The 57,017-nt window shown below is 58.6% G+C and carries 54 protein-coding genes (1 of these 54 only partly in view); 31 read left to right on the top strand and 23 right to left on the bottom strand.

Annotated features, from left to right (window positions below; translation table 11 throughout):
* The first annotated feature begins 1,269 nt into the window (after positions 1-1,269).
* The 4 genes from accB to O2597_RS17570 are packed head-to-tail and all read left to right on the top strand — an operon-like array spanning position 1,270 to position 4,101.
* Positions 1,270-1,695 (top strand): acetyl-CoA carboxylase biotin carboxyl carrier protein, encoded by a 426-nt coding sequence (gene accB, locus O2597_RS17585; RefSeq protein ID WP_425603764.1) that lies wholly within the window; start codon positions 1,270-1,272, stop codon positions 1,693-1,695.
* An 8-nt stretch (positions 1,696-1,703) separates the two neighbouring features.
* The gene (accC, locus tag O2597_RS17580; RefSeq protein WP_269526934.1) at positions 1,704-3,068 is read left to right on the top strand and encodes an acetyl-CoA carboxylase biotin carboxylase subunit; all 1,365 of its coding nucleotides are present in this window, start codon (positions 1,704-1,706) and stop codon (positions 3,066-3,068) included.
* A gap of 27 nt (positions 3,069-3,095) precedes the next feature.
* Positions 3,096-3,536 carry an Asp23/Gls24 family envelope stress response protein gene (locus O2597_RS17575; RefSeq protein WP_269526932.1) on the top strand — a complete coding sequence of 147 codons (441 nt, stop codon included), beginning with the start codon at positions 3,096-3,098 and terminating at the stop codon, positions 3,534-3,536.
* Positions 3,537-3,579: 43 nt separating this feature from the next.
* Positions 3,580-4,101: an Asp23/Gls24 family envelope stress response protein gene (locus O2597_RS17570; RefSeq protein WP_269526931.1), complete on the top strand. Its 522-nt coding sequence runs from the start codon at positions 3,580-3,582 to the stop codon at positions 4,099-4,101.
* Between the two features lie 1,528 nt (positions 4,102-5,629).
* Here O2597_RS17570 and O2597_RS17565 read toward each other — a convergent pair.
* The 3 genes from O2597_RS17565 to O2597_RS17555 are packed head-to-tail and all read right to left on the bottom strand — an operon-like array spanning position 5,630 to position 8,009.
* Positions 5,630-7,003: an AMP-binding protein gene (locus tag O2597_RS17565; protein ID WP_269526929.1), complete on the bottom strand. Its 1,374-nt coding sequence runs from the start codon at positions 7,001-7,003 to the stop codon at positions 5,630-5,632.
* A gap of 17 nt (positions 7,004-7,020) precedes the next feature.
* Positions 7,021-7,716: an SDR family NAD(P)-dependent oxidoreductase gene (locus tag O2597_RS17560; RefSeq protein WP_269526927.1), complete on the bottom strand. Its 696-nt coding sequence runs from the start codon at positions 7,714-7,716 to the stop codon at positions 7,021-7,023.
* Positions 7,713-8,009, bottom strand: a complete 297-nt coding sequence (locus O2597_RS17555; RefSeq protein WP_269526925.1) for a hypothetical protein — start codon at positions 8,007-8,009, stop codon at positions 7,713-7,715. Before O2597_RS17555 ends, O2597_RS17560 begins: the two co-directional genes overlap by 4 nt.
* Before the next feature lie 241 nt (positions 8,010-8,250).
* Between O2597_RS17555 and O2597_RS17550 the strand changes: the two genes are divergently transcribed.
* From O2597_RS17550 to O2597_RS17535, 4 genes are read left to right on the top strand one after another with little or no spacing between them, the layout of a single operon-like run.
* Positions 8,251-9,321 (top strand): 3-oxoacyl-[acyl-carrier-protein] synthase III C-terminal domain-containing protein, encoded by a 1,071-nt coding sequence (locus O2597_RS17550; RefSeq protein WP_269526923.1) that lies wholly within the window; start codon positions 8,251-8,253, stop codon positions 9,319-9,321.
* Between the two features lie 28 nt (positions 9,322-9,349).
* Positions 9,350-9,583, top strand: a complete 234-nt coding sequence (locus O2597_RS17545; RefSeq protein ID WP_269526921.1) for an acyl carrier protein — start codon at positions 9,350-9,352, stop codon at positions 9,581-9,583.
* Entirely contained in the window at positions 9,583-10,335 is a 753-nt protein-coding gene (locus tag O2597_RS17540) for an SDR family NAD(P)-dependent oxidoreductase (protein ID WP_269526919.1), read from the top strand. The genes O2597_RS17545 and O2597_RS17540 overlap by 1 nt, the downstream gene beginning before the upstream one ends.
* A 2-nt stretch (positions 10,336-10,337) precedes the next feature.
* The gene (locus O2597_RS17535; protein WP_269526917.1) at positions 10,338-10,970 is read left to right on the top strand and encodes an acetyltransferase; all 633 of its coding nucleotides are present in this window, start codon (positions 10,338-10,340) and stop codon (positions 10,968-10,970) included.
* Positions 10,971-11,713: 743 nt separating this feature from the next.
* On the opposite strand, the gene O2597_RS17530 is transcribed toward O2597_RS17535, so the two are convergent.
* Positions 11,714-12,415: an exosortase-associated EpsI family protein gene (locus O2597_RS17530; protein ID WP_269526916.1), complete on the bottom strand. Its 702-nt coding sequence runs from the start codon at positions 12,413-12,415 to the stop codon at positions 11,714-11,716.
* A gap of 685 nt (positions 12,416-13,100) precedes the next feature.
* On the opposite strand from O2597_RS17530, the gene O2597_RS17525 reads away from it, so the two are divergent.
* Complete coding sequence (locus O2597_RS17525) at positions 13,101-15,056, top strand: O-antigen ligase family protein (RefSeq protein ID WP_269526914.1); 1,956 nt, start codon at positions 13,101-13,103, stop codon at positions 15,054-15,056.
* Positions 15,053-15,955, top strand: a complete 903-nt coding sequence (locus O2597_RS17520) for a hypothetical protein (RefSeq protein WP_269526912.1) — start codon at positions 15,053-15,055, stop codon at positions 15,953-15,955. The genes O2597_RS17525 and O2597_RS17520 overlap by 4 nt, the downstream gene beginning before the upstream one ends.
* Positions 15,956-16,375: 420 nt before the next feature.
* Here the strand turns inward: O2597_RS17520 and O2597_RS17515 are convergent, their stop codons facing one another.
* Positions 16,376-17,377, bottom strand: coding sequence for a hydroxyacid dehydrogenase (locus O2597_RS17515; RefSeq protein ID WP_269526910.1), 1,002 nt, complete (start codon positions 17,375-17,377; stop codon positions 16,376-16,378).
* 891 nt (positions 17,378-18,268) lie between these two features.
* Here O2597_RS17515 and O2597_RS17510 point away from each other — a divergent pair.
* Positions 18,269-18,703 (top strand): hypothetical protein, encoded by a 435-nt coding sequence (locus O2597_RS17510; RefSeq protein WP_269526908.1) that lies wholly within the window; start codon positions 18,269-18,271, stop codon positions 18,701-18,703.
* Positions 18,704-18,756: 53 nt separating this feature from the next.
* Complete coding sequence (gene beeR, locus O2597_RS17505) at positions 18,757-19,896, top strand: BeeR family actin-like protein (protein WP_269526906.1); 1,140 nt, start codon at positions 18,757-18,759, stop codon at positions 19,894-19,896.
* A 420-nt stretch (positions 19,897-20,316) separates the two neighbouring features.
* Here beeR and O2597_RS17500 read toward each other — a convergent pair whose 3' ends face one another.
* Positions 20,317-21,873, bottom strand: a complete 1,557-nt coding sequence (locus tag O2597_RS17500; protein ID WP_269526904.1) for an SLC13 family permease — start codon at positions 21,871-21,873, stop codon at positions 20,317-20,319.
* Between the two features lie 502 nt (positions 21,874-22,375).
* Positions 22,376-23,161, bottom strand: coding sequence for a helix-turn-helix transcriptional regulator (locus tag O2597_RS17495; protein ID WP_269526902.1), 786 nt, complete (start codon positions 23,159-23,161; stop codon positions 22,376-22,378).
* Between the two features lie 76 nt (positions 23,162-23,237).
* Here O2597_RS17495 and O2597_RS17490 point away from each other — a divergent pair, with 76 nt between their 5' ends.
* The 3 genes from O2597_RS17490 (at position 23,238) to O2597_RS17480 (ending at position 26,369) form a co-directional block, all read left to right on the top strand.
* Positions 23,238-24,401, top strand: coding sequence for a Gfo/Idh/MocA family protein (locus O2597_RS17490; RefSeq protein ID WP_269526900.1), 1,164 nt, complete (start codon positions 23,238-23,240; stop codon positions 24,399-24,401).
* Between the two features lie 30 nt (positions 24,402-24,431).
* Positions 24,432-25,511 (top strand): Gfo/Idh/MocA family protein, encoded by a 1,080-nt coding sequence (locus tag O2597_RS17485; RefSeq protein ID WP_269526898.1) that lies wholly within the window; start codon positions 24,432-24,434, stop codon positions 25,509-25,511.
* An 81-nt stretch (positions 25,512-25,592) separates the two neighbouring features.
* Positions 25,593-26,369, top strand: a complete 777-nt coding sequence (locus tag O2597_RS17480) for a sugar phosphate isomerase/epimerase family protein (protein ID WP_269526896.1) — start codon at positions 25,593-25,595, stop codon at positions 26,367-26,369.
* A 490-nt stretch (positions 26,370-26,859) separates the two neighbouring features.
* On the opposite strand, the gene O2597_RS17475 is transcribed toward O2597_RS17480, so the two are convergent.
* The 5 genes from O2597_RS17475 to O2597_RS17455 are packed head-to-tail and all read right to left on the bottom strand — an operon-like array spanning position 26,860 to position 30,520.
* Entirely contained in the window at positions 26,860-27,708 is an 849-nt protein-coding gene (locus tag O2597_RS17475) for an inositol monophosphatase family protein (RefSeq protein ID WP_269526894.1), read from the bottom strand.
* Positions 27,705-28,106 (bottom strand): hypothetical protein, encoded by a 402-nt coding sequence (locus O2597_RS17470; RefSeq protein WP_269526892.1) that lies wholly within the window; start codon positions 28,104-28,106, stop codon positions 27,705-27,707. Before O2597_RS17470 ends, O2597_RS17475 begins: the two co-directional genes overlap by 4 nt.
* Positions 28,103-29,758 carry an ABC1 kinase family protein gene (locus O2597_RS17465; protein ID WP_269526890.1) on the bottom strand — a complete coding sequence of 552 codons (1,656 nt, stop codon included), beginning with the start codon at positions 29,756-29,758 and terminating at the stop codon, positions 28,103-28,105. Before O2597_RS17465 ends, O2597_RS17470 begins: the two co-directional genes overlap by 4 nt.
* Before the next feature lie 45 nt (positions 29,759-29,803).
* Positions 29,804-30,181 (bottom strand): four helix bundle protein, encoded by a 378-nt coding sequence (locus O2597_RS17460; RefSeq protein ID WP_269526888.1) that lies wholly within the window; start codon positions 30,179-30,181, stop codon positions 29,804-29,806.
* A gap of 36 nt (positions 30,182-30,217) precedes the next feature.
* Entirely contained in the window at positions 30,218-30,520 is a 303-nt protein-coding gene (locus O2597_RS17455) for a phasin family protein (protein WP_269526887.1), read from the bottom strand.
* A 156-nt stretch (positions 30,521-30,676) separates the two neighbouring features.
* Here O2597_RS17455 and O2597_RS17450 point away from each other — a divergent pair, with 156 nt between their 5' ends.
* Positions 30,677-31,642 carry a transposase gene (locus O2597_RS17450; protein ID WP_269526885.1) on the top strand — a complete coding sequence of 322 codons (966 nt, stop codon included), beginning with the start codon at positions 30,677-30,679 and terminating at the stop codon, positions 31,640-31,642.
* Between the two features lie 7 nt (positions 31,643-31,649).
* Here the strand turns inward: O2597_RS17450 and arsB are convergent, their stop codons facing one another.
* The 5 genes from arsB to O2597_RS17425 form a co-directional block, all read right to left on the bottom strand.
* Positions 31,650-32,747 carry an ACR3 family arsenite efflux transporter gene (gene arsB, locus O2597_RS17445; RefSeq protein WP_269526883.1) on the bottom strand — a complete coding sequence of 366 codons (1,098 nt, stop codon included), beginning with the start codon at positions 32,745-32,747 and terminating at the stop codon, positions 31,650-31,652.
* A gap of 116 nt (positions 32,748-32,863) precedes the next feature.
* Positions 32,864-33,298 (bottom strand): arsenate reductase ArsC, encoded by a 435-nt coding sequence (locus tag O2597_RS17440; RefSeq protein WP_269526881.1) that lies wholly within the window; start codon positions 33,296-33,298, stop codon positions 32,864-32,866.
* An 87-nt stretch (positions 33,299-33,385) separates the two neighbouring features.
* Entirely contained in the window at positions 33,386-34,339 is a 954-nt protein-coding gene (locus tag O2597_RS17435; RefSeq protein ID WP_269526879.1) for a permease, read from the bottom strand.
* 228 nt (positions 34,340-34,567) lie between these two features.
* Complete coding sequence (locus O2597_RS17430) at positions 34,568-34,738, bottom strand: hypothetical protein (protein ID WP_269526877.1); 171 nt, start codon at positions 34,736-34,738, stop codon at positions 34,568-34,570.
* 26 nt (positions 34,739-34,764) lie between these two features.
* On the bottom strand, positions 34,765-35,151 hold the full coding sequence (locus O2597_RS17425; protein WP_269526875.1) for an ArsR/SmtB family transcription factor: 387 nt from the start codon (positions 35,149-35,151) through the stop codon (positions 34,765-34,767).
* Between the two features lie 189 nt (positions 35,152-35,340).
* Between O2597_RS17425 and O2597_RS17420 the strand changes: the two genes are divergently transcribed.
* The 5 genes from O2597_RS17420 to modC are packed head-to-tail and all read left to right on the top strand — an operon-like array spanning position 35,341 to position 40,104.
* Positions 35,341-36,402, top strand: coding sequence for a substrate-binding domain-containing protein (locus O2597_RS17420; protein ID WP_269526873.1), 1,062 nt, complete (start codon positions 35,341-35,343; stop codon positions 36,400-36,402).
* A gap of 19 nt (positions 36,403-36,421) precedes the next feature.
* The gene (locus tag O2597_RS17415; RefSeq protein ID WP_269526871.1) at positions 36,422-37,846 is read left to right on the top strand and encodes an alginate export family protein; all 1,425 of its coding nucleotides are present in this window, start codon (positions 36,422-36,424) and stop codon (positions 37,844-37,846) included.
* A 20-nt stretch (positions 37,847-37,866) separates the two neighbouring features.
* A complete protein-coding gene (modA, locus tag O2597_RS17410; RefSeq protein ID WP_269526870.1) occupies positions 37,867-38,682 on the top strand; it encodes a molybdate ABC transporter substrate-binding protein in 816 nt (271 codons plus the stop codon).
* 46 nt (positions 38,683-38,728) lie between these two features.
* On the top strand, positions 38,729-39,439 hold the full coding sequence (gene modB / locus O2597_RS17405) for a molybdate ABC transporter permease subunit (RefSeq protein ID WP_269526868.1): 711 nt from the start codon (positions 38,729-38,731) through the stop codon (positions 39,437-39,439).
* Positions 39,436-40,104 carry a molybdenum ABC transporter ATP-binding protein gene (gene modC, locus O2597_RS17400; protein WP_269526866.1) on the top strand — a complete coding sequence of 223 codons (669 nt, stop codon included), beginning with the start codon at positions 39,436-39,438 and terminating at the stop codon, positions 40,102-40,104. Before modB ends, modC begins: the two co-directional genes overlap by 4 nt.
* Position 40,105: 1 nt before the next feature.
* Here modC and O2597_RS17395 read toward each other — a convergent pair whose 3' ends face one another.
* Positions 40,106-41,365 (bottom strand): Nramp family divalent metal transporter, encoded by a 1,260-nt coding sequence (locus tag O2597_RS17395; protein ID WP_269526864.1) that lies wholly within the window; start codon positions 41,363-41,365, stop codon positions 40,106-40,108.
* A gap of 149 nt (positions 41,366-41,514) precedes the next feature.
* Entirely contained in the window at positions 41,515-42,801 is a 1,287-nt protein-coding gene (dgt, locus tag O2597_RS17390) for a dGTP triphosphohydrolase (RefSeq protein WP_269526862.1), read from the bottom strand.
* A 53-nt stretch (positions 42,802-42,854) separates the two neighbouring features.
* Here dgt and O2597_RS17385 point away from each other — a divergent pair, with 53 nt between their 5' ends.
* Both O2597_RS17385 and O2597_RS17380 read left to right on the top strand, forming a co-directional pair.
* Positions 42,855-43,493, top strand: coding sequence for a hypothetical protein (locus tag O2597_RS17385; RefSeq protein ID WP_269526861.1), 639 nt, complete (start codon positions 42,855-42,857; stop codon positions 43,491-43,493).
* 98 nt (positions 43,494-43,591) lie between these two features.
* Entirely contained in the window at positions 43,592-45,052 is a 1,461-nt protein-coding gene (locus tag O2597_RS17380; RefSeq protein ID WP_269526860.1) for a phytoene desaturase family protein, read from the top strand.
* Positions 45,053-45,196: 144 nt separating this feature from the next.
* On the opposite strand, the gene O2597_RS17375 is transcribed toward O2597_RS17380, so the two are convergent.
* Both O2597_RS17375 and O2597_RS17370 read right to left on the bottom strand, forming a co-directional pair.
* Positions 45,197-46,480 (bottom strand): helicase associated domain-containing protein, encoded by a 1,284-nt coding sequence (locus O2597_RS17375; RefSeq protein WP_269526859.1) that lies wholly within the window; start codon positions 46,478-46,480, stop codon positions 45,197-45,199.
* Between the two features lie 100 nt (positions 46,481-46,580).
* On the bottom strand, positions 46,581-46,925 hold the full coding sequence (locus O2597_RS17370) for a hypothetical protein (protein ID WP_269526858.1): 345 nt from the start codon (positions 46,923-46,925) through the stop codon (positions 46,581-46,583).
* A 299-nt stretch (positions 46,926-47,224) separates the two neighbouring features.
* On the opposite strand from O2597_RS17370, the gene O2597_RS17365 reads away from it, so the two are divergent.
* The 4 genes from O2597_RS17365 to O2597_RS17350 all read left to right on the top strand — a co-directional run bounded on the left by O2597_RS17365 (position 47,225) and on the right by O2597_RS17350 (position 50,764).
* Positions 47,225-48,502, top strand: a complete 1,278-nt coding sequence (locus tag O2597_RS17365; RefSeq protein WP_269526857.1) for a C39 family peptidase — start codon at positions 47,225-47,227, stop codon at positions 48,500-48,502.
* Positions 48,503-48,540: 38 nt separating this feature from the next.
* Positions 48,541-49,272 carry a hypothetical protein gene (locus O2597_RS17360; RefSeq protein ID WP_269526855.1) on the top strand — a complete coding sequence of 244 codons (732 nt, stop codon included), beginning with the start codon at positions 48,541-48,543 and terminating at the stop codon, positions 49,270-49,272.
* A 72-nt stretch (positions 49,273-49,344) separates the two neighbouring features.
* Positions 49,345-49,779 carry a 3-hydroxyacyl-ACP dehydratase FabZ family protein gene (locus O2597_RS17355; RefSeq protein ID WP_269526854.1) on the top strand — a complete coding sequence of 145 codons (435 nt, stop codon included), beginning with the start codon at positions 49,345-49,347 and terminating at the stop codon, positions 49,777-49,779.
* A 181-nt stretch (positions 49,780-49,960) separates the two neighbouring features.
* The gene (locus O2597_RS17350) at positions 49,961-50,764 is read left to right on the top strand and encodes an enoyl-ACP reductase FabI (protein ID WP_269526853.1); all 804 of its coding nucleotides are present in this window, start codon (positions 49,961-49,963) and stop codon (positions 50,762-50,764) included.
* A gap of 9 nt (positions 50,765-50,773) precedes the next feature.
* Here the strand turns inward: O2597_RS17350 and O2597_RS17345 are convergent, their stop codons facing one another.
* Together O2597_RS17345 and O2597_RS17340 are read right to left on the bottom strand one after the other, a co-directional pair.
* Positions 50,774-51,295, bottom strand: a complete 522-nt coding sequence (locus O2597_RS17345) for a YegJ family protein (protein WP_269526852.1) — start codon at positions 51,293-51,295, stop codon at positions 50,774-50,776.
* Between the two features lie 124 nt (positions 51,296-51,419).
* Positions 51,420-51,704: a hypothetical protein gene (locus O2597_RS17340; RefSeq protein WP_269526850.1), complete on the bottom strand. Its 285-nt coding sequence runs from the start codon at positions 51,702-51,704 to the stop codon at positions 51,420-51,422.
* A gap of 221 nt (positions 51,705-51,925) precedes the next feature.
* On the opposite strand from O2597_RS17340, the gene O2597_RS17335 reads away from it, so the two are divergent.
* The 4 genes from O2597_RS17335 to O2597_RS17320 all read left to right on the top strand — a co-directional run.
* Entirely contained in the window at positions 51,926-52,966 is a 1,041-nt protein-coding gene (locus O2597_RS17335; protein WP_269526848.1) for a 3-oxoacyl-ACP synthase III, read from the top strand.
* Positions 52,963-53,856, top strand: coding sequence for an alpha/beta fold hydrolase (locus tag O2597_RS17330; RefSeq protein WP_269526847.1), 894 nt, complete (start codon positions 52,963-52,965; stop codon positions 53,854-53,856). Before O2597_RS17335 ends, O2597_RS17330 begins: the two co-directional genes overlap by 4 nt.
* Before the next feature lie 100 nt (positions 53,857-53,956).
* Positions 53,957-56,719, top strand: a complete 2,763-nt coding sequence (locus tag O2597_RS17325) for a response regulator (RefSeq protein WP_269526846.1) — start codon at positions 53,957-53,959, stop codon at positions 56,717-56,719.
* Between the two features lie 71 nt (positions 56,720-56,790).
* Positions 56,791-57,017, top strand: the start of a protein-coding gene (locus tag O2597_RS17320) for an Lrp/AsnC family transcriptional regulator (RefSeq protein ID WP_269526845.1). 256 nt of this gene lie beyond the right edge of the window; the window shows 227 of its 483 coding nt (coding positions 1-227); its start codon is at positions 56,791-56,793; the stop codon falls past the right edge of the window.

The raw sequence follows: 57,017 nt of genomic DNA, 5'->3' as shown, positions 1-57,017 counted from the left end.
GCGCGTGCGTCCCGCCTCCGTTCCTCTACGGCGTGGCGTGTCCCGCCTCCGTTCCTTTGAGGCGTGGCGTGTCCCGCCTCCGTTCCTCTACGGCGTGGCATGTCCCGCCTTAGCGGGTTTGAAAAGATCCACGTCACGCCGTAGTAAACGAAGGCGGAAGCGGTAATGAGCGGTCATGAGCGGCGTCGAGCCCTGCGTAGCCTTTAGGCGTAGCGGGGTGAAAAAAGACGTAGCTGTACGCCTAGTTGTAAGCGTTTCAGCGTTTTGATTTCCGCTGCGCGGAGACCGCTTATGACCGCTCATGTACGCTTATGCCTACAACGCCGCATGGTTTTAGGGATTGGATAGTGCATGAGAAGCAATCCTCCCAAATTGAACCCGTCGTTGTAAGATCCACGTCACGCCGTAGGAACGAAGGCGGAAGCGGTGATAAGTGGTAATAAGCGGTTAAAAATGACGTCGTTGTACGCTGGGTTGTAAGCGGATCATGCGTTATGATTTCCGCTGCGCGGAGACCGCTTATGACCGCTAATGTGACGCTAATCTTACAACGCTGTGGACTTAACCCCGCTACGCCTAGAGGCTACGCAGGGCTTAACGCCGCAGAGCACGCAGAGTGCGCGGAGAGCCCAGAGGCTTACAACCCCGCACTCTTTTTTGGTTTTGATGCTGCGTGGCAAATAGACCTCCCCAACATAAACCGTCGTGCACGATTCACGCGCTCGCGTCCCGCCTTCGTTCCTACGGCGTGGCGTGTCCCGCCTTAGCGGGGTCAATTCACGTGAATTAACGGCGCCTAGCCCGAATGGCACTACTTTAAGCTTCTTATCGTAGTGGCGACTTCAGTCGCCATCGAGCCGAGGGCTTAGGATGCTGAATATGGCAGCTAAAGCAGCCACTACGAGCGACGCTTTGTTGCAATAGGAACCCTTCAATTTGTCCTTAAGTAGTGCCATTCGAGCCTAGCCCTGCGTAGCCTTCAGGCGTAGCGAGGTCCAAAATCACCAGCGTTGTAAGCCATTCGTGTGCATTCGTGACCATTCGTGGTTTCAAAACAAGCCGTTTTCGCCTCAAAAAGTGCCGCTTTTTCACTAAAAAGTGTAAAAAAGAGATTGAAACAAAGGCATTGCACAGTCCTAAAAGCTCGCCTTATTTTGTCACCGAGTTTCAACAATACCACGGAAGGCGGCGGTGGCGGCCTTCCGGAATCAACCCTCAGAACAGGACACGACCTTGGACTTAAAAGCAATTAAACAGGTAATCGACCTCATGAAACGCTCGGAACTCACCGAGTTCGAACTGGAAGAAGAAGGCTTCAAGCTGCGCCTCAGCCGCAAGAACGGCGATGTGATCCCGCAAATCGTGCATGCGGCGCCCATGGCGGCCACCACGCCTCCCTTCCCGGTCGCCACCGCAGAAGCACCCGCGCCGGAAAAGCCGGCCGAAGAAAAGGGCATTTCCGTGATCAAGTCGCCCATGGTGGGGACGTTCTACCGCGCGCCCTCTCCGGAGAGTGCGGTCTTTGCCGATGTCGGCACGAAGGTCTCGGCGGACAGCGTGGTCTGCATCATCGAAGCGATGAAGGTGATGAACGAGATCCAGTCGGAGCTCAGCGGGACCATTACCGAGGTCCTGGTCGAAAACGGTGAAGCCGTGGAATACGGCCAGCCGCTCTTCAAAGTCAAAACTGCTTGAAACCCCGGATGATTAAAAAGGTCCTTATTGCCAACCGGGGTGAAATCGCGCTCCGGATCGTCCGCGCTTGTAATGAGCTCGGGATCAAGACCCTCGCCGTGTATTCGGAGGCGGATGAGCAGTCCCTGCACGTGCAGCTGGCGGACGAGGCCATCTGCATCGGGCCCCCGGCGGGCAACCAGAGCTACCTGAAGGCCGACCGGATCATCGCGGCCGCGGAAATCGCCGATGTCGACGCGATCCACCCGGGCTACGGCTTCCTCGCCGAAAACGCGGATTTCGCGGAGCAGTGCGAGCGCTGCAACATCAAGTTCATCGGGCCCGGCGCCGATGCGATTATCAATTTCGGGGACAAGGCCCGTGCCCGCGAGATGGCCGTCCAGGCCAAGGTGCCGGTCATTCCCGGCAGTGAAGGCACGGTCGACAACGAAAAGGACGCCCTCGAGGTGGCCAAGAAGATCGGTTTCCCTGTCATCATCAAGGCGGTGGCCGGCGGTGGCGGCAAGGGCATGCGTACCGCGCACAATGCGGTGGCTTTTGCCAAGGAATATGCCAGCGCCCGCAACGAGGCGGAAAAGGCCTTCGGCAACGGCGCGGTCTATATCGAGAAGTTCCTCGAGGCCCCGCGCCACATCGAGATCCAGGTGCTCGGCGACCAGCACGGCAATGTCATCCATTTGGGCGAGCGGGACTGCTCCGTGCAGCGCCGCCACCAGAAGCTGATCGAGGAGGCGCCGTCGCCCTTCATCTCGGACGATGTCCGGAAGAAAATGGGCCGGGACGCGGTCAAGCTGGCCAAATCGGTGAACTACGAGGGGGCCGGCACGATCGAGTTCCTGGTCGACGAGAAGCAGAACTATTATTTCATCGAGATGAACACCCGGATCCAGGTGGAACACGGGGTGACGGAAGAAGTCACCGGTGTGGACCTGGTCAAGGAGCAGATCCTCATCGCCAGCGGGCAGAAGCTGAGCTACGAGCAGAAGGAAATCAAGTTCCTGCGCCACGCCATCGAGTGCCGCGTCTGCGCCGAGGACCCGGGCCGCAATTTCGCGCCCTGTCCCGGTGAGATCTCCCTCTACTACTCGCCCGGCGGTCACGGGGTGCGGATCGACTCGCACGTCTATGGCGGCTACACCATCCCGCCGCACTACGACAGCATGATCAGCAAGATCATCACCTACGGGAAGACCCGTGAGCTGGCCCTCGACCGGATGGACCGCGCGCTGGGTGAATACATCATCCGCGGGATCAGCACGAATATTCCCTTCTCCCGCGCGATTATCCGCGACCCCCACTTCCGTGAGGGCAAAGCCACCACCAAGTATGTGGAAGAATTTGTCACGCGAGTGCCTAAGGACCTTTACACCTAGGCGATAGCTGCTAAGTTACCAGTCAATATGAGCAAGGAACCCGAATCCAGTCCGGAAACAAAGATCCCCACGGTTTCCGAAGAGTCGAATACCCTCGGTGATATCCGTATCAACCACAGCGTGGTGGCGAGCATCGTTCGTCTCGCGGCTCTCGAAGTCTCCGGCGTCGCAGCAGTCGGCGGCGGTTTTGTCGACGGCATCGCCGAAATTTTCTCCAAGAAGGGCGACGAGCGCGGCGTACGCGTGGATGAGGACGAGGTCGGCGACTACAAGATCGAGATTCGCGTCATCCTGCGCTTCGGTGTCGAGCTGGCCGTGGTGGCCGGTCATATCCAGCAGCGTGTGGCCGAGCAGGTCGAAAAAATGACCAGCAAGAGCGTCGCCCGGGTCAACGTCATCATCGACGGGGTCCGTACGGAAGAGCCGAAAAGCCGCGAAGAGTGGGAAGACCAACCCCACACCGACTAAAATTTGAATCACAGCCGCGGTGCCTCGCCCCGCGGCTTTTTCTATGAACTGGGAAAGCATCATTGATCTGATCAGCAAGGTGGACCCCATGATCTGGGCGGTCATCGCCCTGGTCCTTTTTGTCCTGCTCCTGCTCTCCTTTCTGGTGCGCAAGCTCAAGCCCAAGAGCGTGGTGGCCTACACCACGGACAGCGGGCGGGTGCTGGTCAGCCAGTCGGCCATCGTCGAGCTGGTGCAGACCTCCTGCGCGCAGGTCGAGGCCATCGCCAAGCCCAGCGTCAAGATCCGGACCCAGCGCAACAAGACCCACCTGCAGATCGGCTTCAAGCTGACCAGCGGCGGGCGCATGCGCGAGATCGAGCAGCTGCTCAAGAGCCATTTGACCCGGACCCTGACCGAAAACCTCGGCATCGAGAATCTCGGCACGATCGAGATCAAGGCCACCGGTTTCAAGGGCGGCAAGATCCAGTCGCCCGTCGCTCACAAGCCCAAGCAGCTGGAAGAGTTCACCGACATGTCCGATATCAACCCGGACGAGGTGGAGGAAGAGGAAAGCAAGCCCTGAGGGCTTGCTTTGAGGGATGAAGGAACAAACCTGAAGGGGAGGCGGGTGTTGTTTGTTGGACGTGCTGACAACGGTGTGAGAGTTTGGAACCACGAATGGGCACAAATGTGCACGAATGGCTTACAATCCCGCTAGGGCGGGACGCGAGCGCGCTGGTGATTTGGGGGAGCATTATTGGCCTTACAGAATCCAAACCACAAAAATGGATGCGGAGTTGTAGGTATTCACGTCACGCCGTAGGAACGAAGGCGGAAGCGTCACATTAGCGGTCATAAGCGGTCTCCGCGCAGCGGAAATCATAACGCATAATCCGCTTACAACTAGGCGTACAGCTACGGATTTTTCACCCCGCTACGCCTGAAGGCTACGCGGGGCTAATGCCACGTTCCGAGGAGCGTAGCGACGACCCGCCTTCGTTCCTACGGCGTGGCGTGCCGGATTTCGCTTTGAGGAAGACCGGACCATGCACACGGATGGGCACGAATGGCGTACAACGGTGTAGTTTTGAACCCCGCTACGCCTGAAGGCTACGCAGGGCTTAATGCCGTTAATCCGCCTTCGTGCCTACGGCGAGACAGGTGAACGTTAATTTACGTGAATGGCTTACATCCCGCATCTTTTTTTTTGGAGGCGTACTCAAATTCCCCGCCTTGGTTAAGGCGGGGTGGCTGACGCGCAGCGGCCCGCCCTGAGCTTTGCCTGCCATGAACTTTGCCTGCCATGAGCATGTCGAATGGTCGAATGGTCGAAGCGGCAGACAGGGTGGTTCGTCGTACCCATCTGGAATGGCGTACAACGGTGTGGTTTTGGACCCCGCTACGCCTGAAGGCTACGCAGGGCTTAATGCCGTTAATGGATCCCGCTAAGGCGGGACACGCCACGCCGTAGAGGAATGGAGGCGGGACACGCCACGCCGTAGAGGAATGGAGGCGGGACACGCCACGCCGTAGAGGAATGGAGGCGGGACGCACGCGCGTTAACGTTAATGCCTACAGCGCCGCATACATTCCGGGAGGTAGGGACGGATATCCCTATCCGTCCGCCGAGGCCTGTCGTTGGAGAGGCAAATGATGCTTCCAGCAATCACGCGTTCTTTCATGGGGTCGCCCGCAGAATGGAGGGACGCGCTTCCGCGCGTCCGTTCCAGCGATTGTCAGTGTCGTTCGCGGAACCACCCCGTCTGCCGCTTAGGCGGCATCCACCCCTCCTTCGCCAAGGAGGGGAATGTTAGGAGCGGATTACAATCCTCCCAAACTGAAATCATTGTTGTCAGATCCACGCGCTTGCTGGCGGGATTAACGGCATTAAGCCCGAATGGCACTACTTTAAGCTTCTTATCGTAGTGGCGACTTCAGTCGCCATCGAGCCGAGGTGGCTTAGGATGCTGAATATGGCAGCTAAAGCAGCCACTACGAGCGACGCTTTGTTGCAATAGGAACCCTTCAATTTGTCCTTAAAGTAGTGCCATTCGAGCCTAGCCCTGCGTAGCCTTCAGGCGTAGCGGGGTACAAAACTCCCGTGGCTCACTTCACCTTGCGGCTTTTCTTGAATCGTTCGCCCCAGGGCTGGTGTCTTTTCGTTTCATGCGGTGGGTGAGGCTGAGCTCCTTGACGACTTGGACCAAGCTGGGGATTTTCCACGGTTCGAGTCGACCACGGCAGTGTTGACGTATCCGTTTTTTCCATTCACGTGCCGTTGCCTCGGACTGCGTGACTAAGCGGCATGCGAGGGCCTGGCCGACAATCGGATCTTCGACGCCATAGACTTCGCAGGCTTCGATTTCGGGGAGACTGGCCAGAGCGGCTTCGACTTCTGCAGGCAGCACTTTTTGCCCGCCTACATTGATGACGGTATTGGTGCGGCCCAGGATCCGAAGTGTGCCGGGACGAGTCTCTTGGACGAGGTCGCCGGTCCGGTACCAGCCTTCGGCTTCGAGGGAGTCGTTGGGGGAATTGAGGTAGCCGAGGATTCGGGAAGGGGAGCGAAGCCAGAGCTCACCATCGACTATTTTCCATTCGATGGCCGAGTCTTGGATGCGGAATTCGAGGCTGTCGTTTCCGGCACTCTTGATCCGGATGCTACCGGTTTCACTGGTGCCGAACTTTTGCTGGAACTCAACGGATGGGAAGGCGTGGATGAGACGGTGCAGCAGCGGCTCGGGCATCGCTTCCGCACCGTAGGCGATGATCCGGAGCGAGCTGCAATCGTACGTTTCCTGAACGCCGGCAAGCAGTAACAGGTTGAGGAATGTTGGGGAGGCCGGAAGCACGGTGATGGCATGTGTCTGGATGGCCTGACCGATCGCGTTGGGGGTACGTTGGTCGGGAATCGCCAAAAACGCGCCGGCGAAAATGCTACGGAATGCGGTATCGAGACCGCCGATATGGTCAAAAAGAAGGAGTAGGAGGGTGCGATCGTCGCGGGGCTGGACGGTTTGATAGCGGTCCAAGAGCGCCCGCAGTTCGTGTAGCATGGCTTTCGGTTGTCCAGTGGTACCACTGCTGAAAAGTACCAGTCCGCTTCCCTTCAGTGACTGATACAACTCCGGTTTCGGGGTGGAGTTTCGGGTGGTGTTTTCAAGCGTCCAGGTCGGACCGGAGGTGCGGAGGATCGCATCGCAGTGGCTCACCTCCCGCATCATTTGGCGCAGCGGCTCCGGCAGGCTGTCGGGGATGGGGACTGCGGTATGAGTGGTCGGTGCCATTGACAACAGTGCAATGAGCCCCTCGATCACAGATCCGGTCTGGACGGCGAGAATCCTGGGCTCGGGCAAGGAACTAAGTTGATCGCGCAGCGTTCTCACGCCTTCGAGCAACTGGCCGTAGGTGTAGGCTTTTCCGGCTTCATGTCCGGCCGTCCGTTCTGCAAAGGCAGCGAGCCGAGCTTCGATCCAGTCCGTCATGTCTTCGCTGTCAGCGGTCAATTGACGCCGCCGAGATAGAGGACTTGACCCGTAATGAAGTCACTCTCGGGACGCAGGAAAAAGTCGACGGCATTGAGAATATCCCGCACCTCGCCGAGGCGCGGGATGGCTTGCCGGGCGAGTAGGGCATCCATTTTGGCTGCAGGGACGCCCCGGATCAGGTCGGTTTCCACTGGAGTGGGGCCGACTGCATTGACAGTAATTGAGAGGCTGGAGAGTTCCCGCGCGAGGATGCGGGTCAGGCTTTCTACAGCCGCCTTGCTGGCTGCGTAGATGGCTTCGCCTTCCAAGTTAAGAGGATGCGCAACCGTGGTGAAATTCACGATGCGTCCGGCCTTGTTCCCGCGCATCAGCTTGGCCATTTCCCGGCAGAAGAGAAAGGTTCCGACGACATTGGTATTGAGTATGCGATGCACCGTGTCACCCGGGGTAAGGAGCGCATGGTTCATGGACGCGATCCCTGCATTATTGATCAGGGCATCGAGGCCTCCCCAGCGCTTTTTGAGATCACGGGCCATTTCGACGACCGTGGCCTCATCCGCCACATCCAGGCTGTAGTGCAGGTAGGCGTCCGCGGTGATGGAGGCTTCGCCCCGGCTACAGCCGGCGACCTGCCAGCCTTGGGAAAGGTAGTATTCCGCAAGGTGCTTTCCGATTCCTTTGCGGGTGCCGGTAATGACGATGCGTTTCATGATTCGAGTCGTTCCTGGATGGCCAGACTCAGGGTCTCCGCGGTCCGGTAGGGCGAGTTTTTGGCCGACATGGCTTTTTCGTCGGCCAGTGTGATGGATTGGCCCCATTGTTCCGAGACGGCATCTTCGAGATCGGCGATCAGATTGACCAAGGCCATGCTGTCGAGTGTGCCACCTGTGCCGTATAGCGGGCTGTCGAGTTGAGGGGCCTGCAGGGCTTCCAGTTGGAAATCATCCGCGAGGAGGCGAATACATTCGAGCGTCAGGGTTTGGATTTCGGAGAGCGTGGCCATTCGTGTCTGTTGTCGGATCCGATTGTTGGGGTGGCTAACAACGATGAATAGTGCGATTCCGGGTCGGCGCAAGTCGCTTTCATAGCGGGTGCGGGTCGAGTGGATCGTTGTTCGTTGAGGGGCGGATGGCCTGATGCGAGATACGCGATCCGGGATTTGGGAGGTGAGGACTGTACTGGCAGCCTGCGCCGGAGGAAAGAATGTGCTTTCATTCGTAGGGGAAGGATTTCATGTTGTTTGTATGCCCAAATGCCGGATCGAAAATGTCCGAATCAGTGGAATTGTCACTGCTGTCCCTGTCACCGAAAAATGTATAGACGACGAAGTCGAGTTGTTTGGGGGCAATCTGCAGCAGATCGCGCGACTGAAGAAAACGATCGGACTGGACCGGCGGCGGGTCGTGGATGAAACGACGACCGCTGCGGACTTGTGCGAGGCCGCGGCCCGACGTGTGCTGGAAGGAACAACGACTCCGGTTGAGTCGGTCGATGCCCTGATCTGCGTGACGCAGACGCCGGACTACCTGCAACCTTGCAATGCGGCTGTCCTGCACGGGCGCTTGGGCTGTCGTAAAGACTGTGCGGCGCTGGATGTGAATCTGGGCTGCTCGGGCTATGTCTACGGGCTGTGGTTAGCCCATTTGATGATGGCTTCGGGGGGCTGTGAACGGGTGTTGTTGCTGGCAGGTGACACGATCAGCCGCCTCGTGCATCCGCGGGACCGAGCGGTTGCGCCGGTTTTCGGGGATGGCGGCAGTGCGACCTTGCTGGAAAGGGATAACGGCCATGGTCCGGCCTGGTTCAGCCTGGAGACGGATGGGTTGGGCTATGACAAACTGATCGTGCCGGCGGGAGCGGCCCGTTTTCCCTTGTCGCCGGAGAGCGCGGTGGAGTCGGAGGATGAGGCGGGTAATGTTCGGACCCCCGCGAACTTGTACATGGACGGGGCCGAGATATTCAATTTTTCGATACAGGTCGAGCCGAAGGCGGTGCGTGAGATGCTCGATTATGCAGGCTTGGATACGGAGGCCGTCGATTACTTCGTGTTTCACCAAGCCAACCGCTATATCCTGGGCAATATCGCCAAACGCTTGAAGATCGACCCTTCCAAAGTCCCGATGCGGACGGTGGAACGTTTTGGCAATCAAAGCAGCGCCTCAATTCCGAGTGCGATCTGCGGTGAGCTGAGGGAAGTGTTGGGAGGAGACGAACCCCGTCGTTTGCTACTTTCAGGTTTTGGTGTTGGCCTGTCTTGGGCCAGTGTCGTTCTAAGTATAGACAAATTAAAGACTTGTGAACTTGTTGAAGTTTGAGTCGATTGAATGTGACTCCTGAAGCCATATGAGTTTAGATCAATTTATCTCTGATTTTGTTGAAGCAGTCGAGGATCTGGAAGCTGATGCTGTCGGACCTCAGACTGATTATCGTAACCTACCGCAATGGGACTCGCTCGCACTGCTTAGTGTTATTTCCATGGTCGACTTTGAGTATGGCGTGAACTTGAAGGCGGACGAGTTGAAGTCCCCAAGTACCTTGGAAGCGCTTTATAAGCTCATTCAAACTAAGAAAGGTTGATGTCCGCTAAGACCACATCACAAGGGAAACGGATACTCGTTTTAGGCGCGACGGGAACCCTTGGGCTTGCTGTGGTCAATGCATGTGCACACGCGGGGGTGACTGTTGTCGTGAGTGCGCGGGATTCTGAGCGCTTAAGGCGACTTACTGTGTCGAAGGAGATCGAGTCTGTGCCCTGTGACTTATCGGATTCGGCCGCGATTGCCGAACTCGCCAAGCAGGTGAGGCCATTGGATGGTGTGGTTTATGCCGCAGGGCTTGCCCCGGTCAAACCACTGAAATATTTGAAGGATGATGAGCTCAGGCTTTGTTTTCAGCTGAATGCAGAAGCTCCGCTCCAGGTGACCCGTGAACTGTTGCGTCAGAAGAAATTGAACGAGGGTGCTTCAATTGTCTGGATATCATCGGTTGCTGCCGGGGGTGGGACGAAAGGATACGCGGCCTACGCTGGAAGCAAGGCAGCCTTGGAAGCATCCATGCGTTGTTTGGCCTTGGAATTAGCGGGACGTCGGATCCGGGTGAATGCGGTGGCTCCGGGAATGGTGCGGGGTGAAATGGCGGATGCCTCGGCTGATGCGATCTCGTCAGAGGTTTTGGAGCAACACTTCGCCGGCTATCCTCTGGGAGAGGGGCGTCCCGTTGATGTGGCGAATGCCGTCGTTTTTCTGCTTTCCGAGAAGGCGACTTGGATGACGGGTGTGACGATGCCGGTGGATGGCGGCTATGGGCTACAAGTGGGAGGAAAGAGCTAAGCGTGAAATCTCTCTATATAATCGGCGCTGGGGGCTTTGGTCGCGAGGTATATGCGTGGGCGATGCAGCACCCGGATGCGGGGCAGCTCTGGAATATTGCCGGATTTCTGGATGATAATCCTACCGCACTGGATGGCTTTGAGTATCCTGTTGGTGTTGTGGGAACGGTGGATGGTTTCGTTTTTGAAGAGGATGCGTTGTTTCTATGTGCTGTGGGCACGTCCGAGATTCGAAAATCAATCTGTGAGCGGATGCGTGCCCGGGGCGCCCAGTTTATTAGTCTAGTGCATCCTTCAGTGGTCTGCGGGCAGAATGTTTCGCTCGGTAAGGGGGTTATAGTGTGCCCGCAAGCAGTCCTCACATCGGATGTCCGGATTGGAGACTTCGTAATTATTAACTGTCACAGCAGTGCCGGGCACGATGTGCAGATCGGAGCTTGGACAACAGTGAGTGGGCATTGTGACCTGACCGGCCATACTCGCTTGGGCGAAGGCGTTTTTCTCGGATCAGGAGCACGCATCATCCCGGGCAAGACGGTGGGAGATGGTGCTGTTATCGGTGCCGGTGCCGTGGTGATTCGTTCGGTCCAAGCCGGTCAGAAGGTTTTTGGGAACCCCGCCCGGGTGTTTGGCTGAGAGGAGGCGGCAGAGGCCATGGCCTCAGGGAAGGATGAGGTCTGAAACCTGAGAGCTGAGGAAGGTCGCGCAGCGGCAGACGGGGCGGTTCGTTGAACCGATCTGGAATGGCCGTACAACCCCGCTCAGGCGGGCATGCCACGCCGTAGGAACGAAGGCGGGACGCGAGCGCACTGATGATTTGGAACCACGAATAGGCACGAATCCTTACAACCCCGCATTTTTTAAGGGAGGTAGGGACGGATATCCCTATCCGTCCGCCGAGGCCTGTTGGATGGATGCGCACTGATGAACACGAATGGCGTACATCCACGTAGGTTTAACCCCGCTACGCCTAAAAGGCTACGCAGGGCTTAATGCGAATGGCACTACTTTAAGCTTCTTATCGTAGTGGCGACTTCAGTCGCCATCGAGCCGAGGAGGCTTAGGATGCTGAATATGGCAGCTAAAGCAGCCACTACGAGCGACGCTTTGTTGCAATAGGAACCCTTCAATTTGTCCTTAAAGTAGTGCCATTCGGGCTTAATGCCGCAGAGCGCGCAGAGCACGTGAATGCTTACAGCTCCGCATTTTTTAGGGGGCAGCACTCAAATTCCCCGCCTTGGTTAAGGCGGGGTGGATGGCGCGCAGCGGCCCGCCCTGAGCTTTGCCTGCCATGAGCTTGTCGAATGGTCGAAGCGGCAGACGGGGCGGTTCGTTGAGCCGATCTGGAATGGCCGTACAACCCCGCTCAGGCGGGTCACTTACTCCACACTGTCGACGATCGGGTCTGCGGCGAGTCCGAGTGGTGCGAGACTTTTGAGGATCTCGTTGAATCCGGGAGTGGCTTTCAATTCTTCCAGGCTCTTGTTGCTGGAGAGGCGGATGAAGAATTGTTCCTGGCGCAGGTTCAGGCCATGCGATTTGATATCGATGAGCGCGCCAAAGATATTGGGCATGCCTTCCTGTTTATACCCGAAGGAGCTCCCGCCGACGAGGTGCCAGAAGTAGACATTCTGGAAATTGCCGTCTTTAGAGTAGACGCCGAATTCGGCGGGCTGAAAATCGGAATCATCGGATCCGAAGGGGACGCTGTACTTGCGGTCCTCCCGGGTCCATCCGTTGAGTACCCAGCAGGTGTCGGGCGTATGGGCGCCGGCCCAGCGGTAGGAGGCCTTGCCGGGGGTCCAGTAGGCGACGTAGAGGCCGACGAAGGTATCGTCCTTTTGGAAGACGCGGAAGAGGGCATCATCAAAATTAAGGAAGCGGGAGATCCGTTCGCTGGACTCGGGGGAGTCGGCCATGTCCATGTCCTTGATATCCCAGCCGGGCAGCTCGCTGGGGATGGCTTCGGACAGGACGCCGTGGAAGCTGGCTTCGGGCGGGGGGACGAAGGCGAAGTAGGCGCGGAGGGAGAAAGCGGACAGGAGGATGAGGAGTCCGGAGATGAGAATGACTTTTTTCATGGGCAGCGGGGGACTAAGGGAATGCAATCGGGCGGAGAATTCAAGCTTTGGTGTTTCCCGGCAGCACCTAGCGGTGCGGCCGGAGTATGAACCGTCGTCGCCGGTCATAAAGTGGGTGAGTGCTATGAGTCAGAGTGCCGGGCGGGTTTTTTATTTCAGAGCGGGATCCAAACCAGGTCGCGGTAGACATGATTTTGCCTAACCATAGAAATGTAGAGCAATCCAGCAGGCCTCGGCGGACGCGACGAAGCGCGTCCCTCCATCCCTGATTCTGCGGGATTACCAGCCATTCCTGGTTGGTTCGACCATTCGACCATTCGACATGCTCATGGCAGGCAAAGCTCATGGCAGGCAAAGCTCAGGGCGGGCCGCTGAGCGTCAGCCACCCCGCCTTAACCAAGGCGGGGAATTTGAGTACGCCTCCAAAAAAAAAGATGCGGGATGTAAGCCATTCACGTAAATTAACGTTCACCTGTCTCGCCGTAGGCACGAAGGCGGATTAACGGCATTAAGCCCTGCGTAGCCTTCAGGCGTAGCGGGGTTCAAAACTACGCCGTTGTACGCCATTCGTGCGTATCCGTGTGCATTAGTGGTTTCATTCACAGGACTGTGACCGTTTTAGGGTTGTTTTTAAATCATTGAGCAGGAGTAATGTGCGTTTTGATTTTCTGCCTGACCCGCACGTATGCCATCCTTGATTGATAAGTCCGGTAACCTCCGTTATTTCGGCCGCCTGAGCTGGGGCAACTTTGTGGACTGGTGGGTCACTTTCTGCCTGGGGGCGATCCTTGCCTTGAATACCTTGGCACTCGGTGGGGTGCGGCCGGAAACCCAGCTGCTGATTTTGCCGCTCTACGGGGTGCTGATCGTTCTGCACGGGCTCTGGTTGGCAGTGAACCGGGACGACAGCACGAAGCGGATCAGCTACGTGCCGCTGGCCTTCCTTCCCTTCGTCCTGTGGATGGGGCTCAGTGCCCATTGGATCACGGCGACTCCCTGGCTGGGGAGCTATGTCTGGATTGCGTGCCTGCAGGCCTTCGTTGTGTTCTGGGTGCTGGTCAACAACCTGCGGACCCGGGGGCATCTGACCGTGCTGCTGCTCTGTGTGCTGGCACCGGCGGCCCGGGTGGTCTTCATGGGTTTCTACCAGTTCTTCCAGAAGCCTTCGCTCTTTGCGGATGCCCTGGCGGGCTATTCCCTACGGATGGACCCGGTTTTTCTCGGACATGCGACCGGCAGTTTCGGGGATCCGAATACCTACGCGAGCTACCTGCTGGTGATCATGGTGGCGATGGCGGTGATCGCGATCGTGCCCCGCCTGCCCGTGATCGTGCGGCTGCTGGCCTTTTACCTGTCGCTCATGCTACTGCTGGGGGCCTTTTTTGCCCAGGTTTTATGGGCGGCCATTCCCTTGGTCCTGGCCTTCTTCCTGGTGCCCTGGTTTAGCTTCCGCCGGCGGCGGACGGCATTTCTGGCCGGGGTGACAGGAAACCTACTTTTCTTCGGCTTGCTGGTCTCGATTTATTTCTTCTATCCGCGCCTGCAGAACCTGATGTCCGATGCGCTGTCCGCCGATGGCGAGGCGGTTCGGCTAAAGCTGTGGGCGGAGGCGCTTGACGGTTTTGTCGCGAGTCCGGTGTGGGGGCAGGGCGCGGGCAGCTTCCCCCTGCATATGGCGCAGAGTGGGACACGGGCCTTTTCGGGCGTGGCAAGCAGCCCGGAGAACGACTATTTGCTGCTCTTGTCGGAGTATGGCTTGATCGGGGCGGTCCTGCTGCTGGTGCCTCTGGTGATCGTGATTGTCCGTGCCTACCGCCGCTGGAGGAAGGAGGACTACGAGGTCAGCTTCCGGGACCGGAAGGGCCGGACCATGCCGCCGCAGCGCTATTTCCTCTCTTTCGGACTGTGCGGGCTGCTGGTCTTGTTGACCTGTGCGGGCTTCCACTTTGTCGCGATGGTGCCGGCCTTGTGCCTGACCGCTGTGGTCGCACTGGCGGTGGTGGTCAAGATCCGCTTTAGCCGCAATTTGCAGATTCCCGGCAGCTTGTGGGCACGTTGGGGCTATCTGGTGCTTTCGCTGGTGCTTGGCCTGCTCTTCCTTCGCTACAGCCAGCCGCGTCTGGCTTCGCAGGGGGAAGCGCTCCTGGCGGAGCAGCGTCTGGAGCAACTGGTGCGGGCGCGGGTCCACTTGTCCGGGAATGATGCCCTGCTGGACGAGACCCTGGCCCGATTCCAGACGGCGACCGAATTGAATCCGCAAAACGTGGATGCCTGGATCGGCCTGAGCTCGGCTTATTGCCAGCTCTTTTTCCGCAATCCCGCGAGCTATTCGATCGATGCCGAGCCGGCGGTGCAGGCGGCGCGACAGGCGGTCGAGGCCTGCGACGTGTATTGGGAGTCCTGGGCGCAACTGGGCATCGCGCTGGGCTTTGCCGGCGATGCCGACGGGGCTCGGGATGCTTTGTTGCGGGCGCTCGAACTGGCGCCGCTGAACAGCAATGCGAACTATTTTTGGGCTGCGTATTTGGGACATTTCCCCGAAGAGATGGAAGCGGCCCGCAGCTCGGTGGACCGGGCGCTTGAGATTGATCCGGACAATGAGGCGGCCCGTCGTCTGCAGCAGAAACTTCGTATCCTATGAGCGCGCAGCAATTTTGTCTTGTCTTCCTTTGCCTGCTTTCCGGGATGCCGGTGGCCCGGGCGCAGTCGGACAGCTGGCTGCATGGCGGGAGCTGCGTGATCAAAGTCGACGGCCGGGCCGGGCTCCAGTCGGTGGGGACGGCGCGTGTGCAGTTGGCGGATGCGGCCTTGCCCTATTATTATCCGGGTGTGTTCGACTTGCGTGCGGAGGCGGTATCCACCGTGTATGCCAAGACCTCGAACGGGATGCGTTTCGCCTGGTCCGGGCCCGGTTATTTTGCCTTCGAGCGTTTCGAGCAGATGGCAAGCGGGGCGGGTGATCCTCCCGGACTCAGCCGCATGATCCTGAACTTGCGGAGCGGGCGTCTGGTGCTGGACAGCCGGAGCCTTCCCGTTGGCTCCCAATTGATCTTCGAGGTTCCGGTCGGCCGCATCACCCTGCGTTCCGCGCTGTGGTTGATCGAGATACGCTACGACGAGCGTAGCCGGATTTACACTTTCCAGATGGAATGCAAGGAAGGCAGCCTTCGCTATACGGACCGCCGCGGACAGGATTACCTCTTGCGTGACGGCCAGCGGCTGGCCGGTGCCGGTCCCGCTTCCTCGCCCGGCATCGAAATCTCGACGATTACCGCGGAGGCGGTCGAACGGTTCGGCGATGTGGCACTTGTTTTTGACCAGGCCGAGGACCTGGCTGCGCAGGTCGGTGATTTTGCCGCGGTCATGTCGCCCCTCTCCCGCAGCGTAAACGAGTCTACTTATACAGCCGCCGAGTCGGCCGCATCGGTTGACAGCGAGGCGCGCCCGATTGTGATCGAATTCGCGCCCCGCACTGCGCCGCTGTATCCCTACCGCGGCGTGATCCGTCCCCCCTCGGACTACGAGACGGATCTGTTCTAGACAGGCGGCTGCGCCGTCTGGAGGGCGGGATACGGAGCCTAACAACTCCTCCTCTGCTTGCAGGGGAGGGGGACCGCGAAGCGGGGGAGGGGTTCGATGCCCTGCTAAATGGACTCTTTCCGTAGAGCTGTAAGGGATAAGAGCTGTAAGGGACAGACTATAAGAACCTTGCGTGATACGGGATCAGGCCCTCCACTCTTCCAGTCAGAGATATCGTTCCGCAAATCAATGGAGGGATGCGTTTCGCGCGTCCGCCGAGTACACTAGACCTCGCTGATCGACCACCCCGTCCCCGGCAAGCGGGGACACCCCTCCTAATCTAGGAGGGGAACTTTGAGGGCGGATCCATCCCCCCCCAATAAGCTGCGGGGCAGTAAGCCATTCACTGTCGGTCGAGCGTCGGCAAACGGCCTCCGGCCGCTAAGCCATGGTCTTAAAGATGGCTTCGGTGACTTCGTGCTGGAGGGGGGCGCCTTGGAGGAGGCGTTCGCATTCCTCGACCATGTACTGGCCCATGCGCTGGCATTCGTTGTCGAGGCTGCCGGCGATATGGGGGGTGATGACGACGTTGGGGAGGTCCCAGAGCGGGTCGTCTTCCGGCACGGGCTCATTGACGGTGACATCAAGGAGCGCATCGAGGTCCGGGCGGGCCCGCAGGACGTCGACCATGGCGGGTTCGTCAATGACGGCACCGCGTGCGGTATTGATCAGGGTGGCGCCTTCTTTCATGGACTCGAGGAGGGCGCGGCTGACCAGTCCCCGGGTCTCCGGCAGGTTGGGCGTGTGCAGGCTGATGACATCGGAGGTGGCGAACAGCTCTTCGAGCGAGACCAGTTTGACTCCGAGCGCTTCAGCTTGGGCCGGGTTGGCAAAGGGGTCGTAGGCGACGATCTTGAGGTGGTGGGTGCCCAGGCGTTCGGCGACCATGCGGCCGATCGCGCCGAGGGAGACCAGGCCGACGGTGCTATCGTAGGCACCGGGCACGGCGAGTGTGCGTTCCCATTGACGCTTCTCCGAGATCATGCGGTTGATGCGCCAGAATTTCTTGAGTGCGAGCAGGATGGTGGCGTGGGCGAATTCCGCGACCGGGATCGCATTGGCGCGCCAGGCGGAGCAGAGCCCGATGCCGCGGGCACGGGCGGCCTCGGTGTAGAAGGCGCGGACCGAGCCGGCGCCATAAAAGACATGCTTCAGCTTGGGGCAGGCTTCCAGGAAGTCTGCATCCATGTTGGGCATGCCCCAGCCGGAGAAGATGTACTCGACTTCCGCGAGGACTGCCTTGGACGCCTCCCAGGTGTCCCGGTTTAATTGTCCGTGGATCACATCGGTGAGTTCATGGATCCGTTGGAGGCTCGTTTCGGAGTAGATCTGTCCGAATGTTGCGTCGTTAAGAATGAAGATGCTTTTGGGTTTGTGGCTCACTGTAAGTGTCGCTTCCGCGGGGATGCCCGCGTTGGTTCGAGATTGCGGTAGCCCGTATGTCGGGGCAAACGGTCAAGCTAGTCAGGATGATTCGCGGTTGGCGAGCACACATTGCCCGCCTGCCGGACCCGAGCGGCAGGAATTTATGAAACTAATTGCATGGCGAACAAACCTTGATTCGCGGGGACGGAGGGATGGGCCGGCACTTTTGGGTAGGCAGAATCATTAATGGCAAAATGATGCTTTCAACAACGATGGTTTGTCACCCCGCTACGCCTGGGCTACGCAGGGCTCAACGCCGTTAATGGACCCCGCTAAGGCGGGACGCACGCGCGTGAATGCTTACAGCGACGTTTTATTTTGGGAATGTGCTTACCCTTTTTCAGGGAGGTAGGGACGGATATTCCCTATCCGTTCGCGAGGCCTGGGGATTCTCGGCGGACGCGCGAAGCGCATCCCTCCAGATTCATACGAACGGCTTCCGCGGTGCGGCAATCGCGTCGAGTTCTGCATCGCTTTGAGGCATAACGGGCTAAAAAAAATACCTCACTGTGACTCATCTTCGTGCGACCCTGTCCGGGTTGGAAGTCGGGTCGAAGTATTATCCCGCTCGCTACCAACTGGTTAGAGCCTGCAATTGCCTGGGCATACGGGATCTACGGCGAGGTAGCCAAGCAATGATCCCGACATGGGTACAGAAAACACCGAAGCCCGCTTTTGAGGCATGTTCCAGACCGGCAGAAGTCCAAGCCCCCAGGGGATGCCATGGGATACCTTACGGAGGTATGAACCTTTTGATTCACAGTAACTTATGGATTTTAAAAACGGATTGACTTGGGGCCCCCCGAAGCTTTGTTACGCCCTTCTTTAGTGACGCAGAGCACCGCCTATATGCTTACCCTACACGACCCATTGGAAACAATACGCGCGCAATTCCGCGAGGTGTGGGAACTTTATTTTGCAGAGCGGCACGAGGAGGCCGAATTCAAGCTCGACGGGATCACCCGGGACCTGAATGGCGAAGCCTCCAGCCAGCCCGTCCTGACACCACAGGAACTCCAGAGCATCCTGATTCAGGAGAAACACCGGCTTGAGGATATACGCCGGACAGTCGAATTGATGCGCCGGCATCGCCCCGACCTGTCCGCACAAGCGGCAAGTACCCCGCCTGCAATGTCACCATCCGCCCCGCGAGAGCCCGCAGGCAATGCCACAGCTGAAACCAGATCCGCCACCGGCGGCCAACACAAGCCCGCACCGGGTGGCGGGCTGGACCTCGCGGGCATGATCGACGCGATGCTGGATGAGGAACGCAACAACCGCTGAGGCCGACACATTCTATCGTATCAAAGAGTCTAACCCAAACAGAGAAAACTACTATGAAATCAGATAGCTCAAGTGCCGTGGTCGAAGAGACCGAAGCCAAACCGGCCGAAGTCAGGAAAACCGGAAAGAACAACGGGATTCTATTTGTAGGCCTCGACCTCGGAACCAATACCTCCTTCATCCTCTCGGGAAACGAGAACTCGTCCGACTATAACGTCAGCAAGCTCCTTCCATCCGTGGTCGGGTATGTCCGCGACGGCTTGGTCAACGGCATCCTGCCGTCCAATGACGAAATCTTCTATGGTGAGGATGCGATCCAGAACAAGCTGCACCTGGATCTGGTCTGGCCGCTCAAAGACGGCGTGATCAACAATGTGAAAGCGACCCGCGACCTGCTCCGTCATATGCGAGAGATGGTCGCCCCCGACGGAGCCGGCGAGATCCGTGCCGTGATCGGCATGCCGGCCAATACCAGCGCACAGTCCAAAGAAGTGCTTCGCAGCGCAGTGACCGGTGTGTTCGACCGCATCCTGATCATCCCCGAGCCCTTCCTCGCCGCACTCGGCTATCGCGAAGATTCGCGCCTGCATGAGCCTCACTATGTCGATCCGGTGCAAAATTCACTCTTTGTCGATATCGGCGCCGGGACGACCGACCTCTGCCTGGTTCAAGGTTACTTTCCGAAAAAAGAGGATGAATTAAGCTTCCCCTATGCCGGCGACAGTATCGACGACGCCATCACCAAAGGACTCGAGCACATCTATCCCGACATGAAGCTGTCGCTGCTCCAGATTCGCGAGATGAAGGAAGCTCACTCTTATGTCGGCCCAAGCCGCCGTCCCATCGATGTCAAAGTGGTCGTCAACGGGAAGACCCAGACAATCGAAATCGCGGATACGGTTGGCAACGCTTGCAACCAGCTGCTGGACCGTATCTTCGAATCCGTAAAGGAACTCATTACGCGCGCACCTTCCGAATCCGTCGTCACCTTGCTTCAAAATATCCTGGTCACCGGTGGTGGCAGCCGGATCAAGGGCATCGACACGGAACTGCAGAAGATGCTGGTCGAGGAAGGCTATGCCAATCCCCGCGTACGCACCGTCGGGGAAGACTACAAGCGCTTTGTCGGCCTGGGTGCCATCAAGGCTGCACGGGCCGCACGCGACACCCAATGGCAGATCCTGTTCAAGTAAGACAGGACCCAGACATTTCCACCGCAGGCCGGCCCATCAAAAGGGCCGGCCTTTCTGTGCCGTGAGTGCGGGGTTGTATTTTTGTTGAATGAAATAACACCAGGTGTCCGCTTGCGGACGCCCCACAGATTCTTGGGTGTTGATGGCTTCGCTCTCAAAGTTCCCCTCCTAGTTTAGGAGGGGTGTCCCCGCTTGCCGGGGACGGGGTGGTCGAACGCGAGGTCTAGGTGTACTCGGCGGACGCGCGAAGCGCATCCCTCCAGGTTCATCACGTCTGTCTCAATGGTTCGCTAGTAGTATGGAGGGACATGCTTCTGTCTATTCTGAGCTTAGGTCGAAGGGCGCGTCCGCTTGCGGTGTTGTCAGTCAGGTCTCAGGTCTCCGCCCTCATCCTTCCAGAGGTCTCCGGCCTCTTCCGCTTCAGCGCGCCCATTGGGGCAGTTCGCCGAGGACGATATCAAAGGCGGGGATGAGACAGAGGTAGGTGATCGTGGTGACGAGGAAGACCCCGATGAGATTCAAGCCGAAGCCGCTCCGCATCATCTGGGGGATGGTGACCTGGCCGGAGCCGAAGATGATGGCGTTGGGCGGGGTGGCGACGGGCAGCATAAAGGCGCAGGAGGCGGAGATGGCGGCGGGTGCCAGCAGGAGGAGTGGGTTTTGGCCGAGACCGATGGCAATGCCGGCGAGGACGGGCATGAGCAGGGTGGAGGTGGCGGTGTTGGAAGTCAGCTCCGTGAGGAAGGTGACCATCAGGGCAATGCCCATGATGACAAAGAGGATCGGCAGGGACTCAAGGACCTGTACCTGGTCGATCGTCCATTCGGCCAGGCCGGAGGCGTCGAAACCCTGGGCGAGGGCCAGTCCGCCGCCGAAGAGGGTCAGGACGCCCCAGGGCAACTTGGCCGCCCATTGCCAGTTCATGACAAATTCGAGCCGCTTCCAATCCACCGGGATCATGAACAGCGCGATGGCGCCACCCATCGCGATGGTGGCATCCTTGATCATTTCGGGGCGCGGGAACACTTGCGCGATTTGCGGCCGGAAGATCCAGGACAGTGCGGTCAGGCCGAAGACAATCGAGGCCCAGCGCTCGCCCTTGCTCATCTTGCCGAGCTTCTGCAGCTCTTCTTCGATGATCTCACGGCTGTTGGGCAGGACGAGGCCTTTCATGGGATTGGCGAAACGGGTGAGCCAGAGCCAGCAGAGGGGGATAAAGAGACAGGCGAGGGGGGCGCCGACCAGCATCCATTTGGCGAAGGAGATTTCGTAGCCGTAGGTCTTTCCCAGGTAGCCGGCGAGGACGGTATTGGGGGGCGTGCCGATGAGGGTGGCGAGCCCGCCGATGGAGGCGGCGTAGGCGATGCCGAGCATGAGGTTGGTGCCGAGTGCGGCGGAGGCCTGCCGTGCCTGCTCGTTGCCGCTGAGCTGGACCGCGCTGGAGGCCTCCGACATGACCGCCATGCCGATGGGCATCATCATGATGGCGGTCGCGGTATTGGAGACGAAGGCGGACAGCGACCCGGTCGCGAGCATGAACCCGAAGACCAGACGGTTGGGGGAGAAGCCCACCGCGTGGATGACGTGCAGGGCGATGCGTTGGTGCAGGTTCCAGCGCTGCATGGACAGCGCGATGATGAACCCGCCCATGAAGAGGAAAATCAGGTGGTTGGCATAGGGAATCGTCGCCTTGGGCGTGGGCATGATGCCCAGCAGGGGAAAGAGCGCGATGGGCAGGAGGCTGGTTGCGGGGATCGGGATGGCTTCGCTGATCCACCAGGTGGCCATCAGTCCCGCGACTGCCGCGACCCGTTGGGCTTCGGCCGACATCCCTTCCGGGGAGGGCATCAGGAGCAGGACCAGAAAGAGGACCGGGCCAAGTATCAGGCCGATGCGCTGGCGCAGGTAGGCGTTGGTGTTTTGGGATTCGGCGGGCGTGCCGAATTTCTGGGCATGGGGGTGATCGGGGGAGGACACGTAGGCGATCTTGGGTTGTGGCAGGAGGGTTAGGATTCTAAACCTAGGCGATCGTTTCCCGTTCGACAAGCTCAAGGCCTCTGGAGTGGGAACCGGCTTCGCTCAGGCTTCGCCGGTGAAAAGGTAGGAAAGTTATAAAGTAGGAAGGTGGCGTGCCCGCTTTCTATGTTCCCCTCCTTGGCTAAGGAGGGGTGGATGCCGCCCTTGCGGCAGACGGGGTGGTTCGTCGAACGACACTGGCAACACCGCTGCGGACGCATGATTTTGCCGCGCCACCAAAAGGTATAAGCGGGAAGCCGCCATGGGCAGTCTGCGTCTTAGGCCTCTCGGACGGATAGGGATATCCGTCCCTACCTCAAAGAAACTTCAGGTTTCAGGTCTCCGCCCTCCGCCTTCCTGATAACCGCCGTGGCGTGCCCGCCTTCGTCCCTACGGCGTGGCGTGTCCCGCTTGCGGGCGCCTGCAGGACCTATACTTCAACGCACACGCCGTATCCCCGTCACTAGGCTTGTTCGTGCCTGAATTTTCTTGGGGTCGTGTGCATGACCTGGCGGAACTGCCGGCTGAAGAAGTAGACATCCGAATAGCCGATGGTCTCGGCGATTGTTTCAATCGTCCAGTTGGAGTTGCGCAGGAGGATACAGGCCCGTTCGATGCGCTGTCGAATGAGAAAGCGATTGGGGGGTTCGTTGGCGATCCGGCGGAAGCAGCGGCTGTAGTGGATGCGGGAGAGGTTCGCTTCGCGGGAGAGTTCGTCGACCGAGGTAAACAGGTCCTGACCGGAGCGGATGCGCTCGATCTGGCGGTAGATGATATTGTCGGCGGCGGATTCGCGGGGGCTGTGGTACTCGCGCCAGACCAGTGCCAGCAGTTGCAGGAGCATCCATTCGCTCTGTTGGCGCGCAAGCGGGTCCTGGAAGATGGAAAGTCGGATCAAGCCCTGGATCAGGGCGTGGGCGGTATCGACCTCGTTGATGCGAATCGCAATTTGCGGCAGCTCCCAGGCCTGCTCGCTCATGGGGAGGGGCAGCCAGTGGGCGCTGAAATTGCGGACCGGGACATCGCTGTGCCCCGAGACGCGGGAACGGGGATGAAGCAATAATGCATAATTGGGGCCGACTTCGATGCTCTGGTCGTCGCACTCGAGTGTGCCATGGCCCTCCAGCCCAATCCAAAGATTGTAGTAGCGCCGCTTGGAGGCCTGCCAGTTCCACGGCCGGCTGGTGCCGTGCACCAGAGCGGCAAGCAGCTTCAGGCGATTGAAAGGAAGCGTGGGGATCTGTGTCACTGTGATAGAATAGTGCAAAGAATTCGCACATCTGTCCATTGGTTTTTGACCCGGAATTTGTTAGGATAAACGACTTATGACTACAAAAGATTCTGTAAGCATTGGTATTATCGGGATGGGCAATATGGGCTCAGCCCACGCAATCAGCATTCTGGATGGTAAGGTGCCCGGCCTGAAGCTGGTGGCGGTGGCGGACCATGACGCCAAGCGCCTGGAGAACGAGCGTTATGCCGATCTCAAGCAATTCAAGGAAGGTTCCGAGCTGATCGCGTCGGGCGAGGTGGACGCGGTCCTGATCGCGACGCCGCACTACAGCCACACCACGCTGGGCATTGAAGCGCTGCAAGCGGGCTTGCACACTTTGGTGGAAAAGCCGATTTCGGTGCACAAGGCCGACTGTGAGCGTCTGATCGAAGCATGGACGAACAAGGACTTGGTCTTTTCGGCCATGTTCAACCAGCGCACGGATCCGGCCTACCGCAAGCTGCGTGACCTGATCCAAAGCGGCGAGCTGGGACAGGTGCAACGTGTGAACTGGATCATCACCGACTGGTACCGCACGGAATACTACTACCGTTCGGGTGGCTGGCGTGCCACCTGGGGCGGCGAAGGCGGCGGTGTTTTGCTCAACCAGTGCCCGCATAACCTGGACCTGATGCAGTGGCTTTTCGGTATGCCGAGCAAATTGACCGCGACCTGCCAGTTCGGCCGTTTCCACGATATCGAGGTGGAAGATGCGGTGACTGCAGTACTGGAGTATCCGAACGGAGCGACCGGTGTGTTTATCACTACCACAGGGGAAGCGCCCGGTACCAACCGCCTGGAAGTGGCCGCCGACCGCGGCAAGGTGGTCATCGAAAAAGGGGAATTTAAGTTCATCCGTACGGAGCAGCCAGTACCGGAGCACAGCGCGACAGCTGAGAATGGATTCGGCAAGCCGGATATCTGGAACATTGAAATTCCGATTTCGGGTAACGGAGAGCAGCACGTCGGGATCATGAAGAACTTTACCAATGCCATCCTGAAGGGCGAAAAACTGATCGCTCCGGCTCCCGAAGGGATCCACTCGGTCGAACTGGCGAACGCGATGCTCTATTCCGGCTTTGAAAAGAAGCCGGTTGAGCTTCCCTTGGATGCCGCTGCCTACGAAGCCATCCTGAAGGACAAGATTGCCAATTCCACCCACAAGAAGGTGGTTTCTGAAAACGCAACGGTGGCCAACCTGGCCGGCACTTACTAAGCGAAGTCCAACCCCAACGGAGACAGTACTATGGCAGATGCCAAAGATGGAATGAACTATGCCCCGACTTCCTCGGCCACCAAGGCCGTCGTGAAGCCGGGCGAATTCAAGATCGCCGCCGCGTATTTCGACCACGGGCATATCTTCGGTGAGATCAACGGTCTGACCGAAGCCGGTGCCGAGCTGGCGATGATCTATGATACGGATCCGGTGCGTCTCGAAAGCCTGAAGGAACAATTCCCGCAGGCGAAGGTGGCCCGCAGCTTTGACGAGGTGCTCGCAGATGATTCGATCCAGCTCGTGGCCGCCGCGGCGATTCCCAGCGAGCGCGGTCCGATCGGTTGCAAGGTCATGGAAGCCGGCAAGGACTACATGACCGACAAGTGCCCCTTCACCACCCTGGAGCAACTGGAAGCCGCCAAGAAGATCACGGATGCAACCGGCCGGAAGTATCTGGTGTATTACTCCGAGCGTGTGCACGTCGAGTCGGCCTGGTATGTGGACGAGTTGATTCAAGGCGGCGCGATTGGCGATATCGTGCACATGGAAATTTTCGGGCCGCATCGCTTGAACAAGCCGACCCGGCCGGAATGGTTTTTCCAGAAGGCGCGGTATGGCGGTATCCTGACCGACATTGCTTCGCACCAGTTCGACCAGTTCCTGCATTATACCCGTTGTGACGAGGGCAAGGTGGCGCATGCCATCGTGGACAATCGTGCGAATCCGGACAAGCCGGAGCTGGAGGATGTGGGGCAAGCCTCCCTGATCCTGGACAACGGCGTGCAATGTTTCTCCCGTGTCAACTGGTTCACGCCGGACGGTATGCGTGGTTGGGGCGACGGACGCAGCTTTATCACCGGGACCAAGGGGTCCATCGAGATTCGCAAGTACTTCGACCTCTGTCGCAGCGATGAGGGTGATTTGATCCTCCTCGTCGACGACAAGGGTGAGCATGAGCTGCGCGTCGGCGGCAAGGTTGGCTTCCCCTTCTTCGGGCAAGTCATCCTCGACTGCCTGAACCGGACCGACAAGGCCATGACCCAGCACCATGCCTTCCAGGCCGCACGTCTGTCGATGCAGGCGCAAGCGATGGCGGACGCCGCCCGCTAGTTCTGTCTATCTGCGGTGTAGAGAAGACGCGAGAGCGGCTTCTGCTTCCCTTAATCTCAATTATTCCAAAATCAGTAAATTATGAAAATCGAACAAGTAGCCCTGATCACGTATACGATCCGTGATTTTATCCAGACCCCGGAAGGCTTTCGTGAAAGCATGAAGAAGCTGGCCGATATCGGCTTCAAGGCCGTGCAGATTTCCGGGATGCCGCACGATGTGCTGCCGCCGGAAGAAATCGCCGCGATTTGTGCCGAAAACGGCCTGACCATTTGCGCGACACACGAGCCGAGCGTCATGATTCTGGATGAGCCGGAAAAAATCGTGGAACGCTTGAAGGCGCTCGGTTGCAAGTACACCGCTTACCCGTTCCCGAGCGGAATCGATTTCACCGATGCTCAGGCTCGCAGCGAGTTTATCGCCAAGCTGGACAAGGCCGGTGCCGTTCTGCGCGAAGCAGGTCTGGTCCTGACTTACCACAACCATGCCAACGAGTTCTACTCTTGGGACGGCAAGACCGGACTGGAGCACATCTATGACGAAACCGATCCCGAGAACATCAAGGCCGAGATCGACACCTACTGGGTGCAACTCGGTGGCGGTTGCCCGGCCAAATGGTGCCGCGATCTGAAGGGCCGCCTCCCGCTGCTGCACATGAAGGATGTGGGCGTGCGTGAAGCAAGCAACCCGATCATGTTCGAAATCGGCTACGGGAACCTCGACTTCAAGGGCATCGTGAAGGCGGCTGAAGAGTCCGGCTGCGAATGGTACATCATTGAGCAGGATGTTTGCCCGGGCGACCCGTTCGACTCCCTCAAGATGAGCTTTGATTACATCAAGGCGAACCTGGTCGACTAGTCTCCGGACGATCTGTTTTTCAAAAGCACCTCCTCTCGCGGGAGGTGCTTTTTTGTGTCGGCACTTTGTGATGAAGGATGAATCGTCACGCAGTATGATGCTTACCGTGACGTAGCGGACGCGCCCTTCGACCTAAGCTCAGGATAGACAGAAGCGCGTCCCTCCATTGTTCTGGTGATCCGCTAAGACATGCATAATTTCTTGGAGGGGCATGCTTCTGCATGTCCGCAGAGGCCTCCGGATCTTTTCAAATTCCCCGCCTTGGCAAGGAGGGGTGGATGACGCGTCAGCGGCAGACGGGGTGGTTCCTCCGTGCTCGACCCTCGGCCAGCTTTTTCGAGACAGTTCCCCAGCGGGATAAGAACAAGCACGCAGCTGTAAGCAAAATCATTCTGTGTTATGAATATACTGTATCCGGAAATTAGATACGTACTTCGCTGATCAACGAGGTTGCGTTCCGACTTGGCATGTCCGCAGAGGTCTCCGGATCTCAATCCCCCTCCAGCTCGACGGCTTCGAGCATGGGGGCGGATGCGGAGAGGAGCTCGGCGTGGGCCTCGGGGGTGGCGGCGCCGACGACGCCTTTGCTGTTGAAAATGTCGAGTGGCTGTCCGTGGAAGTCGGTCAGGCAGGCGCCGGCTTCTTCCGCGATGAGGACGCCGGCGCAGAAGTCCCATGCCTTGAGTCCCATTTCATAGTAGCCGACGAAGCGTCCGTCGGCGAGGAAGCAGAAGTCGAGTGCGGCGGCCCCGAGCCGGCGTACGCCGCCGGCCTTGTGCAGCATGTTGGCAAGGGCGCGGCTGAGCGGTTCGGCCCGCTTGGCCCGGTCGTAGGGGAATCCGGTCACGACCAGTCCGCGCCCGATTTGCGTCTTCCCGTTTGTTTGTATGGGCTGTCCGTTGCGTGTGGCGCCTTCGCCGAGCACGGCCCGGTAGCGAAGCCCGAGTCCGGGGCCGCAGACGATGGCCCCTACGATGGCGCCCTCATGGCGCAGGCCGATGGAGATCGCCCAGATGGGCATGCCGTTGGCGTAGTTGACCGTTCCGTCGATCGGATCCAGTATCCACTGGAAGGATACAGATGAGGCGGCGGCGGGCAGCTCGGTGCCTTCCTCGGCGAGAATGGAGTCCTCGGGGAACTGGCTTGAGATGAAGCGCGCGAGCCTTTCTTCGCTCAGGACGTCGGCTTGGGTGACGAGGTCGAAGTCGTTGGACTTGGTAGTGATCGAGAGCCCGCCTTGTTGCAGCCCGATGAGTTCCTTTTCCAAATCCGGGAGGATGGTTTCGATGGCGTCGAGGCGTGCTCGGACCGCGGCGGGATCAAAATCTGTCGTGCTCATGTCTTTTCAATCTTGAAGCCGGGCGTCGCGTAGCTGGGGGCAAACTGGATCACGCTGACTATTGCGAGCATCCAGACCGCGATCCGGTATTGCGGGTGTTCCGGGAGCAGGAAAATGGAAAAGAGGATCGGTCCCTCGCTGAGCGCGAGGCCGACGATCATCATGCTCAGCTGCTGCTGGGAGTCTGTCTGGACGCGGGGCAGGATAAGCCAGCGCAGGGCGGTGGCCAAAAGTACGGGGCCGATACAGAGTGCCCAGAGGGCGGGGTGGACGGCTTCCGGGCTGTTGTCACCCTTCGGGAATCCGCCGCCGAGTAGGAAGGGGTAGATGAAGGCGGCTTGCAGGATGGCGAACCAGATGATCCAGGCCACCAGGGCGCGTTGTTTCTCACGGGTCATTTGTGGTGATGGTTGCGCAGGGTGGAGATCACGATGTACAGGCCCAACAGGCCGGAAACGAGAAAGCCGAGTATGCCGATGGCGGGGAAGCCCCAGAGGAGCGGTTTGACCCCGGTGGTGATGACGAGGGAGGAGCCGATGATGAGAGAGCCGATGATGATGCCTACGGTGAGCCGGTTCATGGAGGAGTTGAAGGTGTCTTCCAGGTTTTCGGTGCCGGTGTGGTGCAGGTTGATCTGGATCTCCTCGCGCTCGATCCGGTTGAGGATGCGGTGGAGGCTTTCCGGGATCTTTTGCATGCGCCGGAGCATGTCGACAAAGGGGTAGACCGTCCGGCTTTTGAGGCTCTTGAAGCTCCAGCGTTCCTTGTTCAATTTGACGAGGAAGGGGCGGGCGACTTCCTGGATGTCGAACTCGGCATGGATCAGGCGGGCGGATTCCTCGACGCAGAGGATGGCTTTGGAGAGCAAGGCGTAGTCGGGCGAGACGGCGATTCCGTTGGTGCCGAAGATGTAGAGCATCTCCAGACCGACGGTTCCGATATTGGTGCCGTTGGGGCCGAAGCGCCGGTGCTTGTTGAGCAAATGGGTGATTTCCTTTTCGAGGCTGCGCTGGTCGATGTGGCTGTCCTCGATGGCCATGCTTTGGGCGACACGGATGACCTTGCCGGCGTCTCGGCTGGTGATGGCCGCAAATAGGTCGGCCAGGTGGTAGCGCATCTCCATTGTGATCTGGCCGGCCTGTCCCCAGTCGAGGAAGCAAATACGGTAGTCCGAGGTGATGAGCATGTTGCCGGAGTGTGGGTCCGAGTGAAAGAATCCGGTGACCACGATCTGGTGAAAGACGGAGTTGCCGCCGAGCTCGGCCACTTCCTTGGCCATCTCCGGCTCGAGCCGGACCGTGTCCGGCGATTCCCCTTCGACCCACTCGGTCACGATCAGGCGACGCGTCGTGTATTCGGAATACACCTTGGGCGCGAAGACGCGCGATTGGTCCGGGTTCAGGGCGATGAAGATTTCCGCATTGCTGGCCTCGTTGCGGTAGTCGAGTTCGTCCTCCAGTCGGTCTTCCGCCTCGCGGACGAGCTGCGGGATGTTGTAGGGGCGCAGCTCCTCGATCCGGCTGTGCAACTGGCGGGCAAACCAGCCGATGATCTCGAGGTCGGCGGTGATCGTCTTGCGGATGTCCGCACGCTGGACTTTCACCGCGACGGTTTCACCGGTCTCAACGAGGGTCGCCCGATAAACCTGTCCCAGTGAGCCGGCGGCGACCGGGGTGGGGTCGAAATTGAGAAAGACCTCGTCGATCTCGCGGCCGAGCTCCTTCAACAGGACAGGGTGGATCTTTTCGAAGGGCTGTGGCTCGACCTGGCTACGCAGCTTCTTCAGCTCCATGACCAGCGGCTCAGGCAACTTGTCCGGGCGGGTGCCGAGGATCTGGCCGAACTTCACAAAGATCGGGCCGAGCTCTTCGCAGGCATTGCGCACCCGCTCGTAGAAAGTGAGGTCGGTGACCTTCTTCCGGACCAGATTCTTGAGCAGGAACTGCGGGGTGTCCAGCTGCAGCAACAAGTCCTCAAAACCCCACCGCACCAGAATCGCCACGATCTCCGGCGCACGAACGGCATTGGCCAAGTAGTTGAAGGGTTTCAAGCGGTGTTGAGGGTTGTTTGTTGGAGGTTGTCTGTTTGGGCAGGACTACCCGCGTGCGCTACGTCCGAGGTAGGCTGCATAACCATTGGAGAGCGCGACGGCTTTTTCAAATAATTGCCTGAATTCGTCCAAGATGCCTTCAGGGACCAAGTCTTCGTCCGTGGCGGCGATGAGATGGTCGAGGCACTCATGTTGGGAGCCCAGGCTGTTTCGGATGAATTTGGCATTGTCGAGATAGTGACGTCGTCCAAAGCCTTCCGCGATGTTTGAAGTGGTAGATCTCGCTGCCCGGTAGAGTTGGTCCCCCAGGCGGAAGCGTTCTTCCGACGGCAGGAGTGGAATGACTTGTTGAACGACAAACAGGCGCAAGGCCCGGCACGCCTTCCAGCATTCAAGGTCCTCCAAACTGTTGATGTGAGGCATCGATCAACAACAATCAACGTTCAACCAACACCGCTGTCAGTCCCCATTCGGGAATTCCTTGTGCAGGCGGCCTTCGAGCTCGGTAACGCGGGTGGCGAGGGCGTCGTACTGGTCCTTGGTTACAAGATTGGCGCGGTGCAGCATGTCGTTGAAGAGCTTGCTGGCTTCGACTTTCGCCTTCTCGGTTTCTTCACGGCCTTCTTCGATGATCTTATCGGACATCTTGGCCGCCTCTTCCTTGGTTAGGCGGCCTTTTTCGACCAGTTCATCGAAGGACGAAAGTACCTTGTCCTTCGTTACTACGGCCATGCCTACGCCGGCCAACATGGTTTTTTTCACAAGTTCGATCATAACGGGATCAATCTAACCCCGGTTTGGCCAAAACACAAGGATGCAAAAAGAAAGCTCACGCTCTATAAGGGACAGGCTCATTATAGGGTGGACAGCGGGAAGGTTTGGGATCAGAGTATGGGGATGAGGCAGCGGCGACTGAAAGTGAGAGGAGCTCCGGCGGTGTATCACTGCATGACCCGGACGGTGAATGGGGAGAAGTTGTTTGGGGAGCGGGAAAAGGAGGTGCTGCGCAAGATGTTGTGGCAGGTCGCGGATTTCAGTGGTGTGGAGATTTTGACTTACTGTATTCTGTCGAACCACTTCCACGTGTTGCTGAGCGTGCCGGAGGTGGGGCAAATTTCGGATCGGGAGATGATGCGGCGTTACCGTGTGCTGTACCCGAAGCCGACGAAATACCAGGAGGCCTCGGCGCAAGTGATGGCTTCGCAATTGAGAGCGGGTGGCGAGGAGGCGGAGATGGTTCGCCGAAAGCTGACGGTGCGGATGGGGGATGTCTCGGAGTTCATGAAGGCGGTCAAACAGCGTTTTTCCGTATGGTATAACCGTACGCATGCGCGTTACGGCACGCTTTGGGCGGAGCGCTTCAAGAGCGTCCTGGTGGAGGGGGGCGGCAACGCCCTGCAGACGATCGCAGCGTATATCGATTTGAATCCGGTTCGAGCGGGGCTCGGTGAAGACCCGAAGGACTATCGTTTTTGTGGATATGCCGAGGCCGTGGCGGGTGGGCGTCTGGCAAAGTCGGGCCTGATGCGCATTTGGGCGGATCGAGCGGGTGGGTCCGTTCAGAATGCCTTAGGCTTACACCGCATGTTGATTTTCGGGAAGGGCAGTGCTCCGGGGCGAGGGGCTACAATCGAGCGGAAGGCGGCCGTGAAAGTGCTTGAGCAGCAAGACGGCGAACTGCCACTAGCGACGGTGTTACGATGCCGGGTTCGCTATTTTACGGATGGAGCGATCTTGGGCACGTCGGAATTCGTGCGTGGATATGCAGACGTCTGGCAACAGGAGCGTGGTCGAAAGCGAAGGCCGCGAGTTCGGGCACTGTACGGTGCGGACTGGGGGGACTTGGCTGTGATCCGGGGATTGCGAAGACGGGTATTTGAATGACCGCCTGCTAGCTTTCCACCGCGGCTTCTTGGGGGACGGTATGTGGGCGGAATAGCTTGCGACGAAACCAGAAGGCGAGGTTGACCAGTGCGATCATGACGGGCACCTCGACGAGGGGGCCGATGACGGCGGCAAAGGCGACGCCGGACCCGATACCGAAGACCGCGACGGCGACGGCGATGGCCAACTCGAAATTATTGCTGGCCGCAGTGAAGGAGAGCGTGGTGCTTTGCTTGTAGTCGGCACCGACCCAGCGGCTCATGTAGAAGCTAAGCACGAACATGAGGAGGAAGTAGATGCCGAGCGGCAGGGCGATCTGCAGGACGCTGACCGGTTCCGCCAGGATCTTGCCACCCTGGAAGCTGAACATCACGACGATGGTGAAGAGCAGGGCGACGAGGGTGATCGGGCTGATGGCCGGGATGAAGTGCTCATGGTACCATTGCTCGCCCTTGAGGCGCAGGCCGATCCAGCGGGTGGCCATGCCTGCGGCAAAGGGGATGCCGAGGTAGATCGCTACACTCTTGGCGATTTCGCCCATGCTGATCGCGACAACGCTGCCTTCGAGTCCGAAGACGCCGGGAAGCCAGGTGACGAAGATCCAGGCATAAAGGCTGAAAAACAGGATCTGGAAGACCGAGTTGAAGGCGACCAATCCGGCGCAGTATTCCGTGTCCCCTTCGGCAAGGTCGTTCCACACGATCACCATGGCGATGCAGCGGGCGAGACCGATGAGGATGAGTCCGGTCATGAACTCGGGATGGTTGGGCAGGAAGAGGATGGCCAGGACAAACATCAGAACGGGGCCGATCACCCAATTCTGCAGAAGCGACAAGCTCAGCACCCGGAGGTTGCGGAAGACTTGCGGCAGGCTTTCATAGCGGACTTTGGCTAGGGGCGGATACATCATGATGATGAGTCCGAAGGCGATGGGCAGGTTGGTGGAGCCGACCTGGAACTGCTCCCAGAAGGCATTCGAGCCTTCCCATGCGGCCCCCAGGACAACACCCGCGGCCATGGCGAGGAAGATCCAGAGGGTGAGGAAGCGATCCAGAAAGCCGAGCCGTTTGCCAGGCGTGCAGCCGATTGTTTCAGTTTGGTTCATGGTAGTTGACTAAGACCTACGGGGACCACCCCGTCTCCCGCATTGGCGGGATCCACCCCTCCTGATTCAGGAGGGGAATTTTAAGTTAACGATGATTTCTTGCGGAGCTCTCGCGATTACGCGCTGACGGCTTCGCGGTAGCCGGCGGCGTAGGCTTCGAAGACGAGTTTGATCTCGTCGCGGATGCGGCGGAAGGCGTCGAGTTCGGATTCGTTCTCGCGCTTGGCATGGGGCGGGTCCTCGAAGCCCCAGTGGTAGCGGTTGACCATGCCGGGAAAGGTCGGGCAGGCCTGGTCGGCGTTGCCGCAGACGGTGATGACCGTGGTGATGCCGGCGTTCAGATAGAGGTCGAGGTGCTCGGACTTGTGTCCGGAGGCATCGATGCCGATTTCCTTGAGCGCTTCGATCGCGAGCGGGTGCACTTCGCCCTTCGGCTTGGAGCCGGCGCTGAAGACCTCGAAGAGGTCGCCCGCGGCCGCGCGGAGGATGCCTTCAGCCATGTGGCTGCGGCAGGAGTTACCAGTGCAGAGGATGAGGACTTTGGGTTTCACGGTGTGTTGTTCGTTGTTGGTTGAAAGTTGTTCGTTGTATTCAGGAGTACCGACTTGCGGATGTTCGATCTTACGTCGTATTCTGGATCACAATACATTCGCCAGCAGGTTCAGTAGGTAGCCGGTGAAGATAATCGCGGCTGTGGTGATGCCGAAGAAAACGGCGATGAGCTGCAGGCGCATGGTGCGGCGCAGCATGATGGCTTCAGGGAGGCTCAGGGCGGCCATGGCCATCATGAAGGCGAGGGCGGTGCCGAGCGGAATGCCTTTTTGGAAGAGTACCACGGCGATGGGGACAATGGCGGCGCAGCTGCCGTACATCGGTACGCCGAGGGCGGTGGCGATGGGCACCGAGAAGATGCCGGTTTTATCCATAGCAGCGTGGATGGTTTCCTGCGGCACGTAGTTATGGATCAGCGCGCCGATGGCGACGCCGACCAGAACCCAGACCCAGATCTGCCGGATCACACCGGTGGCTTCGTCCCAACCGTAACGCAGGCGTGTGCTCCAGGTGTGCTGGGTGACGGTGCTCTCGTTGTGAGCGGAGGCGATGATGTCCTGCTCTAGATGCTTCTCCAGCCGGAGGCGTCCAATGACCGCGCCGCCGAGGGTACCGATGAGCAAGCCACTGAGGACATAGGCGACGGTGATGGGCAGGCCGAATTCGCCGGCCATCAGCACGACCAAGTATTCGTTAATGATGGGGGATGTGATGAGGAAGGAGAAGGTGACGCCGAGCGGGACGCCTGCCTTGAGCAAGCTAATGAAGATGGGGATCGAGGAGCATGAGCAGAAGGGCGTGATCGCGCCGAAGAGGGCCGCCACGAGATTTCCCCACAGGCCCCCGCGGCTCATCCAGCGCTTCAAGCGGTGCTCCGGCAGCCAGGTGCGCAGCACCCCGATTGCGAAAATCATGACCGCCAGCAGGAGGAAGATCTTGATCGTGTCGTAGAGGAAGAAATGGATCGCGCCGGCGAGATGCGACTCGGGATCCATTCCGATCCAGTCATAGACCAGAATGTTGATGAGCTGTTCGAGCATGGTGTGGCAGAGGCCGGCGGCCTCTGGAGTATTAAAGTGCGAACCGTCTTCGCAAAAGCTACGCCGGTCAATCGGTGTGAAAGTTGGAAAGTCCCACGAGATCCGGGATACGTGATCAGGATACGAGCGCTGTTCGAGATGTACTGATGGCGAAAGCGCGACAGCGATTTCGACTGAGCCTTAGCTGTATTTCAGCTCTATGCCGATCCCGTATCTCGCATCACATGCCTAGCAGCACTTGCCGCCTTTGCCTTTGTCGTCGCCGGAGCAGCAGCAACCGCTTTTGGCTTTTTCGTCGGCTTTTGTTTTCATGGCGTGGTCCATCTTGGTGAAGATGCGTTGGAAGAAGCCGGGCTTGGCTTCGGTTTCCTTGGATTCGACTGGTTTCAGGTCTTTCATTGGTTTGTGGTGGTGAAAAATTGGTTTTAGCAGCCGCAGTTGCCGGCGGTGCAGACGCTCTCGGGGCAGGCCTGCTCGGATTCGGTCAGTGTGATGATTAACTGGCCCCGCCGGACGATGTCCTGTTGCAGCTGACTGCAGTCCTTGCATTCGGCCTTACGCAGGTAGTCCAAATTACTACGGAGCAGGCCCGGTACGGGTTCACTCAAGCTGTAGATCATCCAAGTGCCTTCGCGGTGGCACTCGATCAGGCCGAGCTGCTTCATGCTCGCGAGCTGCTTCGACATCTTGACCTGCGTGACCTCCAGCAAGTCCTGCAAGTGGCAGACGCAGAGCGGACCGGCATCCAGGAGATTCAGGATGCGAAGGCGCTGCGGGTCGGCGATGCATTTGAAGAGGTCGGAGGCTTCCATGGGGTTAATATATTCTTCAGATAGTATATACTGTCAACGGTATATATTATCTCTGATCAAAAATGATCCACTTGTCGCTGTGGCATTAGCAGATGTGCTGCGCATGCTTAGCGATCGTTAAATGCGTGGATAAGATATGATCATGTCAGAAATGTGGCATGATCATGGCATAATGATCATTGAATGAACATGGAGAAAGCAAAGCACCCCTTGGTCCTGGCTCGCGAGAGCCGTGGATGGACTCAAATGGATCTCGCCAAGCGGGCGCGGGTGCCGCGTTCCTCAGTGAGTGCCATTGAGAGTGGCCGGCTGACGCCGTCTGTCTCGACGGCGTTGCATCTGGCCCGAGTGCTGGAGCTTTCCGTGGAAGCGCTTTTTGACGAAGCGGCCGCAGCCTCCGCCGCTGCGAATGCCATGTGGTCATGGGCACCGGACAGCGAAATGTGCCGATTTATTGGTGCCGAGGTCAAGGGGCGGCGTATCTTTTATCCGATCAACGGGCAGGCGCATGCGGCCCATTTACACGACGGCATCTGGAAGAGCGGGGAAGAATTGCCCGCATCGCTTCCCGGGATGGAGCTCACGCTGGTGATGGCGTCCTGTGATCCGGCTTCGGCCCTGATGGAGGCGGCTTACGCCCGTGAGAGTGGCTACCGCTTGGTTTCTTTCGCCTACAACGGGATGCACTCGCTCGAGTTGTTGAAAGACGGGCTGGTGCATGTGGCTGGTTTGCACCGGTCGAATCGCGAACACCCGGCACGGAACGCAGACACCGTACGTACGGTTCTTGGCGAGGGCTACTGCCTGTTGCGAGGCGCACACTGGGACCAGGGGCTCGCCTTTGCCCCCGGGCATGGGCTCAGCTCGGTCGCAAGTGTGCTGGATAAGGCCCAGATTTGGGCGATGCGGGAATCCGGTTCCGTGGCGCGTGACTGGCTGGATGTGATCTGTGCGGAAATGGGCCAGGCACCGAGCGGGCGCGAAGTGCACAGCCACCGGGCGGTGGCGGATTCGATACGGATGGGCTGGGCGGATGCCGGGGTCTGCGTGAAACTTTCGGCCAAAGAGCTGGAGCTTTCGTTTCTATCCCTGCAGGAGGAGGCGCTGGATTTCATCTTCCATGAATCGATGCTGGAGGACCCGCGTATCCAAGCCCTGATACGCCTGCTGCAGAGCAAGTCCTACCGGCGTGTGCTCTCCGAGTTGCCCGGTTACGACAGCCGCGAAACCGGCGGACTGAATTTCAACTAGGCACCTACCAATCCGACCTGTGACGACAAGCGACTACCCGACCTGCGAATGTATGTGCAAACGAAAAGTATTGGGGACAATGGGTATGATCGCCGCCCTGGCCGGGACCGCGCTGAGCGCGGATTCCGGGCCATGGCGCCTAAACGAAGCGTTCAGCCTGCCGGACTGGTTCCAGTTGAGCGGCTCGACCCGGGTTCGGTATGAAACTCTGGACGGCCAATTCCGCAGCGCTTACGAGGGCGGCGATCAACAACTCGCCTTCCGGACCTTGCTGGAAGGGCGCGTTCAGTTCGAGAACTGGGGACTCGTTGGCGAGTTCCAGGACTCGCGACAGGAGTTGGCGGATGAGGGATCGCCGATCGGCACCTCCATGGTCAACACCACCGAGCTGCTGCAGGCCTATATACAGCTGAAAGCGGAGGACCTGCTACAGGAGGGCAGCCGGACCGAACTGCGCCTGGGGCGCCAGACGATGGACGCCGGCAGCCGGCGGCTCATCGCGCGTAACCGTTTTCGCAATACACTGAATGCCTTTGACGGCGCGGTGCTTTACTGGAAGGCGAAATCCGGTCCGGACTTGCAGCTTTTCTACCTGCAGCCGGTGGTGCGCCGGCCCTCCGAATCGCCGGACCTGTTGGATAATGAAGGGCTGGAGGACCGTTCCTATGATGACTTCACATTCTGGGGCGTGCATGCCGGGTGGAAGGATTTCATCCGGGACAAGAACCAGTTCGAGACCTACCTGTATGTGTTGGACGAGTCGGACGAGGGGGATCTGGCGACGAAGGACCGCGAGCTCTACACGCCCGGTCTGCGCTTCTATCGCAAGCCGGCGAAGGACGCCTGGGACTACGATGTCGAGTTGGTCGTTCAGTTCGGGGAACAGCGCAGCAGCAAATCCGCATCCGATGTCAGTGACCTCGACCACTGGGCGCAGTTCGCGCACCTGGAGTTCGGTTACACCGGGGACACGGCTTGGAGTCCGCGACTGGCCCTCCTGTTCGACTATGCGAGTGGAGACGAGGATCCGGACGATGACGAGAGCAACCGTTTCGACACGCTCTTCGGAGCTCGCCGCTTCGAGCATGGCCCGACCGGGATCTACGGGAGCTTTGCCCGCAGTAATATTGTTTCACCGGGAATCAGCCTGAAGCTCAAGCCGAGCGCCAAGGTACAGACACAGTTCGCCTACCGGGCCTACTGGCTAGCGTCCGACACCGACGCCTGGACCACGAGTGGACTGCGTGACAGCAGCGGCGAGACCGACCGATTTGTCGGGCAGCAAGTCGAGGCCCGGCTGAAGTGGGACATCCTCCCCGGCAATCTGAGTGCGGACATGGGCCTGGCTTACCTATTCGCCGGTCCGTTCATCCACGATGCACCCAATGCCAGTGGACAGGGGGACAGCACCTACGCCTACACTTCACTCAGCTTTAAATTCTAAACTTCGCGCACTTGAACATCATGAACATTAAATCGAAATTCACTTTCCACCTGTACACCGGACTGCTTGGCCTGCTTCTGGCGCTGACTGCCTGCAAGCCGAGCCAGACTGCCGGGGAGGACAGTTCCACGAATACGACGGTGACCGTTTTTGCCGCTTCCTCGGCCACGAATGCGGTGCAGGACCTAGCCAAGCTCTATGAGGCGCAGACCGGCGTCCACGTAGTGACCTCCTTTGCCTCTTCGTCCACGTTGGCCAAGCAAATCGAGCAGGGCGCGCCGGCGGATGTCTTTATCTCGGCCAATCCGAAATGGATGGATTACCTGGAAAAGGCTGCCAAACTGGTGGACGGCACACGCGAGGACCTGTTGGGCAACCGTATTGTGCTGATAGCGCCGAGAGACAGTCCGGTCGACTCGGTGGCGATCCAAGCCGGTCTCGACTTGGTGACCCTTCTGGGCCCCGATGGGCGTCTGGGGATGGGGGATCCGGCTCACGTGCCGGCCGGAATCTACGGCAAGCAGGCGCTCGAAAGCCTGGGGTTGTGGTCTGTGGTCGAATCACGCACCGCGCCGATGAGCGATGTGCGGGCCGCGCTGGCCATCGTCGAGCGAGGCGAAACCCCGTTTGGTGTGGTCTATGCGACGGATGCGGCGATGAGTGGGAAGGTAAAGGTAGTGGGGGTGTTTCCCGAAGGCAGCCATGCCCCGATTGTGTATCCAGCCGCGGTGGTTTCGACCACGCAGCTTGAAGCCTCCGATGAATTCCGAAGCTTTCTGAAGACCGCCGAAGCCCAGGCCGTCTTTGGGAAATACGGCTTTGCCTTGGCGAAATAAAGATTGGACGCCGGGCGGTGGATCGCCTCTGTTTGCATATTGATCAATGATTGAATGGTTCCAGCTAAGCCCTTTCGAGTGGAGTGCCCTCCGGCTCAGTCTGGTGGTGGCGGGTTGGGCCGTCGCCGCCAGCCTGCCTTTCGGCATCGCCTGGGCGTGGCTCCTCGCCCGCAAGGAATTTCCGGGGAAATTCATCGCGGACGGCCTGATGCACTTGCCGCTGGTGGTGCCGCCCGTAGTGGTCGGCTACCTGCTATTGGTGCTCTTCGGCCGTAACGGCATGCTGGGCAAGGGGCTGGAATCCGTTTTCGGGATCAGCTTCGCCTTCAATTGGAAAGGGGCGGTCCTGGCTGCGGCAGTCATGTCCTTCCCTCTGATGGTCCGCGCCATCCGGCTGTCGATCGAGAGTGTGGACAGCGGGATCGAAGCCGCCGCCCGCACCTTGGGGGCCGGTCCCTGGCGTGTCTTTTTTACCGTGACCCTTCCGCTGGCCCTGCCCGGTGTGATTTCAGGGGTGATCATCGCCTTTGCCCGCTGCCTGGGCGAGTTCGGGGCGACCATCACATTCGTCTCGAACATTCCCGGCGAGACCCAGACTTTGCCGCTGGCGCTCTACACCTATACGCAGGTGCCGGATGGCGAGGCCGGGGCCTTCAAGCTCTGCGTCATTTCGATCCTGGTGGCCTCGGTGGCGCTGATGGCTTCCGAGCTGGGAGCCCGCTGGCTGCAGCGGCGTATGAAAGGAGCCCGGACATGAAGGTGGAGATCCAACACAAGCAGGGGGACTTCAATCTGGATGTTTCCTTTCTCGGCGTCCAGAGCGGCATCACAGCCCTTTACGGCCCCTCGGGTTCGGGGAAGAGCTCGGTCATCCAGATCGTGGCGGGCCTGCGCAAACCGGACCGCGGCTATATCCGCTTGAACAGCGTCTGCCTGTTCAGTTCGGAGGAGAAAATCAACCTGCCTCCTGAGAAGCGGCGGATCGGCTATGTCTTTCAGGATTCGCGTCTGCTGCCGCACTACTCGGTGTATTCGAATCTTAACTACGGCCGTAAGCTCGTCCCGCAGGAATCGCACTTCATCGAGTTCGATCCGGTGGTCGACCTGCTGGGGATCGGGCACCTGTTGAAGCGCCGCCCGGCGGATCTCTCCGGCGGGGAGAAGCAGCGGGTGGCGATCGGCCGGGCGCTTCTGATGAGTCCTTCGATTTTGCTGATGGACGAACCGCTGACCTCGTTGGATGCGGCGCGCAAGCGGGAGCTGCTGCCCTTCATCAGGCAGATCTGCGACACCTTCAAGGTGCCGATCCTCTATGTCAGTCACTCGCCCGCCGAAATCCGCGAGATCGCGGACGACGTGGTCGTCCTGCAAAATGGCCGCGTGGCCGAGTTCGGGATGGTGGACGAGGTATCTTACGCCTGATTCAAGAGGCTTGCAGGTAAAGGTAGCCAGCGGACATCAGCACAAAAAACGCGATACCGGTCCAACTGAGAGTGCGTAGAAAGACGCCGGGTCGGTATTGATGCGGCACGTTGGGGCCGCACATGACCTTCAAGTTAATGAAGGCGAGGATGGGCGATGTTAGAAAGCAGATGACTGCGGCGAAGGTGAGGAGCTGAAGCAGGTTCTTGACGAAACAAAGCACCACAACTGCGGCGAAAATCACAGACACGACGATCCAGATTTGATGGATCTGTTGAAAGCGTTTGACGGGTAGTCGACCGAGCAGGCTGCAGCAGGCGGCCAGTGAGCGGGGGTAGCCATCCACACAGGTCAGGGTGGTGCTGAACATCGTGACAAAGGCCGCAGTCAGGATCAAAAGCCGTGACCAGTCCCCGATCGTTGCAGTGTAGAGATTGACCAACTGCTGTGAGAACCCGATACCGCTGGCGGAAAAACTTTCACCGGTCCCGTACATGACCAATGCGCCGAGCGCGACAAAGAGCACCGCAAGCACCGCAGCCGCCAGGTAGCCGATGTAGAAGTCGATTGCCGATTCCTTGACCGTCGCAAAGTGGCCGGTCTGTTTTTCCCGGCTGAACATCCAGAGCGAGGACCAGGCGGAAAGGTCGACCGGTGCCGGCATCCAGCCCAGCAGGCTGACGATGAAAGCAAAGGCGGTCCATTGGTAGGGGCTGTTGGCGACAAAGTCAGGGGCGATTTCCGGACGATTTGGAATGGCAAGAAAGACAGCTGCCAGTGTGCTGACCGCGAGGAAGGTAATAATGATTTTAGCCAGGAGGTCGAGCAGCTTGTAATGCCCGAGCAGAAGCAGGACTGCGCAGACGATGATGAGTGTGACTGTCAACACAGGCACCGAAAGCGGAATTCCGTAGCCGGCGAGCAAGGCCCCGCTGAGCATGCCAACGCCCGCAATATTGATTGTCCCCGTCAGGATATTGATGCCGAGGAAGATCCAGACATAGACATTGCCGTGCCGCTGGTAGCCCGCGAGCAGGCTTTCTCCGGTGGCGGCTGTGTAGCGTTGCCCGTAGAGGAAAAAAGGGAATTTCAGGAGGTTGGCGAAGATGACGAGCCAAAGCAATTGCCAGCCGTATTCCGCACCGGCGCGGGTGGACCAGACCAGATGGGAGCCCCCGACGGCGGCGCAGGCTACGAGGATGCCGGGGCCCAGGGCTTTCCACAGGTTCGTTAAAGAGAGGGGGGCGTTGTCGTTGGTCATTGTCAGGCAGTTGCCGGGAGTCTGCTTCGATGGTAGAAGCAATCCGTGGGCAGGAATTATTAATACACGGCGCAAGCCGGGTAATCTTTCAATCCTATATTCCGCTTACGCCTTCTGGACCGATCGATTGGACCAGGCTTTCCGTGTTACTAGACCAGTTCGGCGATGGAGCCGAAGTCGGGATCGAAGAGGCGCTTGTAGGTGCGGACGGCCTGGCCGTCGGTCAGGCCCGCGGTATAGTCGCAGAGCCGGCGGTAGCGGCCGGCTTCGGTGGATTCGGCGGCGAGCAGCTCCTGGACGGCTTCGGGGAGGAGGTGGAGGCCGGCGTTGCCGCGCTCGATGCCGTGCTCGCAGAGTGCCTTGAAGAGACCTTCGAGGATATGTCCGCCCTTGAACTCGATCTGCTGGATGGGGGTGGATTTGAAGATAAGGTCGAGGGCGATTTTCTTGTAGAGCTTACTCTCGGCTTTGACTGCCGGATCGATTTCGAGGCTGAAGGCGTGACGGTTGGTCTTGTCGGCGAGGAAGCCGCTGCGCGGGACGAGGGTGCAGCCGTGGACGAAGAGGCCGACCCGGCTGCCGAAGTAGGGCTCGTATCGGTTGTCGCGGATGACCTGGCAGAGGGTTTCGATCTGCTCGCCCTGGGCCGGTTCGAGTTGCTGGCCTGCGGCCCACTCCTGCACGCTGCCGACGGTGATGTAGCGGGCGTGGATGCCGTCGACGATATCATGGAGCGAGTAGGCGGTATCGTCGGCCCAGTCCATGATCTGGCACTCGATGCTCTTGAAGCTGTTGAGCGCCCGGGGGTTGTTGAGCGCATCCGGGATGGATTCGCCGGCAAAGATAAACTCACGCCATGCGCTCTGCTTGTCGTAAATGAAATGGTGTTCCGGCGCACGGCCGTCGACGGCGATCCATTCCGTCTGCAGGGCCTTGTATTTCATGACCCCGTCGAGCAGTGCCCGGGTCGGGGCGATGCCTTTGGTGCGGCCGGGGCGTTCGTAGACCAGTTCGGTCAGGATTCGCAGGGTCTGGGCGTTGCCTTCGAAGCCGCCATGCTCCGCCGTGAGTGTGTTCAGCTTGCGCTCGCCGATATGCCCGAAGGGGGGATGCCCGAGGTCGTGGGCGAGACCGACCGCTTCGGTCAGGTCGGCGTCGATATGAAAGTCGTCGCCGAGGTATTCCGAGCGGGCGCGCAGGTAATCGCAGATCGAGCGTCCGATTTTGGCCACCTCGATGGAGTGGGTCAGGCGAGTGCGGTAGAAGTCGTACTCGCCGGACTGGAAGACCTGGGTCTTGGACTGTAGACGGCGGAAGGGATAGGAGAAAATGATGCGGTCGCGTTCGATTTGGAAGGCGCTGCGGTATTCGTTGTCGGCCAGCGGGGTGGCCGGGCTGCGCTCGAGGTCGAAATCGTTATAAAACTCGTTCTGCATCGGATTCGGACTTGTTCACGTTCGGACAGTCAGGCTTAGTACTTAAAAGCTCAATGATGAAATACCCCCTTCAAACTCTTGGCTGTCGCTCACTTCTGGCGGTCCTTCTGTTCCTGTCGAGTCTGCCGATGCTTCAGGCCCGTATCGGCGAGAGCCGTGAGGCGATTGAACGCCGCTTGTTTGCCTCGGGAGGCATCGTCTACCGCGACGACGCGACCGAGGCCAACCGGCGCCGCGGCATGCCCTACGAGAAGTACCTGACCTTCCTGCCCAGTTCCTGGGATGTCCGGATCTATTTCAAGACTGCGGACGGCAGCCGGCCGCAGTCTTCCAACATGGATCCGCGCCGGATGTCGCCGGGCTGGGATATGCATGTGATCTACATGCGCGGACAGTCGAAGATCGAGGTCTACAAGCGCAGTACGGGGATCACGGAATACGAGATGAACGCCTTGCTCGCGGCGCATGCGGACGGCTCCTACTGGAACAAAGTCGATCCCAAGGATAAGGAGACCAAGTCGATGCCATCCGCATTCGGCTTCGACATGGTCCGGCAGGACGGCACGGTGCGGGCCAAAAAACTGGGCGGGGACAGCGTCATGGTGTTTGACGCCGAACTCGACGCCCAGCTGGCGGAGCTGAACGATGCCAGCCTGCAGTCGGCGGCCCCGGCCAGCGTGAACGGCTTCTAGGAGGCCGGCTTATGCGGCAGTGAACCACTTTTTTGCCATTCCGGGTTGAAAAAACCCGGTTGGATCGCTCTGCTACGCGCTTTTCTACCCTCAGTACTATGGCAAAAGATTGGCTCGAAGGCATTGATGACGAATACGATGTAGTGGTCGTGGGCTCCGGATTAGGCGGGCTCACCGGGGCCAACTACCTGGCAAAAAACGGCCACAAGGTGCTCCTGCTGGAGCATCACTACCAGTTCGGCGGCCTGGCCACCTGGTTCAAGCGGCCCGGCGGGCACATTTTCGACATCTCGCTGCACGGCTTTCCCTACGGCATGGTCAAGAGCTGCCGGAAGTATTGGACGAAGGAGATCGCGGACTCCATCCACCAGCTTAAGGATGTCCGCTTCATCAACCCGCAGATGAACGTCTGGACGACTTTCGACCGGGAGGATTTCACCAAGATCCTGGTGGAGGATTTCGGGGTCGAGCGGGAGAAGGTCGAGGCTTTCTACGACCACCTGCGCAAGATGAACTTCTACGACGACAACACGCAGACCACGGGAGAGATGTTCGAAGAGTTCTTCCCCGGTCGCAGCGACGTGCACCGCTTGCTTATGGAGCCGATTTCCTATGCCAACGGTTCGCACATCGACGACCCTGCGATCACCTACGGCATCGTTTTCTCCAACTTCATGAGCAAGGGTGTCTTCACTTTCCAGGGCGGTACCGATACCCTGATCAAGAAGATGGTCGAGGAGCTGAAGAAGAACGGCTGCGAGGTCCGCAAGTGTGCGCTGGTCGACGGGATCGATGTGGAGGATGGCAAAGTTGTGGCTGTTCGTGCCCGCAGCCAGAATACCGGCGACGAGGAATTTCCCGTCCGTCGTATCAAGTGCAAGGCCGTGCTCTCCAATGCGAACGTGCGCAACACGATCGAATACCTGGTCGGCGAGGACAAGTTCACGCCCGAGTTCGTGGCCGAGGCGAAGGCGGTGCGCAACAACACCAGTTCCTGCCAGGTCTACATGGGGATCAAGAAGGGCGAAACCATCCCGAATATCGGCGACCTCGTCTTCACTTCGAAGGCCCCCGAATACACCATCGACGAGCTCACCTCGATCCACACCAGCAGCCATACCTTTTCGGTCTATTATCCCGAAACCCGTCCGCACCTGAAGGAGCCGCGCTACACTGTGGTGGCTTCACTGAATGCGCGTTGGGACGAATGGGCGAACCTGAGCGACGAGGAATACGAAAAGGAAAAGGCCCGCATGTGTGAGGAGTGTGTGACCAGCCTGGAAACGTTCATCCCCGGTGTGCGCGACAAGATCGATCACATCGAAGCCGCCACCCCCCGCACGGTGAACTACTACACCAAGTCGATGCAAGGCACCTCCTTCGGCACCAAGTTCGAAGGGCTCAAGGTTTCCATGGAGCTGTCCGAACAGATTGCAGGCCTCTACCACGCCGGCTCCGTCGGCATCATCATGTCGGGTTGGCTCGGCACCATGAACTACGGTGTGATCACGGCCAACAAGATGGACAAGTGGCTCTACGAGCAGGCGAAGGGGGAGTGAACGTTCAACGTCGAACGTCCAACTTTGAATGGTGAATGTTCCAGAACGCTGCGTCGGGCTCAAAGCCAGTGGTTTGTGGCAGTCTACGAGCAGTAATGGCTTTTCTATGATTCGGGTGTAGTCTGTCTACGTGCTTGAGGTTGTTTATTTGCCGCTTCTGGGGTTCCAGCAAAATTCCAAATCATCCAGTAGCTGAATTTGTTTTGGCAACAATTGGGCTTTGCGGCGCTTGGCCCTCTGGGTCCATACCCAGTATGCGAGTGCCTTGTGGGTTTTGTCGGTTCGGACAATTTTAGAGTGTCCGTGTTCCTGGTAGAAAGATTTGAGTGCTTCGTAGCGAGCCATCCATTGGGGAGGAATTATAGGAATGCCGTCACTCGAGATATTGCGAACTGATGAAGTTGGGGGATCCAAAAGGCCAGAGTCTTGAACCATTTCAATCTTCCACTGAGTTAAGCGTCCGGAATGGAAGAGCCCGCGTTGACTAGAGGCCCAAGTTCGTAGTTGAATGTCGTCCTGATAGCCGTGTGGGATTGCTTTGTAGCCCGTCTTCTTTTGAAAATCTTTGAATCGCTCGAACATCTTGATGAACTGTTGCTTTGCCAGTTCCACCGTATCGTTCCTACTCTTTGGTTCGATCTGATAGTCAGTATCTTTCAAGTATTCTGCCGTCTCACAGTTTGGACGCCATTCTGGCTGCCTCCTTCTCCGGTCTTGGGGACGTTTTTGAGCATTCTGAATCGTTTGAATGATTTGGGCGGAACGCTCGGAGAGCGACTGAAGGTTTTCCGTATTTGTGTGTCGATTCTGGAAAATTCTTTTCAATCCGCGCAGGGCCAAACCGTCTTCATTGACAGCAGATCGATACGAACCCGGCCAGTCGTGTGACTTTTCTTGATCGTATATCTCAGGGGAGGCGAGAATGAAGGCAGCGACTTCAGTCAAATCGTGGGTCCGGCTTGGGAGGCGGTAGACACGCATGCGGTCGGCCCAGATGCTTCCACGAGTGTTGTTCGATTGGTTGTGCTGTCTGGAGATTCGTTGTTTTAGGCCCTTGGCAAACTCGTTCATGCTTTGGTAGTGCTTTAAGAACCTATCAAGTCTGAAGGTATCACTCGCTAACAATGTATTTTCTTCGGGCGCCGAAACATGATTCGACAGCCTATCTTCTCCAATTGTTGCCAGTCCGTTGGCTAAGCGGATCTTTGACTGGGTGGCAGTTTTACTTGTTTCGACGATAAATGAGAAGCCGGTAGGATGGAACTGCCAGAAGAGTAGGTCGAAACCATAAATTTGAGTCAAAGCACGTAACCAAGTTTCGTAGAGCTCTACCTGACTCGTTGTGAATCTTGGGCGATCTGCGTGTAAGCTGCTTTCCAAATGAAAGATGCCCGGCGCTTCATAGATGTTACCTCTCGCTTTGCGCATATTCGTCCAAGTTGCCGATGTGTGGATCTGCGACAAGTCTAAGTTACTGCAAGGGACGGGGGCAGCCCGCAAAGATGCCGCGCTCAGGGATCGACACGGCTCATTCGTAGAGCGCGTGGTAAAAGCAGCTGGCGGCGGGTGACTCATCAATAATTTCGAAGATACCATCGTCGTTGAAGGTCCCGCTTTCCACCGGAGTCCAGTCCGGGGCGCTCAGGCTTTCCTTGCACTCGATGGTGACGTTCTGCCCGGGAATTCCGGAAAACCGGAGTCGTATCCCGGAACCGGCCGCCTCGAGGCTTTCCACCTGGAAGTTGAGCGGCAGGGCATTTTCGGCTAGAAATGCGTCCAATGCGGTGGCAATTTCATCATACAGTGCTGGCTCCAGGGGAGTGGGGATGCCGGCCAGTGCCAGTGTCGTCGGGTCTCCTTTAATACAGGTCAATTCTTATATTTGTAATGCTGCCTAATGTCCTTGATCATAAGCGCTTAAGGTTCCTGGTCGGAGGGGTGGTCGGCACCCGTTTTTGATTTGCCATTTCACCTTCGGAGAGAGGCGCCGCTTGGCGCGTCCGCTCTTGAACGGGACGCGAAGCGTGCAGTCGGGGTATTGGGCGGGGCGTTGACTTTGCCGTTGCCAGCGAGGGGCCGCTTGCCTTCGTTGACAGGGTGAAACGGTGGTTTCCCTACTTTTTATCCGCTACCTTATGGCTGTTTGCTGGTTCCTTGCTGCAGGGCCAATACATGCCCTTGCAGCTGCCGGAGGTCTTGGAGTTTCAGGAGGTGACGCCGGCCTACGCGCCGGATGGTTCGGGGCAGGCGTTGGGAGAATTCCAGAAGGGGATCCGCGTCAAGGTCAAGGAGCCGCGTTACGAGACCGGGCAATGTCTGGTGGTCTTTGAGCGCTATGGGGCGCCTGATATTCAGGCGCTGGTTCCATTGCCGGATGCGCGTGCCCTGAAGCCTGCCGAATTCCAGCAGATGCAGCCGGTTCTGGCTGGTTTTCCTTTGCTGGAAAAGTTGCTTGCCGTGCCCGAGGCCTGGCCGGAGCAAGTGACCGAGCTGGGGACCTTAGTCTCCGATCAAGAATGGCTGTTGCTGGAAGGCACGCAGGAAGATCCGCTGTGTCTGGTGTCCAAGGCGGAGGGAGAGCAGTCCGGGTTTGAAGCCTGGGGCTTGGCCCCGCTTTCGGTGAGCCTGGATTACCGTCAGGCGGACAACCGTAAGATCCGGATCGATTTCTGGAACCGGGGGGATGCGCCCGGCGGCTGGTCGCCGGTGCATGCGGCCTTGAGCACTTTCCGCGAGAATCTGGAAGGGCTTGAAAATGCGCTCGGCGGTTTTCTGGGCGAACGTGAGCGGATGGAGCGGCATGACGCGGGGATTACGGCCGTACGCGGGGGTGTGGAGACTTACTTCCTGGCCAACGACATCGAGGTCTGCTTACGCTGGGCGCGTGGCGAGTATTTCAACGTCGAAATCTACTCCTTTCGAGAGCAGGAAGCGAAGCAGGCGGAAGACTACGATCCGGCTACATTCGCTGAGCGACTGGCCGGGCAGGTGCGAAAGCACGAAGACGGCTATTACTGGATCGACGGCATTCCGATGATTTCACAGGGCGACAAGGGTTATTGTGCGGCGGCGACCTTGGCGCGGGTCATGAGTTATTACGGTTATCCGGTGGGGATGCACGAGATGGCTGACTTGGCCGACACCAGCAGTGCCTACGGCACCACCCACGAGGATGTCATCGATTCGATCCGTCGCGTCTGCAACGGCACCCCCTTTCGCCTGAACCAAATTAAGGATGCCCGGCGCGCGACGCTGGTGGATTATATCCGCCGGGGAATCCCGCTCTATTGGTTGGTGCCCGGCCATGCACGCTTGCTGATCGGTGTGGATCCCGAGGGGGGCGTTGTCTATACCGACTCTTGGGGCTACGGACATGAGTTCAAAACGATGAGCTGGACGGAGTTCACGAATTGGAATCGTGAGATCTGGGTGTTGGAGCCGTCGAATTAGGGTTGATCTCCCCAATTTAATTTTGGTTATAGTGTATCGTGTTCACAAAAATTAAATTTTGCCTGTTCGTCGCCGTCCTCGCCTTCGCTTCCCTGTGTGGGGCCGAAAGCTACCAGGAGTACAAGAGTCCGGACGGGCGTAGTCTGACAGCGCGTCCGACGGGAGTCTACGGTGATAAGGTGACGCTAGAGTTCCGGGACGGCCGGACGATGAATGTCGATTTGAGTTTTTTCGCCGAGGAAGATGCCTCACGCTTGAAATCATGGGCGATCCAGTACCTGGCCAAAACCAATCAGCTCTTGGAAGTCACGGTCGACCGTAAGGACGATAAAATCAAGGAGTATAAAAAAGATGTGTCCTTGGTCGGTGGCGGCGTTGCCAAAGAGGCCATGGAGATCATCGAAATCGCAGGCTATTACGAGGTGGAACTGACGAACAAGAGCCAATTTGACCTGACGGGGGTCAAAGTCGAATACCGCATTTTCAGCGAGCAGGACAACCGCGCCAAGAAGGACCGGCATGATGTGACCTACTCGCGCAAAGGCGGAACGATTGAGTATCATTTACAATCCCAGGAGACTTTGGAAAAGAAAACCGAGGTAATCCCGTTGAAAGAAACCAAATTGGGCAAAGGGATCGTCTGGTCCGGAGGCGGCGATTTGGAATCCGAAGCAAAGATGATCGGGGTGTGGTTGCGCGTGTATGCTGCCGGCGAGATGGTCTTCGAATACTCCAAGCCCACGAATTTGTCCGAAGACGAGGACTGGTAGGCCACCTGCGAGAGGCGGCCCCTTGCTGCATTTTAGACGTGCATTCGTGGGCAACGCCAGTTCACTGCCCACATGGAAGAAATTCTCCGCACGATTCCGCACCGCCCTCCGTTTCTCTTCATCGACGAGATCGTCGAAGTCCGTGAAGACGGCGCCACCTGCAAGCGCACCATCCGCATGGAAGAGCCCCAGTTCGAGGGGCACTATCCGGGCAACCCGATCATGCCGGGGGTGCTGCTCTGTGAAGCCTGTTTCCAGACCGGTGCCATCTACCTGGCCAAGCAAATCGAGAAGGAAGGCCGCTCGCTCAAGGATGTGACCCCGGTGCTTTCGCGCATCAGTGATGCCCGCTTCAAGCAGATGGTGAAGCCGGGGGACGAAATCACGATCGAGGTGACGATGAAGGAAACGGTCAGCCGCTTCTTCTTCATGAAGGGCAAGGTGCTCAAGGGCGGGAAGCCGGCGATGACGATCGAGTTCGCCCTCGCCATGGTCGAGCCGGAGTGAATCGACCCCTCCGTCTGCGGCAAGCGCCGACACCTCCCCTAATCTAGGGGAGGAACTCTCTTATCACTTTTACCATTATTCCCCTCCTGGGGTAAGGCGGGGTGCCCGAAGGGCGGGGTGGTTCGCCCGATCGGAACAAAACTTCCAAAATCACACAATTTCGGCTAGAAGCTAGAGCACCATGAGTTTCCTTCAATTTGAGAATAAGCGCTTCCTTGTGATGGGGGTGGCCAACCGCAAGAGCGTGGCCTGGGCCATCACGAAGACGCTGGAGGAGCAGGGCGCTGAAGTGATCCACAGCGTCCGTTCGCCGGAGCGTCTGGAAAGCCTGAAAAAGTTGTTGGGGGACCGGAAGGCCTACATCTGTGATGTGGAATATCCCGAGCAGATCGAGGCGCTGGCGAAGGAGGTGGGGCAGGCGCATGGCCCGATTGACGGGATCGTGCACTCGATCGCGTTTGCCAACTACTCGGAGGGCTTCAAGCCCTTCCACGAGACGGTGCGGAAAGACTTCCTTCAGGCCACATCGATCTCCGCATTCTCGCTGGTCGAGGTGGCCAACGCCTTCAAGCCCTACCTGAGCCCGGATGCCTCGGTGGTGTCGATCGGCATCAGCTCGACGGATGTGACGGCGGAAAACTACGGCTACATGGCGCCGATCAAGGCGGCGCTGGAGACTTGTTCCTATAATCTGGCGAAGTCCTTTGGCGCGGATACGCGAGTACGCTTCAATACGGTGAATGCCGGGCCGCTGAAGACCAGCGCTTCGGCCGGCATCCCCGGTTACATCGAGAGCTACCTCTACGCCGAGAAGCTGACATTCCGGAAGCAGAACCTGAGCACCCAGGAAGTGGCGAACACGGCGGTCTTTCTGCTTAGTCCGGCTTCCAGCGGGATCAACGGTCAGGGCATCGTGGTGAACGCCGGGATGGACCGGAACTACTTTGACAAGGATGTGATCTCCGCCGCGATGCGCCCGGATTAAGAGAGGGGATTACTCGAAACGAAACGGAGATGCGGCATCATGTTCTTGTCGCTCCGCCGGGCTCATTCTGGAACGCAGAAGTTTGACTGTGTAGGCACCGCGCGCCTTGCCGTCCTCAACAAAAAGCCAATCGCTTACCTGTGAGTCTGGAAAGCTTACCAGATCACCCGGTTTGATGGATTTTAACCAGCCGGGTGTGCTTAGTAGAATTCCGCTTGTCGTGTTTCCCGTATGTTCAATGACATCGACCCACATGTGTTCGCCGCCTTCTTCTCCCGGGTCTGTGAAGTAAACTTTCAGCAGGCCGTTAAAGTCGTCGCCCGCTTTATCCCGCTCGGTCCAGAACAGGTCTAGGTTTTTTCGGGCCAGTTCCATCGTTTTGTTCATCTCCTCGTCGCCACTGCTGACCGGAATGATGTCATCGCGCTGATCGGAGCAAGCGCTGAGCAGCGTAAGGCATAGCACTAGGAGGAATCGAAAACGCACTGCTTTCATGGCAAGCATCGATGCCGAAGATAGGATTTTGTACAAGCGTAATATTGATTAGTAAATAGTGCCGTAAAATGCCTGTGAAGCCTGCCGTTTGAACGGGTTGACTTATTTCGACGGCTGTGATCCCGGCCTGGTATCCGTTTCGAGTCGATCCGGATCGCTCTTATTGGGATTTCGACTCCAAGCTCTCGAGGAAGGACCTTTCTGACAGAATCGCTTGATGAGTTGCGTAACAGCGCAAAGCAAAGAACAGGGCAATGGCGATGCCGAGGTAGAGCACACTTTGAGCGGCGAATGTCGGGTTGGTTCGGGCGGAGCTGCTTATCCCCAGAAATATGAAGAATCCACCCATTATGCCTGCCGTTAACGCAGCATGTAGGCGTATCCTGTGCAGCCGCTTCAACTCTTCTTGGGCATACTCAATATTCTGGGTCAGTTCATCTTTCATGGCTGTGTCGTATTCGTGCAGTTCGTGTGCCTGTGTCGGACCGATTCATGCGTCTTGTTTTGCTGAGCCGATGGATGGATTCGGTGAATACTTGGCTAGGTTGTGCAGTCGTTCGAGTCAATGCACTGGCTCATGGCAAGCGTAGTTCAGGTAATATCTTCGTCCGAGATTTCGAAAAAAGCTCGTATCCGGTAACCTGCATGCCGTATCCCTCCTAGTTCATGCTGTTTTCCAAGGTAGCTATCGAATCAATCGCCTATGCCCTGCCGGAGGAGGTTTGGACCTCGGCCGATGTGGAGGCAAAGCTTGCCGGTGTCTATGAGCGGCTGCGTTTGCCCGAAGGCCGGTTGGAGCTGATGACGGGCATCCGCGAGCGGCGTTTCTGGCCCAAAGGCACGCCCGCGTCCGTGGCTTCGGCCAAAGCCGGCGAAGCCGTGTTGGCCAAGAGTTCCTTTGGGCGTGAGTCCATGGACCTGTTGATCCACTCCGCGGTTTGCCGCGACCGCCTGGAGCCGGCGACGGCGTCTTATGTGCACGGCCTACTGGGCCTGTCCGGAGGCACGCAGATCTTTGACGTATCCAACGCCTGCCTTGGTTTCCTCAATGCCATGGTAGTGGCGGCGAGCATGATCGAATGCGGTCAAATCGAGCGCGCCTTGATCTGCTCCGGCGAGAACGGGCGTCCCCTGGTGGAGAATACCCTGGCGCAATTGCAGAATCCGGAACTGACCCGGAAGACGATCAAGCCGTATTTTGCGAACCTGACGATCGGGGCCGGTGCGGTGGCGGCCGTGCTGTGCCGCAAGGATCTTGCGCCGGGACCGCGTCCGTGCCTTCGTGCGGCGGTGGTGGAGACCGACACCTCGCACAACCAGCTCTGTCAGGGAGATTCGGCGGGAGATGCCTTGGAGATGCTGACTGATTCGGAAGAGCTGCTGGTGGCGGGGATCGGTGTGGCCCGTCGCGCCTGGGCCCGTTTTACCGATGCGACCGGTTGGACGGCGGAGACGCCGGACCGTGTGATTACCCACCAAGTGGGGAAGGCGCACACTCGCGAGCTTTTCAATGCCCTGGGCCTCGATCTGGCCAAGGATTTTACCACTTTCGAAACCCTGGGGAATGTGGGCTCGGTGTCCTGCCCGATCACCCTGGCGCGGGCGATGGAGGACGGGGCCTACCGGCCTGGCCAAAAGGCGGCCCTGCTCGGAATCGGAAGTGGACTGAGTAGCTTAATGTTGGCCTTGGATTGGCCGGAGTCATGATTCAATCACGCGCATCACAGTTACCGCCCGAAGTGCGGATGGAGTATCCTTTCGCCAGTAATACCCTCGTTTTGGAGGGCGGGTTGAGAATGCATTACATCGACGAAGGCTCCGGGCCGGTCGTGCTTATGCTTCACGGGAATCCGACTTGGTCCTTCTATTACCGGAACCTGGTCAAGCACCTCTCGGGGCTGGGATTCCGTTGTATCGTTCCGGACCATGTCGGCTGTGGGCTCTCGGACAAGCCGCAGGATTATAACTACACCTTGGAGCAACGGATTCAGGATGTGGAGCTCCTGATACACCGGCTTGGGTTGAAGACCTACAGCCTGGTGTTGCACGACTGGGGCGGTGCGATCGGATGTGGGGTGGCGACGAGGCGACCGCATGCGGTGGATAAAATCGTGCTGCTGAACACCGGGGCATTCCGTTCAAAGCGCATCCCGCTTCGGATCGCGGCGGTAAAGATCCCCTGGATCGGTGAAGCGGTGATCCGCGGGCTAAATGGTTTTGCCGGTCCGGCCGCGCGTATGTCGGTCCGGATACCCCTGAGTCCGGCGGTGCAGCGGGGCATGCTGTTCCCGTACCGAAGCTGGGCGGACCGTGTGGCGGTCTGGAACTTTGTCCGGGACATCCCGCTCCGGGAAAAGCACCGGTCCTACAAGACCCTGACGGAGATCGAGGTCAACCTGAAGAAGCTGGCCGACAAGCCGGTCTGTTTGGAGTGGGGGGCCTATGATTTCTGTTTCAACAAGCACTTCCGCCAGCGCTGGCAGGAAATCTTCCCCCAGGCCGAGTGCCACATCCATGATATCGCGGGGCACTACGTGCTGGAGGATGCGACAGACCGGGTCTGCAAGAATGTGGCAAGCTTTCTTCAAGAGTCATAAACTTGTAAGAATTTGTTAATGGCTTGCATCAGCTTGATGCGGTTTTGTAATACACCTTAGTTTTCTGGGGGTTACAGCCTATCTTCAAAAAACATCCACCGTGCTCGAAGCTGAGTCCATTTTAAAGCTTCCCTCTGCGTTTCCGTGGGGGCTCGCCCTTATTGATGTGGATAAGGGTTGTTTTCTCTGTGCGAATGCGCACCTGGCGCGACATTATTTTGACGGTGACGGCATCGGTGACGAAGTGGACCGGCGCTTCGGTTTTCCGGGGGGGCGGAGTTTTGAGGATATCGCCGGTCTGGCCCGTCGTCAGGGCAGTTGGACGGGGCGCGTGGTTCCGGTCAGCAACCAGTTCGGGATCGCCTCTGTCGAGGTCATGCTGCATCCCGACGAAGCGGACCCCGCGCGCATGTATTTCTACACATTGGAGCATCCTTCGATCGACGGGACCTTGCGATTCAGCAGTCGGAGCGAGATGCAACTGCTGCAGGTGCTGTTGGACAATACGTTGGAGTACGTCTTTTTCCGTGACCTCTCGGGGCGTTTGATCCTGACCAACCGGGCCTTCCGCCTCGCGGTGGGGGCGGATGCCTCCAGCATGGTGATCGGCCGTCAGTTGGAAGACTACATTACCACTGAAAGCGCGGAATGGGTGCAGGGCATCGACGACGCGATCCGTGGTACGGGACGTCCCATCGTCAACCGGGCGTCGCTTTTTGTTTTTAACAACGGGACGCAGCACTGGTTGCAGATGTCAACCGTGCCGGTTCGGGATTCGGAGGGGCTGATCATCGGTTCGGTCAGTGTGGCGCGTGACATCAGCGACTTGAAGCAAACGGAATCGGAACTGCGGGATGCGATCAAGCAGGCGGAAGACGCCAGCCGGGCGAAAGGCGAGTTTCTGGCGGCGATGAGCCATGAGATCCGCACACCGATCAACGGGATCGTCGGGGCCTCGGAATTGTGCCAGGAGACACGTCTGGATCCGGAGCAGCGGGGGTACATCGATACCGTGATGCAGTGCAGCAATACGCTGTTGGCGTTGGTCAATGACGTGCTGGACTTTTCCAAGATCGAGGCCGGGCAGCTCAATCTGGAGATGCTTTCCTTCAGTCCCTCCAGCCTGATTGAGGAAGTGTCCGAGGAATTTGCGCAGACCGCACGGCGGAAGGGCTTGGAGTTGATTGTGGCGTATGATTCCGAATTGCCGCGTTACCTGATCGGGGATCCGACGCGGGTGAAGCAGATCCTTTATAATCTGGTCGGCAATGCGGTGAAGTTTACGGAGAGCGGCGAGATTGTGATCCGCGCGGTGACACTGGAGCGCGGGGAGCAAGTTGCGCAGATGCGGTTTTCGGTGAGTGATACGGGCATCGGGATCCCCGAGGGACGGCGGGACGCGATATTCAAGAGTTTCACGCAGGCGGACATGACGACGACCCGGAAGTACGGAGGTACCGGCCTGGGGCTTACGATCTGCCGCGAACTGGCGAACCTGATGAACGGGGAGATTACGGTGGAAAGCCAGCTGGGGAAGGGCTCGATCTTCTCGCTAACCTTGCCCTTGGAGCTTGCGGTCCATGCCGGGGCCGATGCGATCCCGTACAATCCGGAACTGGCCGGCTTGCACGTGTTGATCGTCGATGACAACGAGACCAACCGTGAGATTTACCAGAAGGTCTGCGCCGGATGGGGCTATCGCAGTGCGGTGGCCTCCGAGGGGGTGGAAGCCTTGACCTTGCTGCAGGACTCGGCCGAGCGGGGGGATCCCTTCAAGCTGGTCATTTTGGACCAACAAATGCCGGGCTTGACCGGCCTCGATGTGGCCAGCCTAATCGTGACCCGCGAAGAGATCAAGGACACGCGGCTGCTGTTACTTTCCTCTTCGCTCAACCGCACCGAGATCGAGCGGGCGGAGAAGATCGGGATTGCCCGTGCCTTATCGAAGCCGGTGAAGCGCTCCACGCTCTTGGAAGTGATTCTCGAGACCTTCGGGGTGCATGGTGACGAAGACTTTGACCTGCCGCCGGTGGCGGAGCCCGTCGATGCTCCCGTGTTGGACCTTCCGTCGGGCGGGCTGCACATCCTTCTGGCCGAGGACAACCCGGTGAACCAGAAGATTGCGACCCGGCGGCTCGAAAAAATGGGCCATTCGGTGGTAGTGGTGACGAACGGAGCGCTTGCCCTCGAAGCCGTGCAGACCCGGCGCTACGACTGTATCCTGATGGATATCCAGATGCCGGAGATGGATGGCTATGAGGCCACCCGCCGGATCCGTGAGTTCGAATCGGCTGAGGGGCTTTCCTACACCTTCATTGTGGCCATGACGGCGCATGCGATGAAGGGGGATGCGGAAAAGTGCCTGAATGCGGGCATGGACGACTATCTGCCGAAGCCTTTCCGGGTGGAAGCCTTGAAGGAAATTCTCGACCGCGTGCTGGCCCGGAAGCTACGGATTGATGCCAGCGCGCAGGACGGCCGGATCGATGCGAGGGAGGACGAGGGCTTCCGCGAGCGCTACCAGCGCATGGGGGCGGAGGCGCGCGAAGACATCCTGGAAAGTTTGCCGATTTTACAGGAGAGCCTGCCGCAGGATATCTACAAGCTGGAGTGCGGACTGAAAGCGAAGGATTTGTCGCAGGTCGCGTTCATGGCCCATACGATGAAGGGGGTTGCCGGAATCTTCGGAGCCCGCGGCATTATCGAACTGGGGGACAGTTTGGAGCAGGCCTGCAAGGCGGAAGATTGGGACTCGGTGAAGGCGCAGTCGGAGCGCATGATGGCGGACCTCCACGCCTTGGTCGAGGAGGTGGAGCAAGTGCTGGATGAGGATGCGACTGAGTTGAGCGAGGCCGGGTGCTAGCGGTTTTCGGGTCAGAAGTTCTGATTTTGCATTTTGCTTTTTCCTGAAGATGCGCTCTAACTGGGCCGCTTATGAGTTCCGTTCTACAACTAATCCTGGAAGGTGAACGCCTCGACAACGCCCAGATGGCACAGATCCTGAATCTGTCCGAGGCGGAGGTCGTGGCTGAATTAGAGCGCCTTCAAGCCGAGAAGATCCTTCTCGGCTGGCGCCCCGTGCTCAATCCAGAGCGCGCGCTTGGAGAAGTCGTACGAGCGGTGATCGAAGTCCGCATCAGCCCGGAGCGTGATGGGGGCTT

This window comes from Coraliomargarita parva, assembly GCF_027257905.1.
Taxonomy (GTDB): domain Bacteria; phylum Verrucomicrobiota; class Verrucomicrobiia; order Opitutales; family Coraliomargaritaceae; genus Coraliomargarita_A; species Coraliomargarita_A parva.
Note: the sequence above shows the minus strand (reverse complement) of the source record. Positions and strands in the feature narration are given on the sequence as shown.

Excerpts from the sequence above, each read along its gene's own strand:
- accB (WP_425603764.1), top strand. The coding sequence starts at position 1,270 with ATGAAACGCTCGGAACTCACCGAGTTCGAACTGGAAGAAGAAGGCTTC.
- accC (WP_269526934.1), top strand. The coding sequence starts at position 1,704 with ATGATTAAAAAGGTCCTTATTGCCAACCGGGGTGAAATCGCGCTCCGG.
- O2597_RS17575 (WP_269526932.1), top strand. The coding sequence starts at position 3,096 with ATGAGCAAGGAACCCGAATCCAGTCCGGAAACAAAGATCCCCACGGTT.
- O2597_RS17570 (WP_269526931.1), top strand. The coding sequence starts at position 3,580 with ATGAACTGGGAAAGCATCATTGATCTGATCAGCAAGGTGGACCCCATG.
- O2597_RS17565 (WP_269526929.1), bottom strand. The coding sequence starts at position 7,003 with ATGACGGACTGGATCGAAGCTCGGCTCGCTGCCTTTGCAGAACGGACG.
- O2597_RS17560 (WP_269526927.1), bottom strand. The coding sequence starts at position 7,716 with ATGAAACGCATCGTCATTACCGGCACCCGCAAAGGAATCGGAAAGCAC.
- O2597_RS17555 (WP_269526925.1), bottom strand. The coding sequence starts at position 8,009 with ATGGCCACGCTCTCCGAAATCCAAACCCTGACGCTCGAATGTATTCGC.
- O2597_RS17550 (WP_269526923.1), top strand. The coding sequence starts at position 8,251 with ATGCCCAAATGCCGGATCGAAAATGTCCGAATCAGTGGAATTGTCACT.
- O2597_RS17545 (WP_269526921.1), top strand. The coding sequence starts at position 9,350 with ATGAGTTTAGATCAATTTATCTCTGATTTTGTTGAAGCAGTCGAGGAT.
- O2597_RS17540 (WP_269526919.1), top strand. The coding sequence starts at position 9,583 with ATGTCCGCTAAGACCACATCACAAGGGAAACGGATACTCGTTTTAGGC.
- O2597_RS17530 (WP_269526916.1), bottom strand. The coding sequence starts at position 12,415 with ATGAAAAAAGTCATTCTCATCTCCGGACTCCTCATCCTCCTGTCCGCT.
- O2597_RS17525 (WP_269526914.1), top strand. The coding sequence starts at position 13,101 with ATGCCATCCTTGATTGATAAGTCCGGTAACCTCCGTTATTTCGGCCGC.
- O2597_RS17520 (WP_269526912.1), top strand. The coding sequence starts at position 15,053 with ATGAGCGCGCAGCAATTTTGTCTTGTCTTCCTTTGCCTGCTTTCCGGG.
- O2597_RS17510 (WP_269526908.1), top strand. The coding sequence starts at position 18,269 with ATGCTTACCCTACACGACCCATTGGAAACAATACGCGCGCAATTCCGC.
- beeR (WP_269526906.1), top strand. The coding sequence starts at position 18,757 with ATGAAATCAGATAGCTCAAGTGCCGTGGTCGAAGAGACCGAAGCCAAA.
- O2597_RS17490 (WP_269526900.1), top strand. The coding sequence starts at position 23,238 with ATGACTACAAAAGATTCTGTAAGCATTGGTATTATCGGGATGGGCAAT.
- O2597_RS17485 (WP_269526898.1), top strand. The coding sequence starts at position 24,432 with ATGGCAGATGCCAAAGATGGAATGAACTATGCCCCGACTTCCTCGGCC.
- O2597_RS17480 (WP_269526896.1), top strand. The coding sequence starts at position 25,593 with ATGAAAATCGAACAAGTAGCCCTGATCACGTATACGATCCGTGATTTT.
- O2597_RS17475 (WP_269526894.1), bottom strand. The coding sequence starts at position 27,708 with ATGAGCACGACAGATTTTGATCCCGCCGCGGTCCGAGCACGCCTCGAC.
- O2597_RS17470 (WP_269526892.1), bottom strand. The coding sequence starts at position 28,106 with ATGACCCGTGAGAAACAACGCGCCCTGGTGGCCTGGATCATCTGGTTC.
- O2597_RS17460 (WP_269526888.1), bottom strand. The coding sequence starts at position 30,181 with ATGCCTCACATCAACAGTTTGGAGGACCTTGAATGCTGGAAGGCGTGC.
- arsB (WP_269526883.1), bottom strand. The coding sequence starts at position 32,747 with ATGAACCAAACTGAAACAATCGGCTGCACGCCTGGCAAACGGCTCGGC.
- O2597_RS17435 (WP_269526879.1), bottom strand. The coding sequence starts at position 34,339 with ATGCTCGAACAGCTCATCAACATTCTGGTCTATGACTGGATCGGAATG.
- O2597_RS17430 (WP_269526877.1), bottom strand. The coding sequence starts at position 34,738 with ATGAAAGACCTGAAACCAGTCGAATCCAAGGAAACCGAAGCCAAGCCC.
- O2597_RS17425 (WP_269526875.1), bottom strand. The coding sequence starts at position 35,151 with ATGGAAGCCTCCGACCTCTTCAAATGCATCGCCGACCCGCAGCGCCTT.
- O2597_RS17420 (WP_269526873.1), top strand. The coding sequence starts at position 35,341 with ATGGAGAAAGCAAAGCACCCCTTGGTCCTGGCTCGCGAGAGCCGTGGA.
- modA (WP_269526870.1), top strand. The coding sequence starts at position 37,867 with ATGAACATTAAATCGAAATTCACTTTCCACCTGTACACCGGACTGCTT.
- modB (WP_269526868.1), top strand. The coding sequence starts at position 38,729 with ATGATTGAATGGTTCCAGCTAAGCCCTTTCGAGTGGAGTGCCCTCCGG.
- modC (WP_269526866.1), top strand. The coding sequence starts at position 39,436 with ATGAAGGTGGAGATCCAACACAAGCAGGGGGACTTCAATCTGGATGTT.
- O2597_RS17395 (WP_269526864.1), bottom strand. The coding sequence starts at position 41,365 with ATGACCAACGACAACGCCCCCCTCTCTTTAACGAACCTGTGGAAAGCC.
- dgt (WP_269526862.1), bottom strand. The coding sequence starts at position 42,801 with ATGCAGAACGAGTTTTATAACGATTTCGACCTCGAGCGCAGCCCGGCC.
- O2597_RS17385 (WP_269526861.1), top strand. The coding sequence starts at position 42,855 with ATGATGAAATACCCCCTTCAAACTCTTGGCTGTCGCTCACTTCTGGCG.
- O2597_RS17380 (WP_269526860.1), top strand. The coding sequence starts at position 43,592 with ATGGCAAAAGATTGGCTCGAAGGCATTGATGACGAATACGATGTAGTG.
- O2597_RS17375 (WP_269526859.1), bottom strand. The coding sequence starts at position 46,480 with ATGCGCAAAGCGAGAGGTAACATCTATGAAGCGCCGGGCATCTTTCAT.
- O2597_RS17365 (WP_269526857.1), top strand. The coding sequence starts at position 47,225 with ATGCCCTTGCAGCTGCCGGAGGTCTTGGAGTTTCAGGAGGTGACGCCG.
- O2597_RS17355 (WP_269526854.1), top strand. The coding sequence starts at position 49,345 with ATGGAAGAAATTCTCCGCACGATTCCGCACCGCCCTCCGTTTCTCTTC.
- O2597_RS17350 (WP_269526853.1), top strand. The coding sequence starts at position 49,961 with ATGAGTTTCCTTCAATTTGAGAATAAGCGCTTCCTTGTGATGGGGGTG.
- O2597_RS17340 (WP_269526850.1), bottom strand. The coding sequence starts at position 51,704 with ATGAAAGATGAACTGACCCAGAATATTGAGTATGCCCAAGAAGAGTTG.
- O2597_RS17335 (WP_269526848.1), top strand. The coding sequence starts at position 51,926 with ATGCTGTTTTCCAAGGTAGCTATCGAATCAATCGCCTATGCCCTGCCG.
- O2597_RS17330 (WP_269526847.1), top strand. The coding sequence starts at position 52,963 with ATGATTCAATCACGCGCATCACAGTTACCGCCCGAAGTGCGGATGGAG.